Origin of the sequence: Methanobrevibacter sp. (genome assembly GCF_017427765.1) — an archaeon.
Classification (GTDB): Archaea; Methanobacteriota; Methanobacteria; order Methanobacteriales; family Methanobacteriaceae; genus Methanocatella.
Genome location: NZ_JAFRSC010000019.1, coordinates 1 through 57,671 on the forward strand (window position 1 = coordinate 1; position 57,671 = coordinate 57,671).

Annotated in this window: 61 protein-coding genes (1 of these 61 running past the window's edge); 6 read left to right on the top strand and 55 right to left on the bottom strand. The window is 33.5% G+C overall.

Annotation, left to right across the window (positions count from 1 at the left end; all coding sequences use genetic code 11):
* The 3 genes from IJL02_RS04770 to IJL02_RS04780 form a co-directional block, all read right to left on the bottom strand.
* On the bottom strand, positions 1–5,334 hold a 5,334-nt coding region (locus IJL02_RS04770), incomplete at its 3' end, for a DUF4011 domain-containing protein (protein WP_292811162.1).
* A 165-nt stretch (positions 5,335–5,499) separates the two neighbouring features.
* Positions 5,500–6,318, bottom strand: a complete 819-nt coding sequence (locus IJL02_RS04775) for a PfkB family carbohydrate kinase (protein WP_292811172.1) — start codon at positions 6,316–6,318, stop codon at positions 5,500–5,502.
* 20 nt (positions 6,319–6,338) lie between these two features.
* Entirely contained in the window at positions 6,339–7,187 is an 849-nt protein-coding gene (locus IJL02_RS04780; protein WP_292811187.1) for a cation diffusion facilitator family transporter, read from the bottom strand.
* A gap of 109 nt (positions 7,188–7,296) precedes the next feature.
* Between IJL02_RS04780 and IJL02_RS04785 the strand changes: the two genes are divergently transcribed.
* A complete protein-coding gene (locus tag IJL02_RS04785; protein WP_292811200.1) occupies positions 7,297–7,476 on the top strand; it encodes a hypothetical protein in 180 nt (59 codons plus the stop codon).
* A 240-nt stretch (positions 7,477–7,716) separates the two neighbouring features.
* Here the strand turns inward: IJL02_RS04785 and IJL02_RS04790 are convergent, their stop codons facing one another.
* The 19 genes from IJL02_RS04790 to cbiM form a co-directional block, all read right to left on the bottom strand.
* On the bottom strand, positions 7,717–8,298 hold the full coding sequence (locus IJL02_RS04790) for a hypothetical protein (protein ID WP_292811208.1): 582 nt from the start codon (positions 8,296–8,298) through the stop codon (positions 7,717–7,719).
* A gap of 148 nt (positions 8,299–8,446) precedes the next feature.
* Entirely contained in the window at positions 8,447–9,136 is a 690-nt protein-coding gene (locus IJL02_RS04795; RefSeq protein ID WP_292811214.1) for a HisA/HisF family protein, read from the bottom strand.
* A gap of 384 nt (positions 9,137–9,520) precedes the next feature.
* Positions 9,521–9,805: a DUF3194 domain-containing protein gene (locus IJL02_RS04800; protein ID WP_292811222.1), complete on the bottom strand. Its 285-nt coding sequence runs from the start codon at positions 9,803–9,805 to the stop codon at positions 9,521–9,523.
* Positions 9,806–9,838: 33 nt separating this feature from the next.
* Entirely contained in the window at positions 9,839–10,186 is a 348-nt protein-coding gene (locus IJL02_RS04805) for a prefoldin subunit beta (protein ID WP_292811234.1), read from the bottom strand.
* Positions 10,187–10,215: 29 nt separating this feature from the next.
* Entirely contained in the window at positions 10,216–10,485 is a 270-nt protein-coding gene (locus IJL02_RS04810) for a KEOPS complex subunit Pcc1 (protein WP_292811246.1), read from the bottom strand.
* Positions 10,478–10,963, bottom strand: a complete 486-nt coding sequence (locus IJL02_RS04815; protein WP_292811254.1) for a Brix domain-containing protein — start codon at positions 10,961–10,963, stop codon at positions 10,478–10,480. The genes IJL02_RS04810 and IJL02_RS04815 overlap by 8 nt, the downstream gene beginning before the upstream one ends.
* Before the next feature lie 41 nt (positions 10,964–11,004).
* Positions 11,005–11,136 (bottom strand): DNA-directed RNA polymerase subunit P, encoded by a 132-nt coding sequence (locus IJL02_RS04820; RefSeq protein WP_082706360.1) that lies wholly within the window; start codon positions 11,134–11,136, stop codon positions 11,005–11,007.
* A 3-nt stretch (positions 11,137–11,139) separates the two neighbouring features.
* Complete coding sequence (gene rpl37A / locus IJL02_RS04825; protein ID WP_292811270.1) at positions 11,140–11,409, bottom strand: 50S ribosomal protein L37Ae; 270 nt, start codon at positions 11,407–11,409, stop codon at positions 11,140–11,142.
* A 262-nt stretch (positions 11,410–11,671) separates the two neighbouring features.
* Positions 11,672–13,156, bottom strand: a complete 1,485-nt coding sequence (gene guaB, locus IJL02_RS04830; RefSeq protein ID WP_292811285.1) for an IMP dehydrogenase — start codon at positions 13,154–13,156, stop codon at positions 11,672–11,674.
* 13 nt (positions 13,157–13,169) lie between these two features.
* Entirely contained in the window at positions 13,170–13,883 is a 714-nt protein-coding gene (locus IJL02_RS04835; RefSeq protein ID WP_292811302.1) for a (5-formylfuran-3-yl)methyl phosphate synthase, read from the bottom strand.
* 89 nt (positions 13,884–13,972) lie between these two features.
* Positions 13,973–15,175 carry an LUD domain-containing protein gene (locus tag IJL02_RS04840; protein WP_292811314.1) on the bottom strand — a complete coding sequence of 401 codons (1,203 nt, stop codon included), beginning with the start codon at positions 15,173–15,175 and terminating at the stop codon, positions 13,973–13,975.
* Complete coding sequence (locus IJL02_RS04845) at positions 15,165–15,833, bottom strand: (Fe-S)-binding protein (RefSeq protein ID WP_292811329.1); 669 nt, start codon at positions 15,831–15,833, stop codon at positions 15,165–15,167. Before IJL02_RS04845 ends, IJL02_RS04840 begins: the two co-directional genes overlap by 11 nt.
* 3 nt (positions 15,834–15,836) lie before the next feature.
* On the bottom strand, positions 15,837–16,184 hold the full coding sequence (locus IJL02_RS04850; RefSeq protein ID WP_292811342.1) for a DUF2304 domain-containing protein: 348 nt from the start codon (positions 16,182–16,184) through the stop codon (positions 15,837–15,839).
* A 9-nt stretch (positions 16,185–16,193) separates the two neighbouring features.
* Positions 16,194–16,898: a glycosyltransferase family 2 protein gene (locus IJL02_RS04855; protein ID WP_292811352.1), complete on the bottom strand. Its 705-nt coding sequence runs from the start codon at positions 16,896–16,898 to the stop codon at positions 16,194–16,196.
* Between the two features lie 12 nt (positions 16,899–16,910).
* Positions 16,911–17,369, bottom strand: coding sequence for a riboflavin synthase (gene ribC, locus IJL02_RS04860; protein ID WP_292603096.1), 459 nt, complete (start codon positions 17,367–17,369; stop codon positions 16,911–16,913).
* A 137-nt stretch (positions 17,370–17,506) separates the two neighbouring features.
* Entirely contained in the window at positions 17,507–18,340 is an 834-nt protein-coding gene (locus tag IJL02_RS04865) for an ATP-binding cassette domain-containing protein (RefSeq protein WP_292811372.1), read from the bottom strand.
* A 2-nt stretch (positions 18,341–18,342) separates the two neighbouring features.
* Positions 18,343–19,035 carry a cobalt ECF transporter T component CbiQ gene (cbiQ, locus tag IJL02_RS04870; RefSeq protein WP_292811386.1) on the bottom strand — a complete coding sequence of 231 codons (693 nt, stop codon included), beginning with the start codon at positions 19,033–19,035 and terminating at the stop codon, positions 18,343–18,345.
* A 45-nt stretch (positions 19,036–19,080) separates the two neighbouring features.
* Entirely contained in the window at positions 19,081–19,365 is a 285-nt protein-coding gene (locus IJL02_RS04875) for an energy-coupling factor ABC transporter substrate-binding protein (RefSeq protein WP_292811396.1), read from the bottom strand.
* A gap of 1 nt (position 19,366) precedes the next feature.
* Complete coding sequence (cbiM, locus tag IJL02_RS04880; RefSeq protein WP_292811405.1) at positions 19,367–20,044, bottom strand: cobalt ECF transporter S component CbiM; 678 nt, start codon at positions 20,042–20,044, stop codon at positions 19,367–19,369.
* Between the two features lie 199 nt (positions 20,045–20,243).
* On the opposite strand from cbiM, the gene pyrF reads away from it, so the two are divergent.
* Both pyrF and IJL02_RS04890 read left to right on the top strand, forming a co-directional pair.
* Entirely contained in the window at positions 20,244–20,891 is a 648-nt protein-coding gene (gene pyrF, locus IJL02_RS04885; protein ID WP_292811419.1) for an orotidine-5'-phosphate decarboxylase, read from the top strand.
* Between the two features lie 85 nt (positions 20,892–20,976).
* Entirely contained in the window at positions 20,977–21,222 is a 246-nt protein-coding gene (locus IJL02_RS04890) for a DUF5654 family protein (RefSeq protein ID WP_292811425.1), read from the top strand.
* Positions 21,223–21,255: 33 nt separating this feature from the next.
* On the opposite strand, the gene IJL02_RS04895 is transcribed toward IJL02_RS04890, so the two are convergent.
* The 5 genes from IJL02_RS04895 to IJL02_RS04915 all read right to left on the bottom strand — a co-directional run bounded on the left by IJL02_RS04895 (position 21,256) and on the right by IJL02_RS04915 (position 26,872).
* Entirely contained in the window at positions 21,256–21,783 is a 528-nt protein-coding gene (locus IJL02_RS04895) for a hypothetical protein (protein ID WP_292811431.1), read from the bottom strand.
* Complete coding sequence (locus tag IJL02_RS04900) at positions 21,784–22,707, bottom strand: deoxyhypusine synthase (protein WP_292811442.1); 924 nt, start codon at positions 22,705–22,707, stop codon at positions 21,784–21,786.
* A 22-nt stretch (positions 22,708–22,729) separates the two neighbouring features.
* Positions 22,730–23,632: a CBS domain-containing protein gene (locus IJL02_RS04905; protein ID WP_292811468.1), complete on the bottom strand. Its 903-nt coding sequence runs from the start codon at positions 23,630–23,632 to the stop codon at positions 22,730–22,732.
* A gap of 139 nt (positions 23,633–23,771) precedes the next feature.
* Positions 23,772–24,761, bottom strand: a complete 990-nt coding sequence (locus tag IJL02_RS04910) for an ATP phosphoribosyltransferase (RefSeq protein WP_292811482.1) — start codon at positions 24,759–24,761, stop codon at positions 23,772–23,774.
* A gap of 65 nt (positions 24,762–24,826) precedes the next feature.
* A complete protein-coding gene (locus IJL02_RS04915; RefSeq protein ID WP_292811490.1) occupies positions 24,827–26,872 on the bottom strand; it encodes a cation-translocating P-type ATPase in 2,046 nt (681 codons plus the stop codon).
* A 185-nt stretch (positions 26,873–27,057) separates the two neighbouring features.
* Here IJL02_RS04915 and IJL02_RS04920 point away from each other — a divergent pair, with 185 nt between their 5' ends.
* Positions 27,058–27,732, top strand: a complete 675-nt coding sequence (locus IJL02_RS04920) for a class I SAM-dependent methyltransferase (RefSeq protein ID WP_292811502.1) — start codon at positions 27,058–27,060, stop codon at positions 27,730–27,732.
* Between the two features lie 26 nt (positions 27,733–27,758).
* Here IJL02_RS04920 and IJL02_RS04925 read toward each other — a convergent pair whose 3' ends face one another.
* The 6 genes from IJL02_RS04925 to IJL02_RS04950 form a co-directional block, all read right to left on the bottom strand.
* Positions 27,759–27,884: a hypothetical protein gene (locus tag IJL02_RS04925; protein WP_292811512.1), complete on the bottom strand. Its 126-nt coding sequence runs from the start codon at positions 27,882–27,884 to the stop codon at positions 27,759–27,761.
* A gap of 9 nt (positions 27,885–27,893) precedes the next feature.
* Positions 27,894–29,021: a TIGR04083 family peptide-modifying radical SAM enzyme gene (locus IJL02_RS04930; protein WP_342765174.1), complete on the bottom strand. Its 1,128-nt coding sequence runs from the start codon at positions 29,019–29,021 to the stop codon at positions 27,894–27,896.
* Position 29,022: 1 nt separating this feature from the next.
* Positions 29,023–29,232, bottom strand: a complete 210-nt coding sequence (locus IJL02_RS04935; RefSeq protein WP_292811531.1) for a TIGR04165 family Cys-rich peptide — start codon at positions 29,230–29,232, stop codon at positions 29,023–29,025.
* A gap of 35 nt (positions 29,233–29,267) precedes the next feature.
* Positions 29,268–33,437, bottom strand: coding sequence for a DUF4062 domain-containing protein (locus tag IJL02_RS04940; RefSeq protein ID WP_292811541.1), 4,170 nt, complete (start codon positions 33,435–33,437; stop codon positions 29,268–29,270).
* A gap of 185 nt (positions 33,438–33,622) precedes the next feature.
* Positions 33,623–34,909: an O-acetylhomoserine aminocarboxypropyltransferase/cysteine synthase family protein gene (locus IJL02_RS04945; RefSeq protein ID WP_292811552.1), complete on the bottom strand. Its 1,287-nt coding sequence runs from the start codon at positions 34,907–34,909 to the stop codon at positions 33,623–33,625.
* 33 nt (positions 34,910–34,942) lie between these two features.
* Positions 34,943–36,091 carry an aldo/keto reductase gene (locus IJL02_RS04950; protein WP_292811562.1) on the bottom strand — a complete coding sequence of 383 codons (1,149 nt, stop codon included), beginning with the start codon at positions 36,089–36,091 and terminating at the stop codon, positions 34,943–34,945.
* An 84-nt stretch (positions 36,092–36,175) separates the two neighbouring features.
* Between IJL02_RS04950 and IJL02_RS04955 the strand changes: the two genes are divergently transcribed.
* Positions 36,176–36,772, top strand: a complete 597-nt coding sequence (locus IJL02_RS04955; RefSeq protein ID WP_292811571.1) for an NAD(P)H-binding protein — start codon at positions 36,176–36,178, stop codon at positions 36,770–36,772.
* Positions 36,773–37,786 carry a 7-cyano-7-deazaguanine synthase gene (locus IJL02_RS04960; protein WP_292811583.1) on the top strand — a complete coding sequence of 338 codons (1,014 nt, stop codon included), beginning with the start codon at positions 36,773–36,775 and terminating at the stop codon, positions 37,784–37,786.
* Positions 37,787–38,026: 240 nt separating this feature from the next.
* Here the strand turns inward: IJL02_RS04960 and argH are convergent, their stop codons facing one another.
* From argH to thsA, 22 genes are all read right to left on the bottom strand, one after another.
* Positions 38,027–39,448: an argininosuccinate lyase gene (gene argH / locus IJL02_RS04965; RefSeq protein WP_292811594.1), complete on the bottom strand. Its 1,422-nt coding sequence runs from the start codon at positions 39,446–39,448 to the stop codon at positions 38,027–38,029.
* 68 nt (positions 39,449–39,516) lie between these two features.
* The gene (locus IJL02_RS04970) at positions 39,517–39,669 is read right to left on the bottom strand and encodes a 30S ribosomal protein S27ae (protein WP_292811601.1); all 153 of its coding nucleotides are present in this window, start codon (positions 39,667–39,669) and stop codon (positions 39,517–39,519) included.
* Between the two features lie 9 nt (positions 39,670–39,678).
* On the bottom strand, positions 39,679–39,999 hold the full coding sequence (locus tag IJL02_RS04975) for a 30S ribosomal protein S24e (protein ID WP_292811610.1): 321 nt from the start codon (positions 39,997–39,999) through the stop codon (positions 39,679–39,681).
* 19 nt (positions 40,000–40,018) lie between these two features.
* The gene (locus IJL02_RS04980; RefSeq protein ID WP_292811622.1) at positions 40,019–40,528 is read right to left on the bottom strand and encodes a GTP-dependent dephospho-CoA kinase family protein; all 510 of its coding nucleotides are present in this window, start codon (positions 40,526–40,528) and stop codon (positions 40,019–40,021) included.
* A gap of 10 nt (positions 40,529–40,538) precedes the next feature.
* Positions 40,539–40,715: a transcription elongation factor subunit Spt4 gene (gene spt4 / locus IJL02_RS04985; RefSeq protein WP_292811639.1), complete on the bottom strand. Its 177-nt coding sequence runs from the start codon at positions 40,713–40,715 to the stop codon at positions 40,539–40,541.
* Entirely contained in the window at positions 40,712–41,296 is a 585-nt protein-coding gene (locus IJL02_RS04990; protein ID WP_292811655.1) for a DNA-directed RNA polymerase, read from the bottom strand. Before IJL02_RS04990 ends, spt4 begins: the two co-directional genes overlap by 4 nt.
* A gap of 36 nt (positions 41,297–41,332) precedes the next feature.
* Positions 41,333–41,725, bottom strand: coding sequence for a PIN domain-containing protein (locus IJL02_RS04995; RefSeq protein WP_292812113.1), 393 nt, complete (start codon positions 41,723–41,725; stop codon positions 41,333–41,335).
* A 10-nt stretch (positions 41,726–41,735) separates the two neighbouring features.
* Positions 41,736–42,950, bottom strand: a complete 1,215-nt coding sequence (locus tag IJL02_RS05000; RefSeq protein WP_292811664.1) for a translation initiation factor IF-2 subunit gamma — start codon at positions 42,948–42,950, stop codon at positions 41,736–41,738.
* Positions 42,951–43,012: 62 nt separating this feature from the next.
* On the bottom strand, positions 43,013–43,396 hold the full coding sequence (locus IJL02_RS05005; RefSeq protein WP_292811674.1) for a 30S ribosomal protein S6e: 384 nt from the start codon (positions 43,394–43,396) through the stop codon (positions 43,013–43,015).
* 34 nt (positions 43,397–43,430) lie between these two features.
* Positions 43,431–45,221 (bottom strand): translation initiation factor IF-2, encoded by a 1,791-nt coding sequence (gene infB, locus IJL02_RS05010; RefSeq protein WP_292811683.1) that lies wholly within the window; start codon positions 45,219–45,221, stop codon positions 43,431–43,433.
* A 38-nt stretch (positions 45,222–45,259) separates the two neighbouring features.
* On the bottom strand, positions 45,260–45,712 hold the full coding sequence (gene ndk / locus IJL02_RS05015; protein WP_292747301.1) for a nucleoside-diphosphate kinase: 453 nt from the start codon (positions 45,710–45,712) through the stop codon (positions 45,260–45,262).
* Positions 45,709–45,870, bottom strand: coding sequence for a 50S ribosomal protein L24e (locus IJL02_RS05020; protein ID WP_292811693.1), 162 nt, complete (start codon positions 45,868–45,870; stop codon positions 45,709–45,711). Before IJL02_RS05020 ends, ndk begins: the two co-directional genes overlap by 4 nt.
* Before the next feature lie 14 nt (positions 45,871–45,884).
* Complete coding sequence (locus IJL02_RS05025; RefSeq protein WP_116669816.1) at positions 45,885–46,091, bottom strand: 30S ribosomal protein S28e; 207 nt, start codon at positions 46,089–46,091, stop codon at positions 45,885–45,887.
* 35 nt (positions 46,092–46,126) lie between these two features.
* On the bottom strand, positions 46,127–46,495 hold the full coding sequence (rpl7ae, locus tag IJL02_RS05030) for a 50S ribosomal protein L7Ae (protein ID WP_292747298.1): 369 nt from the start codon (positions 46,493–46,495) through the stop codon (positions 46,127–46,129).
* A 466-nt stretch (positions 46,496–46,961) separates the two neighbouring features.
* Complete coding sequence (locus tag IJL02_RS05035) at positions 46,962–47,162, bottom strand: histone family protein (protein WP_292811708.1); 201 nt, start codon at positions 47,160–47,162, stop codon at positions 46,962–46,964.
* Between the two features lie 256 nt (positions 47,163–47,418).
* Positions 47,419–48,615 carry a threonine synthase gene (gene thrC / locus IJL02_RS05040; RefSeq protein WP_292811720.1) on the bottom strand — a complete coding sequence of 399 codons (1,197 nt, stop codon included), beginning with the start codon at positions 48,613–48,615 and terminating at the stop codon, positions 47,419–47,421.
* 41 nt (positions 48,616–48,656) lie between these two features.
* Positions 48,657–49,274 carry a stage II sporulation protein M gene (locus IJL02_RS05045; protein WP_292811728.1) on the bottom strand — a complete coding sequence of 206 codons (618 nt, stop codon included), beginning with the start codon at positions 49,272–49,274 and terminating at the stop codon, positions 48,657–48,659.
* A complete protein-coding gene (locus tag IJL02_RS05050) occupies positions 49,274–50,371 on the bottom strand; it encodes a tryptophan--tRNA ligase (RefSeq protein ID WP_292811735.1) in 1,098 nt (365 codons plus the stop codon). The genes IJL02_RS05045 and IJL02_RS05050 overlap by 1 nt, the downstream gene beginning before the upstream one ends.
* A 98-nt stretch (positions 50,372–50,469) precedes the next feature.
* Positions 50,470–50,985 carry a tRNA-intron lyase gene (gene endA / locus IJL02_RS05055; RefSeq protein WP_292811744.1) on the bottom strand — a complete coding sequence of 172 codons (516 nt, stop codon included), beginning with the start codon at positions 50,983–50,985 and terminating at the stop codon, positions 50,470–50,472.
* 136 nt (positions 50,986–51,121) lie between these two features.
* On the bottom strand, positions 51,122–51,832 hold the full coding sequence (locus IJL02_RS05060; protein WP_292811753.1) for a metal-dependent transcriptional regulator: 711 nt from the start codon (positions 51,830–51,832) through the stop codon (positions 51,122–51,124).
* Between the two features lie 179 nt (positions 51,833–52,011).
* Positions 52,012–56,034: a pseudomurein-binding repeat-containing protein gene (locus IJL02_RS05065; RefSeq protein ID WP_292811761.1), complete on the bottom strand. Its 4,023-nt coding sequence runs from the start codon at positions 56,032–56,034 to the stop codon at positions 52,012–52,014.
* Between the two features lie 420 nt (positions 56,035–56,454).
* Positions 56,455–57,671: the 3' portion of a thermosome subunit alpha gene (gene thsA, locus IJL02_RS05070; RefSeq protein WP_292811774.1), read on the bottom strand. Its footprint extends 433 nt past the window's final position; only the last 1,217 of its 1,650 coding nucleotides appear in the window; its start codon lies beyond the right edge, outside the window — the gene reads right to left on this strand; its stop codon occupies positions 56,455–56,457.

Here is a 57,671-nt window from a genome sequence, read left to right on the forward strand (position 1 = left end):
AACATCACGAGAATCAAAATCATCATCTACATTAACATTAACATCACGAGAATCAAAATCATCATCTACATTAACATTAACATCACGAGAATCAAAATCATCATCTACATTAACATTAACATCACGAGAATCAAAATCATCTTCAACTTTCTTATCATAATCAATGTCAACTTCTGATTTAAAGCTGACTTTATCTTTGAAAATTGGTTTTTTAGTTTCTTTATTTTCAACTACTTCTTCAGGAACATCATCAAAATCGTCATTTATTTCATTATCATGAGTTATTTCCTCATGAGAGACATAATCTTCAACATCAAAGTCGTCTTCTTCGATATCAGCAGTAGTTTCATCATTATTGTGGTCTACATAAATATAATCGTCATCTGAACCTAAATCAACAACAGTTTCTTCAGCTTTTACATCAGTCTCTTTTTTAGAATCCTCTTCTTTGATATCTTTAATAATATCTTCATTTAAATCCTCATTTTGACCTAAATCCTTACCGAATTTAAGTGCTGATGATAATGAACTTTTAATTGAAACATCATCGTCATGCTGGAAATGAGATTTAATTCTTTGTGTGAATGACATTGAGTCTGAATCGTCATCATCATCTGAATAATCCTTGTCGTTTTCCCAAACTTCAGCATTATCTTCAGGAGAGACGTCATCATCTGATTCCCATACTTCAGCATCGTCATCCTGATTGGAATTTTCTTCCTGTGATTCCCATACCTCCATGTCATCTGAAGTATCCTCAGATTTAACATCAACATCTTCACTTACATCATCAACTGTATCTTCAGAGATTACTTCCTCGGTTATTGGTACTTCAGCGCTAGTTTCACTGTCGACTTTATCAGAATTAATTATATCATCTTCAGCTTCATCAAGAGAATCTTCACCGACAAATTCTGAAGGGTCTTCTTTAAATTCTGGCTTTTCATCGTTTTCCTCTACGCTGACAAATTCTGAAGGAGCTTGTTTTTGAGTACTTTCCTCATTTGCAACTGTTTTGTCATCATCTTCAAAGAATTCTGACGGGTCGATTTCACTTACATCAATCGGTTTTTCTAAAACATCCCCATCATCAACTTTTTCGACTTCAACAAAATCACTTGGACCAATGTCTTCCGGATTTATCTCATCTTCTGCTTCTTCTTGGGCTTTTCTTTCAGCTTCCTCTTTTTCACGGGCCAAACGCAATTCTTCAGCTTTCTTTTCAGCTTCAATTCTTCTTTTCTCAGCTAATTTTTTCTCTTCTTCGGACCTGCGTTTTTCTTCTTCACGGGTTTGGAGAATGGATTTTTCAACATATTCCAATAGCTTTTTACGGCCTAAATCCCTGTTTCTGTACCAGTCAGTAGACCATAAATGATAAAGTTTCCAGCCAAGACCTGTAAGGACCTGTTCACGAAGCCTGTCTCTGTCACGTGCCACTTTGCTTGAAGAATACATTTTTCCATCAGTTGTGATTCCTAAAATATATTTTCCAGGGTTTTCATCATCAACAATAGCCAAATCCACCCTGAATCCGGCACAACCGATTTGTCTGTCTACCTGATAGCCGTTTTCTTCCAAAAAGCTGGCTATCGCATCTTCAAATGGTTCTTTAGTATGAGCCTCTGCATGCTGAGTGCCCAATGTAAGGTTTTCTGCATATTCTAAAAACTCTTTTAAAGATTTTACCCCATAAGGAGGATTTGCGGTCAGATTCATGTCATAAGCTTTAAAGTTTGAAAATACAACACATTTCTCTCTTGCACGAGTAATCAGTACGTTTAACCTTCTTTCACCACCGTCCTGGTTAAGAGGACCGAAGTTTAAAGACATTTTACCGTCCTGGTCATAACCATAACCTACACTGATAAGAATAACATCCCTTTCATCACCCTGAATTGTTTCAAGGTTTTTAACAAAGAAACGTTCTTCCTTACTGTCTGAGAATAACGGTTCAAATTCAGGTCTTTCCTTACGTTTTACCTCGAGGGCTTCCAGAATTGCGTTTTTCTGTGCAACGGAAAATGTTCCCACACCCAAACTTTTTGTATCTCCGTATTTTTCAAAGTGATTGAATATTTCTTCTGCAACGTCTTCAGCTTCAAGAGGGTTTGCAGAAGATGATCCTCTGTGATATGCAGTGTTAGGATTATATCTGAATTTCAATCCCAATTCAGGATCTGAGTGTGAAGGTGAAGGATAAACCAACAAATCATCGTCATAAAATTCCCTGTTTGAAACTGTAATCAATGATTCATGGCGTGAACGGTAATGCCATTTTAGCATTTTAACCGGGAATGACAGTTTACACAGATGCAGAATACTTTCCATGTCAAGTGATGTCGCTTCTTCCTCATCACTGTCTGCATCAGACATCTGGTCAAAGAATGATGTTGGAGGCAATTGCTGAGTATCTCCCATTACAACAGCTGTTTTTCCTCTCATGAACGCTCCAAGAGCATCTTCAGGTTTTACCTGACTTGCTTCGTCAAAAATAACTACATCAAACTGCAATTCCTCATTTGTAGGATCCAAATATTGTGCAATGGATAGTGGACTCATCATAAAACAAGGTTTAATCTGTTTTATCATACCTCCCGCTTTTTCCAAAAGCTTTCTAACAGGCATGTGTCCGCTTTTTCTTGTAAATTCCCCTGCAAGTATTTTTGCCTGAGGGTTTTCGGTTCCTCCGAATATCTTTGGAATATTGCTGTTCAATTTGTGGAAGATTCTTTTTCTGTTTAAAGTTAAAATCTTTTTGTCCAAATCCTTGAATTCACGGATTCTGTTTTCATGCAGTTCTCCGACAAATGTTGCCAGTTCCTGATTTTCTACAAATAATATATTTAAAAGTGAATCTGCAAAGTTTCCTTCAATCAATGCTTCAATGTCATATTTATTAATATTTCTCTTTTCAATGGAATCCACAAACATTTTTGCATTGGATGATTTAAGTGCATTTTTGGTATTAAGGTATTGTGACCATAGATGAAGGCTTGAAAGCTGACCTCTCCAGGTGTATAACTGCTCCTGCCATGCTTCAAAACTGACATCACCTGTTTCCCTTTTAAAGATTAGTTTGCTTCTTGGGTTCAGTTTATCTTTTAGTCTTGAGAGAACACGTACAAATTCCTCTCCTGCATCGATATACTCCGCAAGGTCTCTTTCAGGTTTAAAGTCGAATAAATCCTTACTCATCAAGTCGATTGTATTTTGTGAAAATGTTCCTTCACGAACAAGGGCGCTGAACTCGTGCATCCATCTAGCAATAGCTTTAAGGTCATTGATATCTGCATTAAGATGCCAGTATCCTCCATAGTATTTCTGGCCTAAAGCATTGTTTGCTTCCAAGGTTTTTCTCATTTTAATTACGGCTTTAGCTTCCTGCAAATCTCTTACGATTTCATCAATGCTTCCAGGTACAGGCACTGCATAATACCTTTCGACAAGTTCGATGTGCTGTTTGTTGTTAAAGAATCTGAACTTTTTGTTGGAAATGTTTCTTAACTCATATATCAGCCTGTCAATATCTGCCTGGAAAATACGTTGGTTAAATTTATTTAAAAGAGGAGCATATTTCTGATACCTTTCAAGCTCCTGAATTAATTTAAATGCATCGTCATTGTTATTATTCCATGCCCCTGACTTTATGATGTTTGCATCTATAAGTTCGGCATTCTGGGACTTGATAATTTCAAATGCTGAAAGTGAATTTTGAAACTCATTTAAAGTGTCAGGCTTTTTGATTCCGTAAATGTCATAAACTCTTCCACGTTCCACCAAAAAGTTGTCCAAACTGTGAAGGGAATCATTAATCAGCATTTCAATTTCCCTTAAATCCGCCGGAAGCAAACTTTTCGGAGCGCATTTACTCCACGGATTTTCCTTTGAAATTGTCTGGTATAATTCAGCCAGGTTTTCCAAAGCTATTTTCATATCATCCAAATCTTTTAAAGTGACGCTTTCGGGATTTTCAAACCTCACCAATGGCATTATTTCATTTTTTCTTGCAAAATGATCATCGGCAGATTCCTTCATACCGTATAACTGGAATGGGGATAAGTTAACCGCAAAAGCAGGTTTGTGAATAATCTGAGAATAGTCGTCCAGCTGACGGCGCAATGTTTCCAGCTTACGGATTGTCTGGTCAATGTTTAATGGCTCCTGAGCACGAACATTGGTTGCTTTCTGCAGGTCTTTCAGGAACTTTTTACGTCTGGTTTTATGAGAATGAAGCTCCAAAACAAATTTTCCTAAACCTACACCTGTCAGTCTGTCCTTTACAACATCCAGTGCCGCCATTTTTTCTGATACAAATAAAACTGATTTGCCTTCGGCTAAAAGCTCAGCTATCAAATTCACAATTGTCTGTGATTTACCGGTTCCAGGCGGTCCTTCCACAACAAGATTACGTCCTGCCTTAACGTCCTGAATAGCTGCAATCTGGGATGAATCCGCATCTAAAACCTGATACATGCTTCTGTATTCAAGTTCAGTGTCGATATCCTCTTCCCTGAAAGCTTCCTGGTCATTTTTTGCAGGATTAAAAATAGCCTGAATGAGTTCATTTTTGGTCAAATCGACATTATCAGCCCATGCTTCAGGGTTTAAATCATTATACATTACAAATTTTGTAAAACTGAAAAAACCTAAGGCCACATTGCTGTTAACTGTCCAGCCATCCATTCTGCTGACTGCACGGCGAACGCTTGCAATATAATGATCGATTACTTCACCATATCTTTTAAACTGGAAATCTGGCAGTTCTATTCCTGCTTCCAGTAATTTGGCCTTAAGTGAAATGTTAGTCTGAATATCCTCTCCGGTCCATTCAAGATTGAATGATTCTCCAACCTTTTTCCTCTCCATTGAAACCGGAATCAACACTAAAGGAGCCTTGTTTTTCTGTCTCGGTTTGGATTTGTCCTTCCATTCCAGAAATCCAACAGCCAGATACAAAATGTTGTAACCCTGCTCCTGAAGCATTGTCTTTGCCTGGTTGTTGATATAATATAATCTTTTCTGGAGCTCTTTTGGAGTCAAATCAGTAGCTAATTTCTTGTCCCCTTCTGAAAACTTTGAAAAGTCAAATGGAATGTGATCCCAAACTGATGACTTGTCTTCCTTTTTATCCTTTTTATTGGCTACAAAATACATTTTGTTTTCTTGGAGAACCAATGTTTGAAAAAGATTTATAGGGGACTGATTTACTATAGTGATAGTTTTAGCTCTTGATTTAAAGTTTAGAAGTTGATTTCTTAAAGTTAAATCCAATAGCTCCTTACGTAGATTTTTAAATTCCTTTTCGATTATATTTGATGATTTGTTTAACATGATGACCCTTTGTAGTGTTTAAAAAATTTAAGATACATATATAATTATAATATATTATATTAATAAAGTTTTCTAAAAGTTATTAAAAATCAGTATTTTCATAAAAAATTGAGTAAAATAAGTTTATATGAACTTAAATTGAAAATATATGAAATCCTGGAAAAATCAAAATGATTTATTTGTCTTATAGGGTCCTTTGTAGTGTGTTTTTTCACTGGCTATTTGAGAAGCGAAATTAGCCGCCTGCACGGACGTATAGCCTTCCAACTTAAGAATTATATATGTCGCCATGAAAGTATCACCACATCCTGTAGTATCGACAACATTATTTGACGGAATTGCATCAATTTTTATTTCACTTTCGCCAATAATTCTTGAACCCTTGCTTCCGTTTGTAATTATAATCTCACCTACATCCAGCTCATCTAAAGGCACAAACTGCGCTTCGGTTTCATCCAGAAATACTGCCTGCACACCACTTACTATTTCTTTTATATGCTTATTTGGCCGCAAACCGGAAGACTTTTTGTTTTTATATCTTAAAAATCCCTGAAGAGACATGTAAATAGGTACATCAAATGATTTTAAATATTCAATTGTTTCTAAAGGAAAATCATAGGGATTTAGCGGATTTACAATGAATGCATCAACATTCAGACCTGATATGAAACCCTGAATTTGAGGTACTGTTATTGGAATTTTAGGAAAATTCGAGGATTGGATTCTTATGTCGGGATTATCCCTGTCAGGATATTCGTTGGTAAATATGTGGTGAGCTTCAGTTATTACTGAGCATACCCTCATTCCCGCAGGAAATACATTGAAAAAATGCGCCGGCATATGACATACTACCATAAAATCATCATAACTCAGCTCCCGGAACACATGAGCCTGATAATAGCTTGGTCCGCCTACTTCAAGTGACTTTTCACCAGCAATAATTATCTCATCACGACAGGGATGGCCAAGAATAACTACAACCATAATAAAACCTCACATTTAGTTTAATCCAGTTCAATCGTAATATCTACAACATGATATTTGCCTGAAATATCGTAAATCTCCTTTTTAATCTCTTCAACATTTTTTTCAAAGTCAACATCGACTTTAAGTGTCATTACAGAATCAATGCCGTCAAGCGACCATATATGAAAATCCTCAATTGCATTTACACCGTCAATGGATAAAATCAGATTTTTAAACTCACCGACATCAAAATAATCAGGAGTTTTCTGAAGCAATACTTCAACTGACTTGTAGAGGTTTCTTCCAAGGTTAAATATTAGCCATAAAGCTATTCCTATTGAAACGAAAGGATCCAGATACGGTGCACCGTCCCAAAACATCAGAACAAGACTCAATATTAATATTGCAATCCATTCAAAAACATCACCAAGTTGGTGGAAAAGAATCGCCTTCTCATTGAAAGTTTCACCATCGTGAAGCCTGTAAACTGAAATTGATTTAAATATAATTCCTACAACAGCCACAATAAGCATTCCTTTAGCATCAACGCTTTCAGGAGCAAACAGTCTTGGAATGGCTTCATTAAGTATTACAAAAGCCATGATGATTACAAAAACCGATATAATCACAGCTCCAAGAATGGAAAATCTCTGATATCCATATGAATATTTTTCTGTCGAGTCCTTCTGGGCAACCTTTTCAAGCGCCCATGCGAGAGCTATTGAAATCGTATCGGACAAATCATGAATACAGTCAGCCAAAATTGCCATACTGTTAGTTGCAAGACCCCCAACGATTACCAATATATTAAACGCCAAATTCATAAAAAACACAAAAGCCAGGTTTTCACCGGCTTTTTTGTGATGATGATGAGTGTCAATTCTCATACCATTTATTATGTTTTTTGAATATTAAAAAGATTATTTTTTCTAAAAACATCACTTTTTAAGTTATGTTTAAATAATTTAAGAATTAAAATTATAGTAGTGATTTGAAATGGCAATAGTTGGAACAACAATTTTTTCACATATTCTTCCAGTAATCTTTGGATTTTTCGGATTATTACTGATTATTTCCGGATCTTTAGATGAAGATAAACCAAAATTAGGTTTAGGAATTGTATTATTTGTTATAGCTTGCATATTCCCATATGTGGTTTTAAGCGTTTTAGTTTAGAACACTTATTAAACTGTACTTTTTTGATATTTGAGTGAATATTTCTATTAATTTTCAGTAACTTTTTTCCAAATAAATATAATATCAATAATATTTCTTGATATCTAATTAATTTTCTGCTTTAAATATTACATCGAGCCATATTCACTCATTAGGTTTTGAAATCATCAAATAATCCTATTTAAAACCCATAATTAATTTTTTAAATTTCACCAATTACATTTCATGTGAAAAAATTCTTTAATATATTGCAGATATATCTCCTTTTGCATGTAATTTCCACACATGGCAACTTTCAAAGGATTTTGGATTTGCACTGCATGAATATTCCATTCCTCCAGCCACACATACTCCATCTTTGTAATATCTGCAAGTAGTTTCTGTATTTTCAGTTTTCTGATTGTTAACAGGAGGTTTATCCAATAATGATTTATCTTTAACTTTACTTTTAGCTATTCTAGCAAACTCTGATTCTATATTTGGATTAAGCGCTATATCTGCTAACAGCTTTTCATCTTCCATCAGCTCAAGATATAATAAACGAAAATCATAATCATACCAGGAGTCAGTTACAACATTATATGCATTTTTTTCATCAAAGTCCTTGAATTTGTTCAGCAGTCTTTTATTTACAATTTTACTTTCGGCAACCTCTATGATACCATGTTCAAGTTTTCCATTATTTGCTATATCAATCAGTAATTTTTGATCTTTTATTTTTCTGACAGTTTCAAGACGTGTTTCATAATTATATCCATCTCTATCAATTACCTTTTCATATAATTTCTTATCATTCCCAAATAGATTATCTAAAAATCCCATAAAATCACCTTAACAATTATAATTAAAATTCTGTCAATGAATAAATAAATATATTACCATGATTTTAGATTAATATCGTCCCAGTTGTTTATAAGTTAATTTAAAACTGCAGCCAAATGTCTTATAAAACACTTAACGTATTAAACATTCAATCCAAAAGCTTAACTTCCCCGGAATGCAGGCTTGTGCCTATTAAGACTTTTTTTATTCCCTGTGATTCCAACTCGGCAAGTGAATCCTTGTTTAGACCGCCAGCCATTATTATCTTATCTTTCATGTCCTCAAATTCATTGAGTAACTCTTCATTGTATCCTTTTTCAGTACCGACACCAGTAATGTCAAGAAGAATTATTTCATTTGGGTCTAAAACCTTCAGGATTTCCTTAAACTCCTTAAGTGTCAAATCGAAATTCTTAGATAACAGTTCATTGTTTTTAACGTCAACGCTTACGACAATTCTCTCTTTTGGAAACTTTTCAAATATCATTTCCATCTCTTCAATGCTTTTGAGGGTTTCAGTGGGAACGATGACCTTGAATGCATATTCAATGAAAAATTCAAAGGATTCCACATCCTTTACTCCGCCGTCAAACATCACAGGCAAAATTGTGTTGACCATCTTTACATCATTAATATTATGGCCATTTGATTCAATTAAATCCAAATCGGCTATATACATTTCATCTGCACCGTTTAATTTCAACCCCTGAGCTATTTCAACAGGATTTGCTGAAGGTGCAAAGACAGTGTTTAATGGTGTGTAAGTATCTCTCATACCGGATTTGCCGCTTACGGCCTGGTGTTGTTTTAAATCTATGACTGGTATTTTTTTAATCATGATAATAATTAGAATAACAAAGTATAAAAAAATTTATGGAGGAAAATTAAGCTAAAATGTTTTTTAGCCTAATTTCGAATAATAAAAATAATGATCAATTTAGAGCAAATAACTTCAGTTATTTAACCTCACTTATTATGTTTAGTCACATAGTATATAAATGTTACTCTATTTTAGAAAAATTAAAGTAGACTTGAAAAAATAATTTTTAAAAAATACCTCAAAATTATTAACATAATTTAAAAATCTAAAAAAAATATAATATTTTGTTTAAAAAAATTCAAAAATTATAAAACTGAAATTTTTAGGACTCCACAAATAAATAAAAATTAATAAAATCTGATTGATAAAGTCAGACTGACAAAAGTCAGTTAAAATGAACCGCTATTCTCTGAAATTGTCATCAATGTATGAGTCAAATTTCTCATATGCTCCGTCAATGGCTTTCATAATCTGTTCCTGATTAATTTCTGAAAGTTCATCGAAAGTGACACCGACGTCAACATCTACATCCAGCTGTTCGTCTTCATAGCTGATGATGATATCCAAATCCAAATCTTCAACTTCCTTGGTGGAAATGTTTTTGGATACTTCACGTTCCAATATTTCACCGAAATCATCTGAAATAACGGATAAGTCATCCTGAGACAGTTTTTTAAGTTTTGACATGTAAATCTAAAAAAAGAAAAGAAAGTATTAAGCCTATTGGCCCATACCTTGCATTGCATTTTGAATGGTAGATTGCATTTCTTCGAGTTTTTTCATGACTCTTTCTTCTTGACGGGCCATGGTCTGTTTTCTTAACTCGAGAGTTTCTAATTTGTCTTCCATTTCTGCTAATGCATCAGCATATTCAACTTTAATGAGTAAAGTTCCAGCCTGTTTAAATACTTCAGTATTTTCATCGGTTTTTTTAAGTTCTTCTAAAGCTTTTTCAGTTTCTTGAATTTGAATTTCAACATTCTGAACCTGCATGCTTACAGCTTGAGCTTGTTGTTGTAATTGTTGAAACTGATTTAATTGTTGTTGAATGTTTTCAGGAATATCCATAATATCACCTTTTAATTATTTTATAAATATTATTCATTTGTTAAATTATTTATTTCCAATGCCAGTTTAATCCATTTGATAGCAGAATTGACAGAAGCCCTGAAAGATGTGGAATCCTCAGCATCTATATCAATTATTATATTGGATTCATCCAGCTTTATTGTCATGGATGATCTAAAATCCGGAGCGGTTTCAAACTCCAGAAGAATTGCGTCATAAATTATCTTTGCCTGAGAGCCGCTTTCAAATTCTACACATATATTGCTTTTGACAGATTCAAGAGGAGTTTCATCAATCATGTGTTGCCTCTAAAATCTTTTTGACGTTTATTTGGAAATTGAGTTTATCTCCGAATTTATTGATAAAATTAATTTTAGCTACCAAATCATCGCTGTCAGAGATAAGTATATAGTTATCTTCCGCATTGTCCACCAAATCCAAATCCAAAATGTCACTTAAAACATTGAGTCTTTCAATTTTTGATACTACTTTCAATTGGGACGGTGCCATATTAAGCTTTTCATTTTCCAATACGACACTGATAAGAATGACAAGCAAAACTTCACCCTTATTTGAATAGAATGTTATTTTACTTGGGTTTCCTTTAATCTCATTTACAATTGCCAGATTAAATTCGTCAACTTCCAGAGCCTTTAGGAGAAGTTCACGCATGTTCATTTTGCCTCTGTTTACAGAGGTTGAATCGGTTAGACGTGCTAAATTTTTACAGAATTTTCTAGTTTTTTGAGAAGGTTTTCTAGAAGTTGAAATTAACATTTAAATCAAAAATAGTAAAAAAATATAGTAAAAGCAGATAATTATCTTGCTTTTATGATTCTAGTGGTTTCTGGAACATTTTTAAATAAAATCCTATATCTGCATTTAGGACATTTATTTTCCATGTAGCTTTTATGGTCTACTTCTGCTCCACAACGTGGACATCTATACAAAGTCTATTCCTCCACTTTAATGTCTCTGATACTGCGTGCTGCAGATTTTGCCATAGGAGTTTGTGGAATGTAAGCTCCACCAGTGAAAACTGCACCACATTTTCTGCATTTCCAAATTCCAGCAGCTTGTCTTTTTACATATGGTCTATCACATTTAGGACAAACATGATTTTTTTTCATGTTTTCTTCAATGATTTTAACAGATCTTTTTGCTTTTCTTCCGTATCTTGCACCGAACCTACCTGTGATACCTACTTTTTTAGTTCTTGCCATTTATATTCTCTCCGTAAATAATAAAATTTAATTAAATGTAAATTAGCTTAATTTACATAGATTATCTAAAATAATCATAAAATTATCTAATATGATAATATAGTATTATCTAATATTTAAAGGTTTGCTTAAAATCAGTTAATTCAAGAAAAACATAATTTTTTCTATAAAATATAAATAATTTTGATGAGAACACACTTCCCCCTATAAATCAACTATTTTATTGGATTCCCATCAAAATATAATAATGAATAATACCCAACTATTCAAGAGTTGGATAATTTGGACTTTCATTAGTAATTAACAAGTCGTGAGGGTGGGATTCTTTAATACCACTGCTTGTAATTCTAACAAAGTTTGCTTTTTCTTTCATTGCAGCAATGTCCTTTGCACCACAATATCCCATGGAGGATTTCAATCCGCCGACCAACTGGAAGAGGATTTCTGCAATTGTTCCTCTGTATGGTACTGCACCTTCGATTCCTTCAGGAACATATTTTGTGTGGTTCATTTTACTTTTGTTGCCTTGGAAGTATCTGTCGGATCCGCCATCAAACTCACTGGTCATTGCACCCATGGATCCCATTCCACGGTATTTTTTATACTGTTTACCGTTCATTACAACAATATCTCCTGGAGCTTCAAGGGAAGCTGCAAGTAAGTTTCCAAGCATTACCGCATCTGCACCTGCACCGATAGCTTTTGCAACATCACCTGAGTATCTGATACCACCATCTGCAATTACAGGAACACCTGTGTCGGCTGCAGCATCAGCAACATCGGAAATAGCAGTAAGTTGAGGTACTCCTACACCTGCAACAATACGGGTGGTACACATTGAACCCGGACCGATACCTACTTTAAGTGCATCGACACCCATGGAAATGAGGTCTTCTGCAGCCTGGGCTGTTGCAATATTACCTACACATAATTCAGCATCAATATTATCTTTAATGGTTTCAGTGAATTTGACCACATTCATGTTATGCGCATGAGCACAGTCAATTGAAATGATATCCGCACCGGCCTGGTCAAGTGCCATTGCCCTGTCCAAATCAAACGGACCGCAAGCAGCAGCAACCAAAAAGTCACCGTTTTTATCACGTGCTGCATTCGGAAATTGATCCTGGTTTAAAATATCCTTGATAGTAATGATTCCAACCAATTTGCCGTCAGAAACAACAGGAAGTCTTTCAACCTTATTTTCATAAGCAACATTTAATGCCTCTTCAGCACTGACTCCTTCTTCAACGGTAACTACATCGGAAGTCATTATATCCTTGATTGCTGTGGACGGTTCGGATTTTAATACTGGTCTTATATCCCTTTTTGAGATAATTCCCATAATCTTATCACCATCAACAACAGGCAATCCACTAATGAGTTCGTTGCGCATTAATGCTTGAGCTTCAGCAACAGTGGAATCCGGAGAAATAGTTATAACATCACGGATTGTTAAATCTTCAGCATTCTTAACTTTTTTAACTTCTTCAACTTGTCTTTCCAGTGACATGTTTCTGTGAAGAACTCCTACACCACCTTGTTGTGCCATTGCAATTGCAAGGTCAGCTTCAGTTACAGTATCCATAGCTGCACTTAAAACTGGAATGTTTAATTTAATTCCTTTACCCAATTCAATTTTAGTATCAATGTCTTTAGGTTCCACATAACTTGCATTAGGAGTTAAAAGAAAATCATCAAAAGTGAAAGACATTCTTGCTTCTTGAACTTTTTTTGAATATGACATAAATTACACCCGATTAAAATGAATCACATAATTCTTTAAGCTCGGCTACTGCAGTGTGATGTATTTTACCGGTGTTTCTATCACCGCCAACACATGCTGCACCTCTAATACCTACAACATCACAACCGATGTCATGTAATGGTTTTAGCTGGTCTTTTTTAACGGATCCTGCAAGTGCAGTCATCAAACCGTAGCTGTGAGCTTCTTCAACAAATTCTTTTAATTGATCAATATCTAAATAATCAAATAATGTATGACCGTCTTTAACTGCAGTATCAAGCATTGCCAAATCGCAACCGGCATCTTTTGCCACTTTTGGAATTTCCATAGGTCCGACTGCACCAACGCGATGAGCATCAGCATATCCTGCAGCTACAATAATTGTATCTTCACTAATATCTTTTACTGTTTTTACAACGTTTTCCATGACTTCAACAGCTTCGTCATGGTCTTTTGTTCCGTATAATCCTACTTTAATGTAATCTGCTCCGGAAACATGAGCGCCCATTGCTGCAAGAGAAACAGTACCTGGTTTGTAAGGCACATCACCTAAAGTTGCGCTTACAAGCTTATCTTCAGGAGTCAGTTCCCTGATTTCCTTAATAACCCACGGGAAATTAGCACCTAAAGAGCCTTCCTTAGGATTCTTTACATCAACAATGTCTGCTCCGCCTTTAATAGATTCAAGAGCTTCTTCACGATTTATAGGACTTATTAATAGAAGCATGTATTTCCTCCAATAAAATATAATTTTATAATATAATAATATTACTTCTTTATTATTTATAATAGTATTGGTTTTTTTAAAAAAATTAGCTAATATGGTGAATCATTTTGAGAAACATTGTCTTTAATTATTCCATGAGCCTTCGGATAAAATCCTACATCGGCTGATAATTTTCTCATGTTTTCAATGATTTCATTTGTTGGAATGGCTACAGGACAGTTTAAGGTGCACAAACCACATAATGTGCACATGTAAAGGCCTGAATTATAGCAGGTCTCATCATCTTCAATGAATTTGGACATTGCAACACCACGACCACCCAGATAGTTATTGAATCCGAATTCATTGCCGACAGCATTGTATACAGGACAGTGGACCACACAGTTTCCACAGCCTATGCAATAAAGACATTCCGGTGTTGCATCGCTTCTGCCATTATCCAGGAGAATCACAACAACCTTTTCAGCCCCGTACATATTTTTCAGGAGTTTTTTCTCAATATCTGCTGTTTTTGAGGGACCGGATATTACATTCATATATGAAGTGACATAGTTTCCTGTGGCGAAAATGGTTTCAAGCTTTACAAGAGAGATTGCGTCTTCCAGAGAAGGTACAATTTTATCAATTCCAGCTACAATTATATGCAAGTCTTTGAGTGAAACTATTGAAATATTGCCCTCATTGTGAACCATTACAAGGGACCCTTCTTCGGCAGCTATAGCATTGGCTCCACTTATACCTACATTGGCATTTTTTAGTCGGTTTAGTACATCTTGCCTTACGGTTTGCATGATTTCCTGGGCTTCCGGATTGACATTAACATCCAAAGATTCATTGACAATGTCTGTGATTTTTGAAATATTCAAATGAGAAGCAGGACCTGTCGGATGAACCGGCCTGTTGTCAGTCTTTTTAAGCTGCAATATTCTATCACCCAAATCCGTTTCAACAACATCAATGTTTTTGGCTGCCAAATGCTTTTTTAAGTTTATTTCACCAAGCGTGTTTGATTTTGCTTTGGCTATTGTAGTGGCATCATATTCAAAAAGCAGTTCATCAATGATATCCAATGCATCTGAAGATGTCTTGGCAATTTTAACGTCAATGTCATTGCGTTTGAATGACTCCAAAGCCTGATTCAATAACTCCTGATTATTTTCAATAGAATATTCTTTAATCTCACGAACCCTTGTTACAAGCCTTTTGGTTGATGGTGATTCCTTAATGGTGTTTGATCTTTTCTTGACAGTATTGAATGATTTTCTCATTGTTTCAAGTTCGCTAGATTTCATCAATATCACCATATTCCACTAAAAATTCAGTCAAGTCAAGAACTTCCAAATCATCGTTTTCCAGGTTAAGCTTACAAAAAGGACATGGAGTTACTAATATTTCACAACCGGTTTCTTTTGCCTGAGCAATTCTTGCTTTGGCCATTTCGCCAGCAATTTCTGGATAGGCAGACTTTACGCCACCACCGGCACCGCAGCATAAGCTGTTTTCACGAATGTTTTCCATTTCAACCAGATTTGCAACAGATTCAATAACATCACGGGGCTCATCAAAAACATTGCAGTGACGACCCAAATGACATGAATCATGATAAGTTACATCCAAATCATTTCGAGAAAAATTAAGTTTTCCTGTTTTAATCAAATCATCCAATAGCTGGGAGATGTGAATAACATCCAAACCTTCATAGTCATCCTTTAGAGTTTTATAGCAACCTGCACAGGAAGTTAATATCTTTTGACCTTTAAAAATATCAGTATTCTTTTTAATCTGTTCGGACGCTTCATCTATAAAACCTGTTCTAAGTAAGACTGATCCACAGCATTTTTCATCTTTCAAAATATGATAATCCACACCAGCCTTATTTAAAAGCATTTCAGTTGCTTTAGAAATATCGGTTTGCTTTTCCCGGGCAGTGCATCCCCTAAAATACAACATAGATTATTCCTCTTCATCATCAAGAGTAATTTCATTTTTCAATGCAACTTCCTTTACAATTTTATTTAAGTCATTCTGCATTTTATCAACAATGAAATATAACTTTAATACAGTATAAAACAGTATAACAAACACTAAAATAATTACAAAGTCCAGACCCCTTGTTATACCAAACATACTAGCAAATCTGGTACTGACCTCAGGGAAGATGGCAAATATACTGACAAAAATCCAAAATATTGTCCATAAAACAACAGTGGTAAGGGAATTTTTTCCTTTGAGATATCTTGCAACAAACCATACAATGGCTATGATGGATATGATTGGAAATATAAAAGCATATAAAAACATATTATCACCTTAAAATTGATGTTTAATCATCTGAAGTAAAATCTTAAATGCAACAACAACATTTGTTCCTTTTGCCTGAGTTTCTGGAGTGTAAATTGTTTCGATTGGAACTTCAGCAAAAGGGATGTCATTATCATTTATTTCACGTATGAATTCTGAAGAAATCAGATATCCTGTAGCATTGATGCTAATCTTGTTTAAAGCATCAAGAGTCAATGCCCTGAAACCTGTTTGCGAATCGCTTACATCTACCCTATAAAATATTCGGGTTAAAAGATTCATGATTGCATTTGCAAAATTACGGGTAAACGGCATATCCTTAAGAGGCCTTACACCAATGACCGCCTGAGCCTCACCTGTAACCAGCGGTTTGATTACATTATCCAAATCATCTGCGGAATGCTGTCCGTCAGAGTCCATACTCACAATATATTTGGGATTGAATTTTAAAACAGCGTCAAAACCTGTTTGTGTTGCAACACCAACACCACGATTAATCAGTAAAGAAAAAACATGAATCCTGTCTGGATATTTCTTTTTGGACTGCATAATAACATCCAAAGTATTATCTGAAGAACCGTCATTGACAATAACCATATTATATCCTTTCTCAGCAATAGCTTCAATTACCGGCTGGATTCTTGTTGCCTCATTATATGCCGGAAGAACGACATATGTGGCATCCTTATCTTCTGCTGTTATTTCGTATCCCATGTTCCACCTTAATTATAAAGGACCTGCGTCTTCTTTTCCTTCACGCATTCCCATTCCAGCTTCTTTTCTCATTGCTTTTCTGTGATACATCATCTTTATCAAATTCTGTGCATGTTCACGTGCCCTGTTTTCTGCAAGTTTTGCAAGTTCAACCGGATCTTCCTCTTCATCTTCATGCACAAATACTTCCAGAATATGAGTATTTGTCATAAGCTGTGCATTGATAAGGCCTGTTGATGCTTCATGAGCACACATCTTATCTTTCTCCATAGGTCCAGGCATTCCAAGTGCCATTACAATATCACAATTTTCTTCTTCAATGAGAATTTTTGCAGTTACAGGCAAGTCTTTAACGCCAGGAACTGTCTCGCGAATTATCTTTAAATCATAAGCATTCTTTTTAAGCTCGTCAATAGCTGCTGAAGCCATATCAAAGCGGGCAAATGTAGTGTCACAAATTCCAATTCTCATGTAAATTCACCTTATAAAAAATTATGTTTATTGTAATATAAATGTTTAATCAAAATAAGAAAGTATTATCAATTCTGACTGAGAGTAATACTTTGTCAAACAAATTTATGAAAAATTTGTGATTTAAAAAAAAATATTTATTTTGAATGCAATTCATTTGCTAATTTTCTGGCTTCAGAAATTGTTAACGGATAATCCCCATTCAATTCAAAACCATCTTTTTTATCCAAGATTTCAAATAAATGAGCAACCCTCGGAAGTCTCAAATTAGCATTCCTAATTAATTCAATATCTCCAAACACTTCTTTTGGAGTTCCTGATTTAATTATTTCCCCTGAACTAATCACATAAACTTTACTTGAATAAATAGGCACTAAATCAACATCATGTGTTGAAATAATGATGGTCATACCTTCATCATTTAATTCATATAAAAGTTTTAAAATATCTGATGCTCCTTTTGGATCAAGACCAGATGTAGGTTCATCTAATACCATAATCTGAGGTTGCATAGCCAATATTCCTGCAATTGCAACTCTTTTCTTTTGACCTCCACTTAAATGATGAGGAGCTTTTCTTTCAAAACCTTCCATATCAACTCTTCTTAAAGCATCAGTGACCCTTTTTTGTGTTTCTTCCTGAGATAATCCTAGATTTAAAGGTCCGAAAGCAACATCCTCTTCTACAGTAGGGGCAAAAAGTTGATCATCTGGATTTTGAAAAACAATTCCAATCTTTTGTCTAAAATGTATTAAACTTTTCTTATCGTGTTTTAATTCTTCGCCATCAATGAAAATTTTACCACTGTCAGCTTTATAAATTCCATTAAAATGTAAAAATAATGTGGATTTTCCAGCACCATTTTTTCCAAGAAGAGAAACCATCTCTCCTTTTTCAACATTTAAATTAACATTTTTTAAAGCTTGTGTTCCATCATCATATGAATAAGATATATTTTCTGCATTTAACATATTTATTTCCTCCGGTTAGGCTTATAAACTGGTAAATAACCTTGATAACATCTTGAATCTAAAGAACATTGCAATGTTTCAGATTTGTCAAGAGACCTAAAAAATAAATTACTAAATAACATCCCCAAAGACTTATAGGTACTTTTTGAACCCATATAACCTAATCTTGTTTCCTGGGCATTTCTCATAGTGTTTAACTGGTCTAAAAATATAAATATTGTATTATACATCAACAAAGCAATATCAATGAAAATTACAGGAACTTTAATCATATGTAAGCATTGAAGAATATCTGCAATTGGTGTTGTTAATGTTAAAAATCCCAAACATGAGAAACATGCGAAACAACGGCAAAATGTTTTAACTGCCAAATCAAGAGAAGATTGAGTTATTCCTATACCCCATAGTCCAGTGTCATAAATTAGCTCACCATGTCCGAAGAAAAATAATAAAAATAAACATGTAATAACGGCAAAAACAATCGGAATTGTTAGAAACTTAATATATGATTTTAAAGAGATTCTAGCTACACCCAAAACTAGTATAGCCATTAAAACAAATACTGCTATATCAAGTGTTAAATTATCCAATATTAATGTAGCAACCATTAAACCAATGGCAACGATTACTTTAACATACAGGTTAAAATCAGATAATCTGTTATTATGTGCAATGTAATCAATATCAAATTTCAATTAAATAACCTTCTTTTAAAAAAAAAGAAAAAAAGAATAATAAAATTATTCTTCTTTACCTTGTCCTCTCCAGTAACCAAAGAAGTAACCAATAATGATTGCTCCGATAGCTGCCTGAACAGCGAATAATAAACTTTCTATTTCACCACTTGGTGGTTCCCAAAATGAATTAAACCAAGGTTCATATCCAGTTTCTGAAACACCATCAGATCCTTGATCGTCAGATCCTCCGAAGTATCCTTGGTCTTCACCGAGACCGGAATACATTGCTAAAGGAATGACTAAAATTGCAATAACAATGATTGCTAAAATAATGTTTTCGTATTTCATTCTATTCACCTTTAGATAATTCATTGTCTGAAATTGCACCTAATTTGTTTAATAATTTAGGTTTGTAACTCATTAATCCGTTCCAAATAATTACAGTTAATAAACCTTCAGCAATAGCTAATGGTAATTGAGTTGGAGCGAAGATTAAGAAGAATTTTGTAATTGCTGCCATAGTAGTAGGTTCAGGGAATGCTAAACCTAATTGGATTGCAGTTACAATGTAAGTTACGATATCTGCAATGAAAGCAATTAAGAAAATATTAATTTTAGATGGAACTCCAGCTTTAGTTAATAGTTTGTATACAATCCAACCGACAAATGGTCCTACAATACCCATAGATACACAGTTAGCTCCTAAAGTGGTTAATCCTCCGTGAGCGAGTAAAACAGCTTGGAAAATTAATACAATAGTTGCTAAAACACCAGTAACAGCAGGTCCAAATAAAGCTGCACCTAATCCGTTACCAGTTGGGTGAGAACAACTTCCGGTTACAGAAGGTAACTTTAAAGATGAAATAACGAACATAAATGCTCCACTTACAGCAAGTAAAGCTTTAGATTCAGGGGTTTCATCTACTACCTTTTTAATTTCATAGAGTCCGTATGCCACAACAATGATTGCTATTACATACCAAACAGCACACCAAAATGGTGGTAAGAACCCTTCCATAATATGCATAAATAAATTCCTCCAAATAACCTATCAATATAAATTGACATATTACTCAATAAAAATTTAAATTATAATTAAATATTATTAAAGTTTTATTGATAATGATATTATATACCTTATTATATATAAATATTATTAGTAATACACTAAACAAAATTTAGTCAAACCTAAATTATTTAATTAAAAAATAAAAAAAGATGATACCATGGATATTAAAAATAACCTAATTTTGGCACTTGATGTGATGAGTGAATCGGAAGCTATTGAAATTTGTGATTCTGTAAAAGATTATATTGACACAATAAAAATAGGCTACCCTTTAGCACTGGCCGAAGGCCTTGAGATAATTAACAAATTAAAAGATCAGTTCGGATTTAAAGTAATCTGTGACTTTAAGGTAGCCGATATTGACGCTACCAATGAAAAAATCTGTGATGAAACATTCAAAGCAGGAGCCGACGCGATAATATGCCACGGTTTTGTAGGCCAGGACAGTGTTCAGGCCTGTCTTGATATGGCAAACAAACACGAAAAGGAACTGTTTTTGCTTACTGAAATGTCTCATCCCGGAGCTAAAATGTTTTTACAGGAAAATGCTGATGCAATTGCTCAGATGGGAGTCGATATGAACATTACTAACTTCGTTGCACCGGCAACAAGACTTGACAGATTATCAGATATTCGCCAAATAGTTGGCGAAGATGCGTTCATTATATCACCTGGTGTTGGAAAGCAGGGTGGTGACGGTAAAAAAACTCTCCAATATTCCAATGCAATTATCGTTGGACGTAGTATTTATGAATCTGAAAATCCTCAAAAATCATGTGAAGAATTGATAAAATCACTAAAATAAAGCTAAACTATTTTAATTAAAAAAAATAAAAATATAATTGTTCTTATTATCCTTGAACATACTGGGTTAAATGGAGGTGAAAAGTATGGCATCTGAAGTAACAAAATTAATCATGGAAACCATTTTAGGATTAATTACAACTGCATTCGCATTCGTTGCAGGTTTAGCATGGAATGACGCAATCCAAAAATTAATTGAACAATTCATCGGAACCGGAGACGCTCTTCCAAGTTTATTCATATACGCTATTGTTGTAACTATTGTAGCAGTAATCGTTACCGTATTACTTGCAAGAGTAGCAGGTAAAATGGGTGTTGAACTCGGAGAATAGGAATTTTATATTCCTTTTCTTAATTTCTTTTTTTTAATTCAAACTTTCGAATACAATTCCACCACATACATAAGATATTTCAAATATTATAAAACAGACAAATAGCCAAATGTTGAAAACACCACATACAGCCAGCAGAAATATCACAATTTTCATTACAAAGCGATATTCAAAAAACAGATTTAAAAATTTGTTTTGTGTAATATTTCCTATCAGTTCATGACCTACTTCATCTGAAATTGCGGCTAAAATACATATCAGGAGAATTACAAGACTCAACTCAGGAATTCCACTAATCAGCAATATGGCTATAAATATTATCAATGTAATTAAATGGTGAATTCCATCAACCTTCATTACAATGAAATTACCTATCGGAATAGCTATAAAAATATATGCTGCTTCAACACTGTAAACTGCAGCCAATCCTGATGCAACACCACATATTACTCCAAAAACACTTGCAGAAGATATATCATGCTTTTCATCGAATAAGTCATCAGAATATTTCATGAAAAATCCTGACAGTAAAAATAATATTGCTAAAATAATGTAACTCATTTAATTATCTCCAAGTTTATCCAAGGCAGCTGCATAGATTAATGGGAAAATAACAGTAACATCACCAACGACACTTGCAAGACTGGATCCGCATCTTGCCTTTGACCAGGATTTTGCCTCTTCCAGTGGAGCACCGCCCAAACTACCTGCTTCAGGCCGGTCCATCGTAATCTGAATAGCTGCATCAAGACCTCCCTTAATGACATTGGACGCTAGAGTATAATGTTTTGTAAGGCCTCCACCCAGAAGTACAGCACCAACCTTTTCGGATTCAAAAACAATATCTGAGAGATATGGCATGTCTCCGGCTGCACTTAGTGTAAAATCATGATCTTGAGTAAAAATCCACAACTGAAGACCTAACATTGAATCTATTATGCCCGGTGCGAAAATTGGAACATTGTTTCTTGCAGCGGTTGCAACAAATGAATTTTCATCATCCACTAAAAGGCCGATTTCATATAATAGTTCCTGAATTGAGATGATTTTTTTATCTTGAGAAATTTTTTCAAAAATTTTAATTATTTCGGTTTCAAAAATAGTAAAATCATCAGATCCAACATTGATATCGGCAATACGTCCGATTCCATCAGCATTCAAATCCTCATCATCTCTTCCTTCATGGCGATAATGGGATCCTCCAAACGCTTCAACCAAATCATGAGTAATATTTGCTCCGCTTGCAACAATCAAATCCACATGTCCATCTTTAATCATTTTGGTTACAATATTTCTCATACCACCTGGGATTAATGGACCTCCAAGACTTAAAAATACGCTCATTTCATCGTCCTGAATCATATCTGCCAAAATATTGCAAGCTCTTGCAACTCTACCTGCACCTAAAACACCGGATTCATCAAACTGATTTATCAAATCCAATATACTCATATCTTTATCAACGTCAATCTGTGTAACTTTCATTAAATCACTTAAAAAATAAAAATTAATTAGTAATAATAGGGAATTGCTTTAAATTGGTAATGCTGTCTATTAAATCTGTTCTTGTAACAATTCCAAGTAAAACATTGTCATTATCAGCGATAATCAATCTGGAAATTGATTTTTTAAGCATTACTTCAATAGCATTGGCTATTTTTAAATCCTCATTTACAATAACAACATTTGTAGACATTAACTCGCCAACAGTTTTATCTTCATTTCCTTCCGCCACTGCCTGAACAAGATCTGTTACTGTAAATACTCCTACAACTTTTCCATCTTTCATTACAGGAGCACCGTCAATTTCATTATCAGTCAATTTTCTGGCCGCTTCTTTAACAGAACAGTCCATCTTAAAAGAAATTACATCACGACTTGCAATATCACCGACTGTTTTTTTAGGAATGCTTCTGATTGTAGTCGTGTCTACAAGCAGAATATTGTCCATATCATCACGGCCTACAATTTCACCCATAACTCCAAGGTTGTTTACAGGTGTAGGTCCAATTCTTACAGTATCCCCAAGATTTAAATCTTTAATACTGCCCAAAACTTTAATTGCAGCTTCACATTCACTAGGTTGTGGAACACTTGTGAATTCAATTTTTGCAACAGAAATATCTTCCAATCTTTTTCCATTTTTATAAATAGGAACTTTTGAGTCATTATCGGAAACCTTAATGTTTAAAGAGTGATATGCCTCTATAGTTGGTTTGTATCCACCTCTAGGACCCGGGACTCCCTTAACCAAACCAAGACTTCTTAAAGACTGCATCTGGTTACGTATTGTACCGGGGTTTCTGTTCATAACCTCAGCAATGTCTTCACCCTTAATGGACTTTCTATTGGAAGATTGGTATAAGTTAATTAATGTTTGTAAAATTTCTTTTTGAACAGATGTTAACATGTAAATCGCCATCTAATTATCTAATGTATTAAAGTATGTTTGAAATACCTTATAAATGTTAATGATTTATAATGATATTTTAAATCCAAAAAATAAGAAAATTAAACAATGTTTAAAAAAAATAAAGAAAATGAAATGATTATTTAACCAATTGTTTTAAATCATTTCTAATTATGGAAGTTGCATCGAATCCTTTAATAGCATCAATCATTTCAGGGAATTTTGCTTTAGGAATCAGCACATTGATTTGTGAAAAATCAGAACCAGGAGTAAGTGTAGGTTCATCAGCGCATAGCTTATTGTCAATCAGATAATTAGACACTTCTTCAATTTTACTGTTGGCAATATTGAACTTGACATCAAAGTATTTTTTAGCAGTAATTGCTCCAAATAACTGCTTGTAAATCATTTGAGCTTTTTCCATTTTCTCGCCGGTACAGCTTACACCAGCGTAAAGACCAGCTGATGAATGCAATATTGTTTCAAGTTCCTTTAGACCTGCTTTTTTCAAACTGCTTCCAGTCTGAGTATTATCAACAATCAAATCGGCGCCTTTTGCAATATAGACCTCAGTTGCACCGTCAGAGTTAATGACCTGCACCATTTCATTGTCCCCATCGGTCAAACCTCTAACTTGAACAAACGGTACCGCATCACCATAAATTTCTTGATAAACTTCATTTTCCATAATATGTTTTCTGGTTAAGTTAGGATATTCAGTAAAACACAATATTGGAGTTTTTCTATCTTTATTTGCTCTGAAGAAATCTGAGAGATTTTCATAAGGAGAATCATTTGGAACTGCTACAATCAAACGGGTTTGACCATAATCCAAATCCCCAATTTTAACAGTTTTAGTATCTCTTAAAACGGATTCCTCTTTAATCCAGTCTTCACCAACAATAGCTATATCAACCATTCCCCTGTTTAACTCTACAGGTGTTGATTGCGGACGGGTTAAAAAAGCTATAATATCATCATCATTTAAAATATTAATTTCATAAGATTCATTTCCGGGTTCGTAACCTCTAACTTCATAACCTGCATCAACAAACAATTGATGAGTATTTCCTCTGTTAACATTATTTAAACTTCCCTTTGGAAGTCCTAAAATTATTTTTTCATTCATAATAATACCTAAAATAAGATTATTCAATTTAATATATAATATTTATGCTAAAAAAAGAAAAAAAATTAGTTGTGATATGCTTCACAACTTTGTCTTGATAATGCATGTTTGTGGGCATGCATATGTTTTATACCACTTTCAGTTTCGATTTCATCAATGATTTCAACACCATCATGTGAATGAGTGTGTTCTCCGTCATTGTGGAAATGATAATGTGAGTGCTCCACATTTTCAGAATCGATTTTTTTGATAGAATCATCGAATTTTCTGTCATACAATAAAGCAGCATTTAAAACTACCAAACATGATCCTGCATTGTGAACAATAGCTCCGGTAACCGGATTTAACCATCCTAAAACGGAACATACTATAGCCAATGCGTTAATTGTCATTGAAATTATGATGTTAGCTTTGATTGTAAACAATGTAGAGTTTGAAAGTTTTTTAAGATATGGTATTTTTCCGATGTCGTCACCAAGAAGTGCTATGTCTGCAGCTTCAATTGCCACATCACTTCCAACAGAACCCATTGCAACACTTACATCAGCTGTTTTAAGTGCAGGTGCGTCATTTACACCATCTCCAATCATACAAACTTTCTTGCCTTCACTTTTGAGTTTTTCAATCCATGAAAGTTTTTCTTCTGGAAGCAGATTTCCATGAACTTTACCAATTCCAACCTGTGATGCAAAGTAATTTGCAGTTTCAGTATTATCTCCTGTAAGCAGTATAGTTTCAGTATCCAAATCATGCAAACTTTTTATCATGCTTGCAGAATCTTCACGAATCACATCAGATAAACCGACAAAACCGGCAACAGCATCATTTATTGCAACGATTATTGCAGCTTTTCCTTCACTTCTGAGTTTGTCCAGATAACTTTCATCAACGTCAATATTATTTTCAGCTAAAAATTTGGCATTTCCAGCATAAACAGTACCATATGAAATATTACAGTTTACACCTTTTCCAGGATACATTTTAAAGTCCTGAGGTTCTTCAAGATCCATTTCCAATTCTTTAGCTTTACTTACAATAGCTTTAGCTAATGGGTGTTCACTTAATGTTTCACAGGATGCAACGGCCCTAAGTAAATCAGTTTCTGATAAATCTGAATTAACAGGAATTACATCAGATACCTGTAAATTACCGTATGTTAATGTTCCAGTCTTATCGAATACCAAAGTATTCAATGCACCTAATGTTTCAAGTGCCTCACCGGATTTAATCAATACACCATATTTGGTTGCCTGACCGATAGCTGCCATAATGGCAGTTGGTGTTGCAAGTATCAATGCACATGGACAGAATACAACTAAAACTGTTACTCCTCTTTCAATATCGCCTGTTGCAAGCCAAGCCACAATAGCTATTATTAATGCTACAGGAACAAGCCAGGTTGCCCATTTATCGGCAATTCTTTGAGTAGGAGCCTGTTTTTCATCAGCCGCTTTTACAAGATCAATCAATTTTTGAAGTGATGAATTTTCACCCAAACTGGTTGCTTTAATATCAATTGCACCATACATATTCATGGTACCGCAAAATACTTCATCACCGACTTCCTTATCGATTGGAAGAGACTCACCAGTCATGATTGATTGGTCAAGTGAACTGGTTCCTGATATAATCTCACCGTCAACAGGAACGCTTTCACCTGGAAGAATTCTTAAAGTATCTCCAATTTTTATCTCATCGACAGATACCTCTTCTTCAACACCATCAACAATTCTTCTACCGGTTTGCGGAGTTAAATTGATAAGATTTCTCAAACCTTTTTTAGCTCTTTCAACTGTCCAATCTTCAAGAAGTGCACCTAATGCCATAATCCATGCAACTTCACCTGCTGCAAAGATTTCACCAATTAAAAGTGATGCAACCATAGCTATAGCAATTAAAAGTGCAGATGAAATCCATCTTTCACGAATCAGTCTTGTCATTGCCAGAAGCAACATTGGAATACCACTGATTATTACTGCACCCCATGCAGGGTTTAAGTAAATTGGAGTGTCAATTCCAAATATCATGAAAATTACTGCGATTACAAGAAATATAGCAGAGATGATAGTCATTTTCAAGCCAAATAAAAAATCTATAATCTCATCAATCACATTTTTCACCTTCTTAAATTTTATAAAGTATTACTTTTTTTGGATTCATTTATATATGCAGTATTACTATATCATAATTTGGACCTCATATTATATAAAAGTATTACTTTTTTTAAATTCATTTATATAGTGAGTATTACTCAATGTCAAAAATAATTTAAATATATGAGAAAAAATTATTATCAATGACAAAAAATTCCAAAAAAACAAAAATAATAGAAGACCCAGAATTACTGATTAATGCCGGAAATCCTCAAGGTAAATTAGGTGAAAAACTGATTAACAATATGAATATAAACCATGAAAACCTCGCCCAATGGGGAGTAAATCATTTAAATATATCTAAAGATTCCATTATTTTGGATATTGGCTGTGGAGGCGGCGTTAATGTCAAAAGATTCTTGAAAATTACTGAAAATAAAGTTTATGGAATTGATTATTCGCAATTGTCTGTTAAAAAATCAACTGAATTGAACCAAAAAGAAATTGATAAAAAACGATGCGAGATAAAGCAGGATTCTGTATCTGAAATGTCATTTGAAGATAACTCATTTGACATTGTTACAGCATTTGAAACCATCTATTTTTGGCCGGACATTGGAAATGACTTTAAGCAAGTCAATAGAGTCTTAAAAGAAGACGGAATTTTTCTAATATGCAATGAGGCCCTTCCAAAAGAAAACGACGAAAGACAAAAGGAATTCATAGAACTTTTAGACTGCAACATCTATTCTGAAGAAGAATTAATCAGATATTTAAAAAATAGTGGTTTTTCAGAAGTTAAAACTGAAATCAAGGAATCTACAGATTCATTTACAGGTGAAGACGCAAGCTGGATTTGCGCAATAGCCAAAAAATAGAAATAACTTAGAGAAAAATCTCCAAATTATTCATCTTCAATTTTTTCAAAATTCATGCACTGTTTAACATCCAATAGCTGATGTTCATTAAGTCTGCAGACAATTTTGTACTTGTCTCTAACTACAAGGTATTTGCATTCATCACAAATCATATTATCAACCTAAGGTTTCATTGCAAGGTCCATAATGCTATAAGGATCGCCTTCTTTTCTCTCAGCAGGAGCTCCTAATCCAAAAGCAGATTTTGCAAATTCTTTATTCATTCTTTTTGAAACTTCACCAAAAATTATTTTATATGCATCACATTGAGGGTCAACTGCCTGAGGAGTTTTATGTGCAACAATTGCATTGTAAGGGCATCCTCCTTCGCAGTATTTTACAAATTTGCACTTTTTGCAGTTTTCATCCACATAGTCTCTGAATTCCTGAAGTTTCGCCCAGGCATCTGAAGTTTTCAAATCATCGAAACTTGGATTATCGGCGACATTGCCCAAAACATATTCCGGCATGCCGACAAATCTGTAACACGGATAGATTGAACCGTCAGAACCTACAGCAAGTGTTGTTCCGATACAGTCCGCAAAGGTGCATAAAGTTCCTCTTCTTCTCAAAGCGCTTTTACAGATATGATCCAAATCCATAATTGAGAATTTATCCAAATCATAGAGATATTTATCCAACCAGTCAACTAGAAGTTTTCCATGTTCTTCCTGATTAAGCGCCCAAGGATCTGCATTATCTCCCCTTAAGGAAGGAAGTGCAGCATGTATTTTTAGACTCATCTGTTCATTTTTAAAGAAGTCATACAGCTCATCTGAGAAATCTTTAGAATAGTCAGTTACTGTTAAAACAAAGTTAATTACAAGTCCTTTGGATTTGGCAAGTTCATATTTGGACATTGTTTTGTCAAAGTAACCTTCACCTCTTTGATAATCGTTGATTTCCTTTGGACCGTCAATACTTGTACTTACAACAACATTATATTTTACAAATAAATCTATAAGCTCATCAGTTAAAAGCCATATATTGCTTTGAAGGGAAAACCCATCCAAATTTTCAATTTTAGATAATTTTTCCAAAGCAGTTTCATAAAAATCATAACCTGCTAAAAGCGGTTCTCCTCCATGGAAAGTGAAATGAACTTTATCATCTCTAAAATCCTCTAACCAAGTTACAATTTGGTCTATAATACCAATATCCATCATTTCTTTTGTATTTTCTGAACCCCAACAGTATTTGCAGTTTGATGGACAGTTTAGGGTTGGTATAATCATTACATGAAATGTCATTTTAACCGTGGATTTTATTTAATTCATTCAATAATTGTTTCTTCTCATCAGGGTCCATATCTTCATTTACAAAGAATACATACCCGCATTCTTCACATTTAACCGCATTCATCTCTGCATGAGCTCTATGATTATCCAATAATCTTCTAAGAGCTACTTTATCTTTTGAACCACATTCAGGACATGGTGCTAAAAGTTCTTCGAGTTTCATATTTTCACCTATTTATTATTTATCAACATTAACTATTAAAAATTTTCAAAACTAAAGAATCTGACATTACCTAAAGTATCTCCAACCACTAATTTATCATCCCGAACATTGACGGAAGTTGCATAAATATCCAGGAAATATGTGTAGGTAGACTCGCCACTTCCAATATTCCAGAATTTTAAAGTACCGTCTTCACAAACACTTATAAATTCTTCACCATTAAGTGAAGCGAAGTTAGTTATAGCTTTTTCATTTTCTTTTAAATTAGTAATATGAGTTCCATCCAAGCCAAATACTCCAATTGTTCCATCATTATAACCTGCAATTAGCTTATCGGATATTACATCCATTTTAGTAATCGGAGATTGTGAGGATTTTGCAAAATCACTAAGACCATTAGAGTATTTTTGTATTTTTCCATCTTCAAAACCTATGAATACATCAGATGAATTGATTTGACTGCATAATGAAGTTGCATTTCCATCCAAATCTTCTTCGCTATTTTCTGTGACTAATTTATTTTTCTCAATGAAAACAGTTCCCAAACTGTTTTGAGTTATATCTACGATAGGATCAGGATTTGTTTTATAATCTTTAGCTTCACCGTCACCAATTTGCCAAGTGGATATTTTATTTATTTTCCTACCATCTTTTTCATGCCTTACACCTGCTGAGAATAATTTTTTATCAGATTCGTCAAATGCAACGCATTCATTACGGAAGTCATTTGAAAACTGGTTATTTTCATCACAGGATTCGTTAGCAAAACTCCAGTTATAAAATTCTCCATCCTCTGAAGCAGTAATCATGTTATCGTCTGAAAGAATAATTGATAATACTGATCCCCCATGTTTCATATGGTCGCTGTCTTCAACTTTTTTATTCAAATCAATGACGTTAATGTCATTGTTTTTATTTCCAATTACTACCCATCTGTCACTGCCATTAGTGAAATATTCAATTGACTGTGAAGATTTGATACCTGTCTGAATTTCAGTTGCTTTTGTAAAATTAGGTTTTTTAGGATTTGGAATATCCCATTCATTCAATACGCCCATTTCAGACATTGTGATTATTTTATCTTCTTTTTCAATAGTAATTGCATTGGCAAATTTATCATTTAAACTTGAAGTGAAAACTTCATCTATACTCTGTCCGCTTTCGGAGTTTTTAAGAGTATTCCAGAATTTCATCTGACCGTTTTCAGAAATCAAAGTTAAAAATCTTTTATTCAATCCCATGAATTTGATATCTCCGCTGGAATCCATCTGGGTTGCAAAGCTTTTATCATCACTTTCATCACCACCGATTTCATGCTGGTGATGCTGGTTGTATGCTTTTCTCTTTTCATATACATCCCAGCCGTCAACCTCTTTTTCATCACAAACCAGAATGGCTTCGTTACGTCTTGGAACCAGAATTTGATTATAATCTTTTGCATCAATAGGTTCTGTTTTGATTTGTTCTGATTTTATATCAATGGAAAATACTCCATTATGGGAAGATGCATAAATTTTTCCATATGTTTTGGAAATGTAAATATCAGTGATTTCTGATTTAATGTCATATGTATTGATAACCTTTTTATCGGCGATATTCCACCGTTTTACAATACCCTCTTTTGATGCTACAACCATTTCCTTATCATCATTGTCCAGAATGATTTTAATTATTTCGGAGTTTTCTTTACCAATAACATCGAGATAATTATCATTTAACCTGTAAAGGTTGAGTTTACCGTCATCAGTTCCAATGATCAATTTATTATCTGAAGTCAAAACGATTGCAGTTGCACTTCTACCATCAGCTTTAATTCTTTTGATAATGGAACTTTTTGGTGAATAAAGTGCATTGGTTGTTGATTTTAACCATTTATCCTGAGTTTTATTTTCCAACTCATCAAGCAGTCCCTGAACAACTTCGTCATCAATTTCACACATCCTTGCCTGCAATTGAGGTGGAAGCTGGTTTTTATTATCTTTAAGTACAGGTGAAGACAGCTCCAATGCTCTGCCAATCAACTCAATTGAGGAATCCTCCTCTTCAGAGGTGTTATACTGATAATCAGAAACCAAATTATAAACGTCTGATAAATCAAGCTTATTTTTTATAAATGAATAAGATGAAAGTGTTTTATCCAATGTGTCTGACTGTCCGCACTCAAACAAGTGATATGGAAGTTCATTATAAGGTCTAAGCTCATTTCCTTTAAATGAATAATTTTCATCAGGGTCTGCCTGTTTTTTAAAGTAATCAGCCAATAATTTATTGATTTCAATGTTTGAAATGCCATATCTGTTTTTTGTAGCCAAATCAAAACTTTCATAGAAAAAGTCATGTCTTGCCTCTTTAATAGCCATGAATGGACGGACTTGCCTTATAAATATCCTGATTGAATCCTGAATCTCCTTTTCATTAAGTGTGGTTTCATTTTTAATTATGCTTACAAGCTCCTCTTCGGATAATCCATATCTTGAATAAGCCATTAATGCAAATAGTAACGGAACAATATTGTCTCCCTTAATCAGTTTTTCATCATTTTCAAGTCTTTCTAAAACCTGGTCAAATGCGGACAATGGTGAATCACCAAAACTTCCGATTTTCTCTTTTAACTGGTCAAATGAACCGAATACTCTCAGTTCGGCAAGCAAAATCTTTAGGAATAATGGGTTTTTTGATCCTTCGAATTTGCAGATTTCATTAATTTGAGTTTCATCAAGTTCTTTTAGGTAGTTTTTGAGATATGCTCTGATTAATTCTTTTTTACCGTTATCATCAAGCTTTTCAATCTCAAAACTATATTTATCAGAGATATAACTTCTGTTTTTAATCTTATCCAATTCAAAAGTGTAATTCTCATCATTCTTATCTTCTTTAATACTTGCAATGATTTTTAAATTGTCTGGAAGTTCATCGAACCATTTCAGCATATCCATTCCATTTTCCATCTGATTTACAGCGTCGATAATGATGAGTGATTCATCTTTAGCTATTTCCTTTAGAATTTCAGACATGTTTCTTTTTAAATCATCAATATTGGATAATTCCAAATCTTCAGGCAGTTCAATTTTGGATTCTTCGATGATTGATTTCCATAAAGAATAAGGGTTTGAACTTAAATTTGAAGCTCCACAGAATCTTTTATACAATTTTACATCACTATTTTTTTCTTCAAAATCAGTGACAAATTTTGCAAGAAGCATTGTTTTACCGTAACCTGCCTCTGCACTAACCAAACAAATTTTATTTTCGCCAGAATCATTTATATAATCAGTTAATTTATTTGAGTAAGTAGGACGTGCGATATAACCTTCACTGTTCAAGTAACAGAAAATTTCCTGCTGATTTAAATCTTTTTCAAATTCTGTTTCATCCTGAATTTCAATGTTGTCAGGAAAAGCCTCAGTCAATTGTTTTTTAAGCTGATTGATTAAAACATCTTTTAAAGATTCCTCACCACATTTAAAATTGGTTAATCTTCCCATACCTTCGCCGTTTTCAAAATGAGAAAGTTCAGGAAGTTCCAATGTTTCATCCCACTCTCCTTTATAATAGGTTAAATCAACATGAATCCTGTCTTCAGCACTTCTGGATTCATTTAGTTTAGCTTCCTCTTCTGCTCTTTTAATAATTTTTTCTTTAATTTCTTCTAGCTTTTCATCAGCATGAGCAGGATCATCGGCAGAATTATTAGTGTAAATTTCTTTTTGAGCAGGAGTTAATTTTGACAGATAGTCATCATCTCTAAAGAAAAATAAAGTATGCTGAGTTGGAGGACATGTATTTTCGCTTCCTTCAACAATTCTATACATTGGAGATAAAAGAGAATGTTCTATTTCCATTTCGGTTACTGATCTGTCAGTATCCTCCTTTTTAATCAAATCATCGATTGCAGGATAAATTTCCTTTGTTTCATCATTAATATCTTCATTGAAATCAGGAACCCATCCTCTACGCTGACCTAAGAAACATAAGAAAAATGGACGACTTTTATCGATGTGTCTAAGACATGTTCCGACAGTCGCTTTGTTTTCTGTGTCTTCTTCTTTTACACCCCATCTTAAATCGACATCAGATAAGCGAATTTTTCGTCGTTCACACCACTCATTTAATTCAGGAAATACCTCTTTAATAAGGTAATCCCTTTCAGCATGCATATCATTAAAAGTACTACTGATAAATATTGTTGCCTTTTGCCATTCCATGAAAATCCCAACTAATAATTCAAATTTAATAAAATATATGCCTTCAAAAATATTTAAGCAATATAAATTATTTTATTTGAAAATATTTATTTAAATAATTCTTTAAATAGTTTTATTATACTCATTAAACATAGAAAAAAATAATTTAATTAAATAAAAAAAGGGAAGTAAAAAATAACTTCAAATTAAACTTTATCCAATGCCTGATCAACGTCGGCCAGAATATCTTCAATATCCTCAATACCTACTGAAAATCTTATCAAATCAGGAGTAACACCTGTAGATAATTGCTGTTCTTCAGATAACTGAGAATGAGTAGTTGAAGCAGGATGGGTTACTAATGATTTTGCATCACCAATATTGGCTAAAAATGAGATTAATTCGACATTTTCAATGAATTTTAAAGCTCCATCATAACCTGCTTTAAGACCGAATGAAACAATTCCGCCGTAACCTTTTTCAGCATATTTTTTAGCCACTTCATGGTTTGGGGAAGATTCAAGACCAGAATAGGTAACCCAGGCAACTTTAGGATGAGCTTCCAAATGACGGGCAACAGCCATCGCATTTGAAGCATGCCTTTCAATTCTTAAGCCTAATGTTTCAAGACCCTGCATGAGTAAAAATGATCCGAATGGAGATGGAACAGCACCAGTATCTCTTCCGACAACTGCTCTGATTCTTGTTGTAAATGCAGATTCGCCGAAAGTTTCTGCAAATATAAGTCCATTGTAAGTTTCATCAGGTTCTGACAATGTTGGAAATTTGCCGTTCATCCAGTCAAAATCGCCTTTTTCAATAATTATCCCGCCTAAAGTAGTACCATGACCGCCAATATATTTTGTTGCTGATGAAGCAATGATATCTGCCCCATGGTCAAATGGTCTTACAGAACCGATACCTACAGTATTATCAGCAATTAATGGAATTCCATGTGAATGTGCAATTTCAGATATTTTATCAAAATCAGGAATATCCAATTTAGGATTTCCGATTGATTCAACATAAACAGCTTTTGTTTTATCATCAATAGCCTGTTCAAACTCTTCAGGAGATTGTGAATCAACAAATGTTACGCTACGGCCTAATTCTTCAAGAGTATTTTCAAACAGCTCATAAGTTCCGCCATACAGGTTATCGGCAGATACAATATTATCCCCAACTTTAGTCAAATTAATGATTGCATAAAAAATAGCTGCCATACCAGAAGCAGTAGCATACGCTGCAGTTCCACCTTCAATAGCTGCCATTCTCTTCTCAAATGCCTGAGTAGTTGGATTTGTCAATCTTGTATAAATGTTTCCCCCTTCGGCAAGGGCAAACCTATTAGCTGCCTGTTCAGGTGTGTCAAATACATAAGAAGTTGTCTGATAAATAGGAGTTACTCTTGAACCGGTTTCATCCACCTCTTCCTGACCGGCATGCACACCAATTGTTGAAATATTTTTTTTGTTTTTAAATTCATATGCCATAATAATCACCAATATTTTTATAAATTATAATATTTAAAATCCAAATAAATCCTGCGCGTCAAGCATTACATCCACAATATGAACCTCAAACGGACATCTAAGCTCACAGTCACCACAAGCAATGCAGTCAGTTGCATTATATTTCAGGTTATTGTAATGCTCCTGTACACTTGCAGGAACCTCATCATGATTTTTTGCAAGGTCAAATAATTTATTTACCATTGCTATATCAATTCCAGAACTGCATGGCTGACAATGACCGCAATATGTGCATTGGCCTTTAAATGAATGTTTAGGAGCATTTTTTAATGTTTTGGAATAATCCTTTTCAGATTCGCCGGCATCACAGTATTTTAGGGATTCCAATAATTCATCAACGGTTTTTACACCAACAAAAATGCTTGATACTCCTTTCTGTTCCAGTGCATAATGGATACATTGAATCGGAGTCAAAGCAACACCAAACGGTGAAGTCTCATCAGATAATAAATTACCTCCTGCAAATCCTTTCATGACTGTTAATGCAGTGCCGTTTTCAGCACATAAACTATACAGTTCTGCCCTTTTAGGATTTAAACTTGAAAATTCCTTATCATATGCATCTTCACGCCTATATTCTTCAATATCATCCATTGCGCCGAACATGTCAAATGCAGGATTGATTGAAAACATCAAAAGTTCAATTTCAGGATTTTTTGCAGCCAGAAGACCAATGTCAGGATTGTGAGTACTTAATCCGATATGTGAAATTGTTCCCTCATCTTTGAGTTTTCTGACATATTCGATGAACGGTCCGTTCATGATTTCATTATAATCATCCAGCTGGTCAACGTAGTGAATCATACCAAAATCAAGAGTGTCAATTTGAAATCTTTCCATAAAGTCTTCAAAAGCAGGAATGACCTTATCCATTTCACGGGTTCTCACATACTGTTCATTTTGCCATGTTGACCCAATATGTCCCTGAATAACCCAATTTTCACGATTATCCTTGATTGCACGTCCCAAATGTGAACGAACATCCGGTTCACTCATCCAGCAGTCCACGAAGTTAATTCCATTTTCTTCGCATGCTTTTATTAATTCATGAGTGTCCTCATATGGTCTTTCCACTAAAAATTCAGCACCGAAAGCTATTTCAGATACTTCAATTCCCGTGTTACCTAATTTTCTGTATTTCATAAGCTACCTCAATTATAATATTTGATTAAACAATTACTAATATTTATACTAAAAAATTTAAAAATAATACTTAAAGGTGAAATAATGAATATTGCAATTATAGGAGCAACGGGAAATTTCGGAAGATTATTTACAGCCAAATTACTTACAAACCCAAATTATCAGCTTACAGTAATCTCAAAATCAGCTCAAAACATTTACGAAAACAGTCATAGAGTCCAGGCAAAAAGCCTTGATGCAACCAACAAAAAAGACCTCGAAAAAGCTCTGGAAGGACATGATTTAATTTATTGTGCAGTTTCAGGTCCCGATCAGGCAGTTATTGCACGTAATCTCGCAGAATTAAATGTTAAAAGATTAGTTTATATGACTGTTGTCGGGATTTACAATGAACTTGCCGAAGACAATGGCGGAGAATATAACGTGGATAACGAAAAGGAGCAGATTCCAAACAGAAATGCCGTTGATATTATTGAAGAAAGTGATTTGGACTACACAATACTTAGATGCGGCTATCTGATTCCTGGAGATGAAAACGAATATGTAATCACACAAAAAGGTGAAACACCTAAAGGATACATTACCACATCCGCATCTGTTGAAAAAGTAGCCTTAGAGATTATCGAAGATAATGCAAAATATTCACGTGAAAGTATTTCAATTACAAAAGATATGAGTTAGATGTTTACTAAAGAATTCATTCTGGATGAGGTTAATGCCATAAGAGATGAAATTGGCCATGAAAAAGTAAATATTTCTATTGAAAATATTTATTTTGAAAAAAATGAGTTATGGATCATTACAGAAGACCGGCCGGATAAATCCGCAATTATCGGAAAAGGAGGTTGGGTAGTCGGCAAACTCAAAGAAAAATTAAATCTTGACAGCATCCATGTCGAATCATATGGTGACTTTTTAAACAAGGAATATAAATTAAGACTGTCTAAAAAAACCGTTTCCAATCTAAATTTGGATTTTGTCGGTATAAAAAACTTAGAAAAAATAATTGAAAACAAATTAGATAATATTTACAGTTTTAACTTTGACAACTACTTTAGTGAAAATGAATTTGAAGAATCCGAAAATACAGAAGCAGTTGTTGCCCTTTCAGGAGGAGTTGACAGTAGCTTTTCTTTAATTTTGGCAAAAAAATTAGGGTTTAATCCAATTGCCGTAACCATTGATCCAGGAACAATAATCCTTCCAAATCAGTTTAAGAAAAATATCAGACTCATAACCGAATCATTAGATGTAAATCATGAATACATCAAAACCGACTATTCAGATATTGTAAGCGAATCATTTACAGGAAATGTTCATCCATGCGGAAGATGTTCCAAAAATACTTCCCAACTGGTAAAGCAATATGCAAAAGACAACGAAATACCCATAATTGTCTTTGGTGATATGCTTGCAACCGGCAGTCAATGCATAAATTTACAGGACGATTCATTATATCGACTGAACCTTCCGGCAAGTTTAAGTGTCGGCAAACAAGAGATAAAATCATTGATTGCAAACTATGATTTGCAGACATTCAAAGGATTTGGTTGTCCGCTACTTTATGAAGTTCACAGAAAATTCCCTCATATGAAGAAATTTTCAATACAAAGAATATTGCGAGAAACCCGTTCAGGTGCACTTGAACCTGGTGAAGCACTTGATTTGATTTGGAGTTTCTACAAGACAAAATAGTTTATATTAACTTTTTTACTAAAAGAAGTTAAGGATTGGACTTGAGATATACAATAGGAGCTGAGCATTACTTATTGAATTCATTGAGGAACAATTATTTAATAAGTTTCCTATAATATCTCATGCCAATCATGCTTCAATAATCAAAAGATTATTTCCGCAATATAATATTTGTTTTAAAAGTATATAAAGTTTAGGTATACCTAAATAAAATTTTGAAGAAAAAAATATAAGGAATATTTAAATTCCTTTCTTTTCGAATTCTTCATTCAAGAACTCTTTAATATTATCACGAGCAATTTCAACCATTTCAGGTGCAGGACCGCCCGGAACAGCCCTAATTCTAACATTTTCAGCAGGACTTAAAGCTTTTTGAATCAAATCATCAGATAAATTTAATTCATCAAAACCCAGTTCCACTGCTATATCATCAATGAATTTGGAGGTAATGTCCTCTTCTGCCATGCTGTTTGCAGTTGCCTCATTGACAATCCTTCCGACGATTTTATGAGCTGTTCTAAATGGAATCTGTTTTTCACGAACCATAATGTCTGCCAAATCGGTTGCTGTTGCAAAGTTTTTACCCGCAAGCTCTGCACATCTGTCAACTTTAAATTCAACTGACAGCATCATTTTTGTAACAATTGATAATGTTTCCCTAGTTACTTTAACAGCATTCCATAAATGAGGAGTTATTTCCTGTAAATCCCTATTGTATGTGTATGGAATAGCTTTCAGGATTGTTAAAATAGTAATCAGTTCACCTGTAGCGATACTTGTTTTACCTCTTGCAAGCTCGGCCACATCAGGGTTTTTCTTTTGAGGCATAATAGAAGAAGTTGATGAATATTCATCGGCCATTTCAATAACGCCAAACTCATAAGTACTCCACAAGACCAGTTCTTCACAGATTTTAGCCAGTGTTGAAGATAATGCCACTAAATCAAAAACTGTTTCAGAAATAAAATCTCTTGCTGAAACACCATCCATTGAATTTTCCAGATATGCGTCAAAACCTAACAAATCAGTAGTTAATTGCCTGTTGATTGGAAAACTTGTGGTTGCCATTGCGGCTGAACCCAATGGATTTAAATTTACACGTTTATATGTATCGGCCAAACGTTCGTAGTCCCTTTTAAGAGCCTGTACATGAGCCATCAGATGATGAGCAATAGTAATTGGTTGGGCGTGCTGCAAATGTGTAAATCCTATGAAGACATCTTCCAGATGTTCTCCAGCCATTTCAACTAAACCTTCCATAAACTCCAAAATACCAATCTGAATCTCTTCAATCATTTCCCTTAAAACTAATCTAACATCACATGCAACCTGGTCATTACGTGATTTTGCAGTATGCATAAAACCTGCTTCAGGACCAATTTTTGAAGTTACATAATTTTCGATTGCCATGTGAACGTCTTCAATAGTTGCATCAAAAACTAAAGCTTCATAACCTTCTTCTTTAAGACTGTCAAGAGCACATAAAATTTTATCAGCAATTTCTTCATCAATGATTCCTTCATGTTTCAGCATGGAGGTATGTGCAAAATTAGTTTTAATATCTGCTTCGAAAAGAAGCATGTCAGCTTCAAGTGATGAAGTATATTCAGCTGCTTCATCAGTCATTCCGGTCTTAAAACGACCATTTCTAATATTATCCAAAGAAATCCCTTCTTAAAAATAATTCACGTTAAAAATAATAAAAAAAGAAATTAAGATTTAAAAAAATCTTATTTTTTCATTTCAGTGTATCCGCATTTACCACAGGCAAATCTGTCACCATGGTCAGCCATGAATACACCTTCACCACAACGAGGACAAATTGGGTTTGTTCTTTCAATTTTGTCTCCATCTACTTTGTATAAATCAGATTTTCTTACCATACAAATCACCTATTCTTCTGCATCTGCTTCTTCTTCAGCAGGTTCTTCTTCAGGTTCTGCATTTTTAGCTAAAACATGTTCAGCTTCAATGTATTTTAAGTCATCTACAGTATCATATACTTTAGCATAACCTAATGCTTTAGGTTCGCCGTAGTGTGGATGTACGTTGTCGACTACGATTAAATCTTTTTTAGTGTTTAATAAAGCAACTAATTTAGATTTGATGTCTAAAACTTTAGGAGTTGCTTCACCATCATAATCAACATAAAATTTAATTTCTTTTCTGTTAAACAATTTATTTTCTTTTTCTTCAATAAATTCGATTTCCATGATTAAACCTCAGTTCAATTTATTCTTTAATAAATCCGTCAATAAGCTTTTGAGCTTTATCTTTCAAATCACCTGCTTTTAAAAGCACTAAACCTTCGTTTGGTTGTCCGTATAAGATTGTAGTTTCGGGATTTGTCATGATGATGCAAGGAAGAACTGCAAGATCTTCTTCCCCCGCTACTTCAATTACATAACATTCGCCACTGTTAGATAATTCAAGAGCATGGCCTATGGTTTCCCATAGATCATCTGTAATATACCCTGCGGGATTTTCTGCTTTTAAAATATGATTTGCACGTATAATATCATGAGTATGATTTTTTCTTTGAATTAAATTATCAATTATACCTATATTGGGATATAATTCATATTGGGTAAGATTGGCGAAAGTTTCATCACCTACAGAAATTAAAAACTCAGAAGATTTTATATCATCAATAGCATCTTCGAAGTTAGGATATAACTTGCCTAAAGGTTTTTTAAGCTCAATGATTATATCCTTGTTTAATTCTGCATCTAATTTTAACACTATAAAACCTCTATCTTACTCTTAAACAGTATTCGCCGGGAATTTGAATATTTAATTCACGGGCTAATTCAGATTCTTCCGGATCTGTAATAATTAAAAGACCACTCCAATTATCAGAAGTAGGGCTTCCGCAACTTGGACAATGATCTTTACTTGAAATCATTTTACAAACTGTACATGCTTTCATGCTTGACCCTTCTTACTTTTTTCTTTGGCTTCTTCAATCCATTCAAATCTACCTAAATTGGTTTGTCTCATTGTAAGTGGAATTTTAGAATTCCTGTTATTTTCAATGTTATTGGTAGATTCATCTTTAATGGATACGCTAACTGCTCTAGCTCTAACTAGGTCACCTTCATCCAATGTCTTGTTAGATTCTTTTGCGAGTAATGCTCCTCTTTTAGCATCATAGCTAATGTAATCATCAGTTACTTGAGAAACATGTATTAAACCATCCATAGGTCCAATTCTTACAAAAGCACCGTAATCAACAATATCGATTACTTCACCATCGAAAATTTCATGTTGTTCCGGTTTGAAGAAAATTGCTTCAAAAACAACATTGTGGTATGCGGCTCCATCACCCATTATGAGTCTACCTTCACCGATTTCATCAATATCATTAACGCAGATAAGCAAACCTAATTTTTTATCTAAACGACCCTCGTAAGTTTCGTTTAAAGTTTCAATAGCAACTTCTTTAAGAGGTTTTTCAAACTTGTAAGGTGGAATTCTTACAGTATCCTCAATTTTTGTTTTATAATACAAAATAATCCCTCATTTAATTAATAAGTTTAATTAATATTATATTTTACCTTCAACAGCAATATATTTTTTTTGCCTCAAATATGCAACAGTTATTCCTCTGTCTTTTGCACGATTTTTCAATTCAATATCATTTGTAGCTAAAACTTCTGAAACTCTAAGTAACGCATCATCCACAGTTTCATTTTCTAATAATGAAATATCCTTTATTTCAATTTTTGAAGAATTAGCTAATTTTAAAGCTAAATTTGCATTTAACCTTGTTTTTCCTTTAGTATTTCTTTTCAAACCCTTCAATTCATTGATAACAAAGCTTGGAGTAGTTAATTTATAAGAAGGTAATAATTTTTCAAGTTCAGTGATAATATCCACATTGAACTGAAAAGGAACCATAAAAAAATTGGTATCTATTACAACTTCTTTAGAGTCCATTATTCGCCCTCTATTTAATAATACCGTAACCAATCAATCTCCAACGAGCACCAACCCTACGGCTTAATGCAACTCTATCACCCGGGCTTGCACAAACAGGCAATTTAAGAGTAACATCAACATCATTTTTCTTAGCTGATGTGACAACACCAATAGTTGTTGTTGTACCACAATTAATCATTAATGGTTCTTTAATCTTAATTGGAGCGACATCACGTTCTTCTTTAGTACCTACAACACGGTCTAAAAGATTAGCTTCCATACTAAATGAATCCAATACTTCAGGCAATGTACCTTCTTCACCGGCCACAGTACCGGATAAAGAATCAGATTTGGTCAAAGATGGATCTAATTTGGTTGCAATACCTACAAGTCCGCCGGGACCTATTTCTTCAACTTGTTCTCCATTTGCTTCAAGGCCGATAATTTCAGATTTTAAAGTAAGTCTTTCTCCATTATTAGTAGGACCAGGTCTTATTTCAATAGTATCACCTAATTTGAAAGTACCTTGAACTAAGGTTCCACCAATAACTCCTCCTTTAATTTTATCAGCACCTGAACCCGGTTTGTTAATATCAAATGATCTTGCTACATGCATTAATGTAGTGTCATCAATATTTCTTTCCGGAGGTTGAATTTGTTTAAGCATTGCTTCAATTAATATGTCTACATTAGCACCCTGTTGAGCAGATACTGGTATTATTAAAGCATCTTCAGCACAAGTACCTTTTACAAATTCCTTAATTTCATTATAACTTTCAATAGCTCTTTCTTTTGAAACAATATCAATTTTATTTTGAACTACAATAACATCCTTAACACCGATTACATCAAGTGCCATGAGATGTTCTTTGGTTTGTGGTTGTGGACAAGACTCATTTGCAGCAATTACTAACACTGCACCATCCATAATTGCAGCACCAGATAACATAGTTGCCATAAGAGTTTCGTGACCTGGAGCATCAACAAAAGATACTTTCCTAATTAATTCAGTTTCACTCCCACAGATTTCACAAGTTTCAGAAGTAGTGTAACATTCAGGTTCTCCGCATTCAGGACATTTTCTAAATTCAATGTCTGCATAACCTAAACGAATTGAAATACCTCTTTTTGTTTCTTCACTGTGAGTATCAGTCCATATTCCTGATAATGCTTTGGTAAGAGTAGTCTTACCGTGGTCTACATGACCAACTAAACCTATGTTAACATCTGACTGTACGTTCACAGATAACCACCTTTTTCATAATTTTAATTCAACTTTAAAAGTAAATAAGAAAAATAGTTAAACTATTCTTCCTCTTCTTCACCAGCACCAAGAATATCAGCTATTGATTTACTTCCAGCTTTAGTAACTACAGTGTTGATTTGTACAATATCTTCAGCAATAGTGTTTCCTCTTACGGTTTTTCTTCTTTTAACACCATCTGCTTTAGGATGATAACCGATACCACCAGTTAATAAACTTTTGATTCTTCTGGTACCAGAAACATCTTTTTTCATAGTAAAACCGTTTTTATCACTACCACCAGTAATTTTTAAAGTGTAACCGTCTAAACCAACAAGCCCACCATCAAATTCATCACCGATAACTAATCCGTTAAAAGCTTTAGTTTCATCGACTTCAACTTGATAAGAATCAGCTTTTTCAGACACAACTACTTTGAATGCCATGGTATTCCTCCTTAATTTTTATAACCCTTATTTATTATTCAAAAAGACCAAATTTACCCCAATCTGGATCTTGTTTACGTTTAATCTCTAAAAATTCATATAAAGTTTCAAATTCATCTTCAGTCAATTTATCCTTAAATTCTCTTTCAATGAACTTATAATGCTTTTCAGGCACATCAATATACAATTCATCCCCTTCATCGAAATGTTTACCAACTACAGCATCTTTGATTGCCATAGCGACCCTTTGACCTCTTGAAATATCAGGTAAAGTTTCGCCTTTATCTTCCATACTGGCTATTACCCCAACATATTCGCCATTTTTATTAATTAAAGTCTGACCTTGTTTGATTGTACCACTGATTGATTCAATTCCAACAATTGCCGGTTTACTTTGGCGGAAAACAAGTTTTGGTAAAGCCATGAATTTTGCAGGTTTAATAATTGCATCATAAAATGCTTTCTTTTTAGCCTGTTCAATTTCTTCAATCCAAGCTTCATAATCTTCAATAATCTGATAAATTACATCGCCTTTAAAGAGCTTAACATCAGAATTATTAAGATCTTCCATAGAGTTAGGATGAACATCTACATTAAATGCAATGATTGCACCATGAGTATCATTTTCATTTAAAGCAATAGATGAATTTATAATATCTCTACGATTAACATCACCGATGTTTGCTTCACGAATAGGTATCTCTAATTCTCTTAATAGCTTGACAATAGCCTCAAGAGAACCTAATGTATCAGCTTTAACTAAAATACCTTCATCTTCAGTAGATATTGTAATATCTTCGATTTCTTTTAATATTTCCTCTTCAACATTTTCATTTTCACTTAAAACTCTAAGTGGTGAACCTGAAACAACATCATCTAAATTAGGAGCTGCAATCTTAATACCTGCAGCAGCAACAACTTCATCGAATTTCTGGAATTTCTTTTTGGAATCCCTCATTTCTTCCAATGGAAGCGGTCTTAAAATAGATCTAATCTTAGTTGTTAACACCTCATTTGAAGAAGTCATTAAAGCAATCTCATCATTAGTTCGTAAAACACCATCATAAATAATACTATCAATTGTAAGACCCAATCCTGTTTCTTCTTTAATCTCTAAAACAGTACCTTTAGCCGGAGCATCTTCATTAATCTCAAGCTGTTCGGTTAAATATTCTTGAGCCAAACCTAAAAGCATTGCTAAAACTTCAATAATCCCTTCACCTGATTTTGCACTAATAGGAATAATAGTAATCTGTGAAGCGAAATTACTTACACGGTCAAATCTTTCAGATTGGAAACCTTCCTTGTGAAGTGTACCAACAATCTCATAAATCTTTAAATCAACTTCCTGTTGAACACTTGGAGCTTGTTGTGCAAAAGATTCTTTAAATGAAACACCTTCATGAGTTTCCCAACCAAAAATCATGTCGATTTTATTAGCTACTACTATAAAAGGAGTTTTATACATTTTAAGAATGTTTAAAGCTTCATAGGTTTGGGGTTTGAAACCCTCATTAATATCAAGAATCAGTACTGCCAAATCTGCCAAAGCTCCACCACGTTTTCTTAAACTGGTAAAAGCAGCGTGACCAGGAGTATCAATAAAGAATAAACCAGGTATCAAATCTTTAATGGTTAATCTTGATATAAAATTTCCACAGATTTCTTCAATAGTATCGTTAGGTATTTCTGTAGCACCAATATGTTGAGTAATACCTCCAGCTTCTCTATCCGCTATAGTACTGCCTCTAATGTAATCTAACAATGTTGTTTTACCATGGTCTACATGACCTAAAACGGATACAATCGGGGATCTGATTTTCATAGTATCTTTTTTGTTATAATAAATTTCAAAATTTAAATCTATTCGTAAATTAAATCATTGTCAACGATTTTATAATCGCAAATTTCATCTTCGTTAAAGAAAAGAGCAATTTCTCTTTCTGCAGATTCAGGAGCATCTGAAGCATGAATAATGTTTCTACCGGTATCCATACCAAAGTCTCCTCTAATGGTTCCAAGATCTGCTTCTAAAGGATTAGTTGCACCAACTAATTTCCTAATAGTAGTAATAGCTTCTTCACCTTCAATAACCATAGCTAATGATGGGGATGAAGTGATGTATTCTACTAAACTTGGGAAAAATGGTTTTTCAGCATGTTCTCCATAATGAGTTTTTGCTAAATCTTCATCAATTTGAATTAATTTACAAGCAACGATTTGAAGACCTTTTTCTTCAAAACGGGATAATATTTTACCCATAAGACGTCTTTGAACAGCGTCTGGTTTCATCATTACAAAACTTTTTTGAATCATTGTTTAACCCATTTAACTTTTCTTGGAACTCTTCCGAGTTTAATCATATTTTTTTCACATTTACTGCTACAAAAGAAATATATTGATCCATCTTTTTTAACGTACATTTTTCCTGTACCTTCTTCAATTTCTTTATTACAGAATGAACAAGTTCTCATGTTGTTACACCTTCTTATGGAGTCTTAATTTCCTTAGCTTCTCTAATAGTATCAAGTAACATTAAAATGTCGCCTTCTCTTACAGGTCCCATAATGTTTCTTGTTAAAATTCTTCCTTTGTCTCTACCATCGAGGATTCTGCATTTAATTTGCATTACCTCACCAGTCATACCAGTTCTTTTTAAAACTTCAATGACTTCAGCAGGAGTTCCTTCTTCCATTTTATCACCGTAAAAATCCTATTAAAAGAATTTATCTATTCTTTTAATTCTGCAACTTTTTCTACGATTTCAGCAACAGCAGCTTCAGCGTCACCAGCATCTACAATACATGCAGAAGCAGTACCAACAGTTAATCCAGCAGCTCCACCAACTTGTTCTTTGGTAGGTAAGTATACGTAAGGAATTTCTTTTTCATCAGCTAAAACAGGAATGTGTGCAACAATTTCAGCAGGATCAACATCTTCTGCAATAACAACTAATGCTGCGTCTCCTCTTTCGATGAATTTAGTTACTTCGTTAGTACCTTTTGCTACTTTACCAGTAGCTTGTGCGGTTTCTAATGCTTCTTCAGCTTGTTTAGCTAATTCTTCAGGTGTGTCAAATTTTACATAAATGTTTGCCATAAAATATACCTCCTTTTTCATCTGGCTATGCCATCCATCGGCAGATATTATAATTCTTTTGAATCATAATATAATGTAATTATATATAGTTATATTATTTTTTAACTATAGAAATTACTCAAATTATTCAAATAAGGAATAATTTAATATAGTTTTAATAATACTAATTCTTGAATAATTCATATATCACTAAATATAATCCCATAATAAAAAAACAAGAGGGATTAGACTTTCAATACAAATACTTCTGAATTTCATATAATTTTTAGCAAAACTAAAAATAAAAATTTAGTAATTAATGAAATAATTCTAGAGAACTAGACAATAATAAATTAGTTAGCATAGTATATAAATGTTTTTAAAAATAGAGTCAAAATAAGTAATATATCAGTTAAAATAAGAAAAAGATTTTTAAAAAGTGTAAAAGAGATAGTAATAAATTACTATCTATGAAAAATCAACAAATCTATTTGATTGCTAATTTTACATCTTCTGCTTTTACAGTTTTTCTACCAGCGTGACGTGCAAATCCTACAGCTTTACCAGCGATTTCGTTACCGTAATCTTCGATAGCTTCGGTTAATGCAATTTTTGCGTCATCACTTACTCTTTGTGCACCAGCATTTTTTAAGATTCTGCCTACAGGTGCGATTGGTAATTCACTCATTATTTCACCTCATTATTTTGTTAATAAATAATTTTAATTTGCTTATATATAAATATATTGGTTTAATAGTGTTAAATTTAAAAGATTTCAACACTATAAAGCAAATTGTTATAACCTAAAAGGTGCAAGTATTATCTTTGAAAATGTTTTTCATACAATACTTTAAATAAAAAAAGTGTTAATTTAGTTTGAAATCATTCGAAATAAAAAGCAAAATTGAAATAAAAAAAATAAAAATAAGAAAAAAAATGGAACATTATTTGTTCATGAGCATTTCTCTTAAAGTATCAATGTCTGCATCTACCTGAGTTGGTTGGGTACAAGCATCAATAGCAGTATTAGGATCTTTAAGCAAGTGTCCGGTAACCACACAGGTTATTGTTTCACCTTTATCGACAACCCCTTCATCAACAAGTTTTTTAAGACCTGCAATTGAGGCCGCTGAAGCCGGTTCGACACCAATACCTTCAGTTCTTGCGAGTAACTTCTGAGCGTCAAGAATTTCCTCATCAGTTACAGTTTCTGAATATCCGTTTGAATCATAAATAGCATTTAATGCTTTTATATCACTTACAGGAGCACCAATACGGATAGCAGTAGCAATGGTTTCCGGATTTTCAACAGGAACTACTCTTTTATCCCCTTTCTTAAATGCATTAGTAACAGGACATGCTCCTTCAGCCTGAATACCAGTCATCATCGGTAAATCCTTAATAAAACCAGCATCATAGAACTCTTTAACACCTTTCCAAATAGCAGATATATTTCCTGCATTTCCGACAGGCAAGATAATTCTGTCAGGTGCCTGCCAGCCCAAATCACGAACAATCTCATAACCTATGGTTTTTTGACCTTCCAATCTGTAAGGATTAATTGAATTTAATAAATAAAGATGTTTTTCTAAAGCAAGAGCAGTCATTGCCTCTAAAGCTTCATCAAAGTTTCCGTTGATTGACATGACTTCAGCACCATGAAACATTGCCTGAGCCAATTTTCCTAAAGCCACTTTTCCGGAAGGTAAAAATACAATACAACGTAATCCTGCACGTGCCGCATAAGCAGATAATGACGCAGAAGTATTACCAGTAGAAGCACAACCTACTGTGTGAACTCCCAATTCCATCGCTTTAGTCATTCCAACAGTCATTCCCCTATCCTTAAAACTGCCAGTCGGATTGGAACCTTCCACTTTAACATATAAATTAACTCCAAGCTCTTCGCCTAATTTATCGCATTTGCAAAATGGAGTTCCACCTTCATCAAGGGAAACAATTTTACTTTCATCAACTGGAATGCATTCTTTGAATTTCCATAAATTATCTTTTCTACCATCAAATATATCTTTAGAAACATCAATTTCGTTAACGAGTTCAAGTACAGAACCACACTTTTCACAAGTGTAAATCACTTCATCGTCATCGTATTCTTGTCCACATGAAACACATCTTATCATAAAATCACACTAATATTTTTCAAATTGTTAATATATAAAGATTAACTTAAAATCGAAAGTACAAATTTGGCTATTGGAATTGTCAGATAGACCTCAACAAATCCAGCGATAACCATCAATATTGAAGCTATTATAAATAGAATAATTGCCTGTTTTAATTTATCGAAACTCTCCTCAAATGAACCGGACAAACATTTTAAAATAGATTCTTCATCCTGATTCCATAATGCCCTTAAAAATTTATAAACAAAGTTAAATAAAACAAATCCTCCGGCACAAGCTAAAATGCATGATGGAAACTCAAAAATTGCATGAGGAATGATTAAAAGCAAAGTATACAGGAGGTTATTCGAACATGCCACATAATAGCCTGCAAAAAATCCGTTGAATGCCAATAGAAAAGCTGAAAAGCAAAATGTAATGCCATATATAAACATCTGAAATATAATTTTAATATTATTAAAAAATATATCTCCAAATTTAAGTTGAATAACACCTGATTGAACCTTATTGGTTAAATCTTCCACATGAGGATTAAAAAAACCATATAACTGAGGTTGTAAAATGTAGCCTAAAATTAATGAAATGAAAAATATAGCTATTGAACAAATAATAGCTATCTTATTTTCACTGAAAGCCGATTTAATTTCTTCAAACATTATATCAATGTTTCTGCAATTTCACGAGCTTCAATCTGTTTGTCTTTTAAATCTTCAAAGAACTCCTGCATTAACTCAGCGGTTCTAACCTTACAGTCTCCACAGCGTAAAGTTCCGTTTAAACAGTCAGTTCTGATTTGTTTGAGTTCTTCATCATCATCAATTAAGTGATAAAGCAGCATTTCATAAATTACGCATTTATCTACTTCTCCACCTAATTCCTTTTGCTCTTTTAGAGTTTCTCTTCCACCTGTTTTTGCAGTTTTAACTTTTTTGGCTGCTTCTTTTGGATCATCATTGAGATAAATTGCAGTTGAAGGTTTTGAACTGCTCATTTTATCACCAGTCAATCCTGTTAAAAATCTGTGATATGTTGAAGCAGGAGTTAAAAACCCTAAATCTTCATGAAGCTTTTGAGCAATATCTCTAGTTAATCTGATATGTGGGTCCTGATCAATACCTACCGGTACAACAACCTTTTTAGGACCTCCAAATTCCTCAATCTGTGGAAGCAAAATATCTGCAACCTGAACTAATGGAGCCTGAATATGAGCTATATTAGTTGAAGGTGTAAAACCATAAATTGCCTTTAACTGATTGAAATTGGTTTTGCTGGATGCCTTAAATGCCAAATCCTGCAATAATTTATTTTGGGATTGAAGATACACATTGACATTGTCTTTTTCAAGGTCAAGTCCCAGTGCAATCCAGTTTGTTAGATATTCCTCAACAGCAATTTGACGGCCTTTTTCAAAGCTCATTCCACGTGCGGCATAGGATTCCAAATCAGCAATCGGCAGAGATAGCATTGCACCCTTCTGTTGATACCATATTAGCTGGTCAACGACCATCTTATGACCAATATGCATCTGGCCACTTGGCATCATCCCAGTCACGACTGCAAAATCTTTATTTTGGTTGATTAAATTATTAATCTCTTTAAATTCCCTGTGACCGAAAATTACTCCTCTCTGCATTAGTCTTTGAGGATTTTTTATCTCATCAATTATATCTGAAACTTTACCAATTCCAAACTGATTAACCAATTTATCATAATCCAGGCTAAATGATGCCCATGGATCGATTAACTTTTCCACATTTTCACCTTCAAATACATTATATTCAATCAATAATTAATAATTATAACATTAAATAAAAAATCATGTTAAAATATAATAGACTTCTTTAATTAAAATCAAGGCCTTGTCCATTCGATATTATAGTAGGTTATGTCAAAATCATCATCAACAATAGCCAAAAGGAGCTTTTTGTTGACTCCATGTGAAACTCTGACATAACTTGCAAAATCAAGTGCATTAATCTCATAATTTTCAAAAATGATTTTAACTAAATAATCTGAATGCCCTTGACCAGGAGATCGGCCTCTATCATATAATCTAAATTCAGAGCCATATTTAAATCCTGTTTTTATAACATATCCACGGTCTTTTAAATCGCGGTAAACAATATATTTTGCATAGTTATTCTGTTCTTTTAAAATATCAATCAGATATCCAATGCTGCATTCGATATCATCTTCATAAATGTCCAAACGTCCTTTCTCCAATAGATAACACGCCTCAATTAAAGAAAGATTCAGACAATCAGCTTCAATTTTACCGAACTTACTTTTCTCATGTAGAGCGATTGGTCTTTTACTGCCTTCTTCAATTTTGATAGACACTATTTCATTAGATAAGTTACCACGCATTAAAACACCGTAAAAAGAAATACATTATATTTAATGCTATTAATTTTGAAATAAATATTATATAAATATATTTATAAAAAAAGAAAAAATTGGAGTGTTGAAACACACTCAATTCTAATAAGAATATTTCAAAGCATTAAATCCTAATAAATATATTATTAGCCATTTCTGCTGAAATATTTAGATCTTCATTTTCAATATTGACCAGATAATGAGTTCCTACTCGATTTTCATTGAATTCATAGCTTAAGTGTTGGCCAACTTTAATATTTCTTTCTGCAATTTCATCCAAAAGTTCCGAACTTCCCCTTATAAATGAGATAGTTCCTTCAGCATTGGAAGTTAATTCAGATATTGACAATAAGTTGAATTTTCTGTTTACCACATGGTCAAAATCTTTTAGAGAATAACATTCATTGCAGCTTTCAAAATCGAAATTACATGCAGGAATTATATTTTCATCAGGACATAAATCAGGATTGTGCAGCATATTACATAATGCCCTTTCAGCTTCATCAGATAAAGTATGTTCCATCTCACATGCCTGATCATGAATATTTTCCTCTTTGATTTTTAAAACATCATTTAAGAATTTTTCTAAAATCCTATGCTTTCTGGTAATTTTTTGAGCTATCTGCATTCCTTCATCTGTTAAAGTAGCTCCCTTATATGGAGTATAATCAATATATCCTAAATTTTCTAATTTTTTAAGCATTTGAGTTACACTTCCAGGAGCGATGCCTAACTCTTTTGAAAGCATTGTTGTGGAAACCTGTTCTCCATTACTTCCATTACGATAGAGAACTTCTAAATATTCCTCAATATTTTCACTTATCTTCTCAGCCATGAAAACTCACCTTATTAATAAATTATCAAGTAAATATTTATAGTTAAGAGTATAAAAAAGTTTTGGTATGCCTAAAAATTTAAGTGAAAATTTTATTAAAAAAATAAGTTTGTTATTATTTAATTTGTATTTAATGAATATTTAAATGTTTTCTAAAAAAAAGAAAAAAGAAAAGTTAATTAGAATGAAATACCTGAATAAATTCCGTGAAGTGTGAAGGAATTTGTATTCCAATTAACTATATTTCCAAATGAATTTCTAGTACTTGTAGCATCTACAACATACCATTGTCCATCAACTAACACCTGAGCCCAAACGTGACCGTAAGTACTTCCGCTTGAGAATCTGCAAGTTCCGTGAACATATCTAGCTGCAATACCTGCAGTTCTGTACATGGAAACTAACAGATGAGCTTGGTCTACACAGTTACCTGTTTTTGATGATAAAGTTCCAGCAGCACCATATTTGGTATTATAATAGAAACTGTATGAAACAGCATCTCTAACATAATTATAAATTGCTCTTGCTTTTTCTAAAGTAGTAGATAAACCAGAAGTTATTGAATTTACTGTAGACTTAATGTTACTGTTGTCAATAGGACAATTAGTAGAAGCTTTTAAGTAAGCAGATGTATCGGATTCTGTATTTTTCTGATTTAAACCGGAACCTGAACCTGTTGTAATAGCAGTACTTCCACTACTACTTGATCCATAAGTAACTACAACATAATTAGGTAAATCTCCATTGGTATTATAGTACGCTAAAATACGTGAGAAAGAATCCACCAATTCGGAATAAATTATTTTTCCTACTGCAGATGAAGCATAGTTAGGAGCCAATTTATTGGTACTGATGAATTTTGCCACATTATTTGCAACAGTTATGTAATTTTCTTTAGTTAACTGTTGGGAACTAATTGTATCACCACTAGGTGATTCTGGAGCGCTGACACCACTGATATAAGCAATATCATTACTGTTTGAGTTACCGATTTGATAAATAGCCTGACTCATCAAATACAAGAATTCAGGCAATTTGAATGTGATGCCTGCTGCTGTAACAGTATTTGGGAGTTGATTATTATTTGAATAATATGTTTTCAAATTAGTAGCTCCAGTTAAAATATCCTTAATGGAAATTGTTTTAACTGTAGATGTGTCAGGAGTTATTGTAGTTTCAGATTTGGTAATTTTACTTATAGATACAGTATTAGGTAATGCGTTATTAGACTTATAGTAAGCTAAAATTCTAGAAAATGCATCAACCAAGTTTTCATATTTAATATTTCCTAAAGTTGAAGTCGCATAATTAGGAGCCTGTTTATTAGATGAAATAAATGAAGCAACCCTAGTCGCTACATCAACATAATCAGCCTTATTTAAATTACCTTCAGATTCTCCAGAAGAACTTGAAGCCGCACTTGCAGATAATACTGAAACTGCAGAAGTCTTACCAGAAGCAAGATTCTCAATAGATTTTGCCATCATATATAAGAATTGGGAAGTGGAATAAGTTACGCCACCAATACTTACACTGGACGGTACAGCACCGCTTGATGAAATAGTATTTTTCAAAGTGGTTGCTGCAGTCAAAATATTTGCAAGAGTTACTGATGATCCAGTAGTTGAACTGGAACTGGAAGAACTGGAACTGGATGAACTAGAAGACGGATTGACTTTACCAGTTAATGAGTTAAAATTAACTAAGTTAGTTAAACCCCATCTGAATATAATTACTCCAGTTGCTTTAGAATTGACAGCAGTTTGAGCGTCATTAGTTATTTCACTTGAAGACAATTTTACTACATTATCATCTGAAGCATATCCTTGTAAACCAGCCCAGATTTGAGCTCCTTTAGAATTATCAACAAACCATTTTGTTACAGTACCAATCCAGGATGTAGTCTTTTTATAATTTCCCTTATATATCATAGGGACAACAACGTCCATATACTGACTGATTGCTGATAAGTCCTGACCGTAATAATAAATATTACTTGTAGTTTCAGGCATGACTGCACATGAAACAATGAGCTTGGAATTTAAAGCGTGAAGAGATTCACTGGCTAATTTTGCAAATTGAGAGATTGCTTGAGTACCTCCTGAAGTTTTATAAGCTGTACCCGGATATCTCATATAATCAAAGTGAATACCTGCAACACCTTTAAGTGCAGCGTATGTTTTTGCTTCGGATATTACTTCATTGAAGTATGCTGTATTTGCAGCTCCGTTTTTAACAGGATTAATCCAGTTACCATCATAGAAAGTCTGCATCCAAATATGAACTCTCATTCCGTAAGTATTAGCAGAAGCAATCCATGATTCAACAGCAGATTTACCCCATTTAGTAATTGCATAATAGTTTAAAAATATATCTGAAGTTCCTTGAGCAGCTAAACCAGTTAAAGAAACACTTTTCATGTCTCCACCGAAAAGCCAATATCCATATCCTCCTAATGTAGTTTTCTTGGAAATGGTTATGGATTTAGTTAAACTGCTAGGCTCATAATTATCGCCTGTAGCTTCATATTTAAATACTGCAGAGTAATCTCCAGCACCTAAATTTAGATTAAATGTTGCATAACCATTTGCAGAAGTGGTTGCAGAATATGTTTTTGAATTAATTGTTAACTTAACGGTCTTACCGGATAATCCTTTATTATTTGAATCTTTCAATAGAACTTTCAAAGTTTGTGACCCTTCATTAAGTGTACCGCTACTCCAGACTATAGAAGTTTTTGTTTTATCTTTAACTGTTATAGTTGAAGATCCGGTTTTTGCATTGACTTTAGAGTCACCGTTGAATTTATAAGCAATAGTATATTGACCAGCGGCTAAACCAATCGGCAAAGAAGCAATACCCTTACTGTCAGTAGTTCCAGTATAAGACTTGCTACCTACAGTAAAAATAACAGTTTTCTTTTCTAAAGGAACACTGCCTGATGTTAAAGCGACTTTAAACACAGAGTCTGCACCATCACCAAAGATAGTGGAACTTTTTACTGTGAATGTAGGAGTCTTAGAAGGAATTATATAAACTTTATTTGATGCACTTGATGCCTTATAGAAACTGTTTCCATCAAATGCGTATTTTACAGTGTATACCCCATTATTTAAAGTAGGTAACTTAAGTGAAGCAACACCGTTACTATCAGTTTTTGATGTATAAGTTTTACCATTGATTGTAAATTTGATAGTTTTTCCAGAACCTGGTGCATAGCCTAATCCATTAAGTAAAGTAACTTTAATAGTTTTACTTTCACTATTAAGGAAAGTGTATGAAGTAGTAGTTAATTTAGAAGTAGTAGATCTGACCACTTTAACAGTGTTGGTTAAAGTCAAACCGTCTGTGTTATAAGAAATCATCTTATAGCTACCAACACCAAGACTTGTCATTGAAAGACTGGCTACACCATTACTATTAGTTTTTGCAGTATAAGTTTTACCATTAATCCTAAACTTAATATTTTTGTTAGCTAAAGCTTTACCGTCACTTTTTAAGAATTTTGCGGTAAATTTCTTTCCATCAGTATATACCTTAGTAACATCATTTGCCTGAATAGTTGTCAATACCTTACATGAAGTAGTTAATCTATAGTTTGTAACTGTATTTAAAGCAGTGATCTGATAAGTTCCAGGTTTAAGATTAATTGCTAAAGAAGCCACTCCGTTTGCATTAGTTTTGATTGTATAAGTTTTGCCGACTACAGTTACTTTTACATTTGTATTTTTCAATAGATTTCCTTTTAAATCGGTAAATGTAGCGCTATATTGAGTGCTTCCTTTATAATATTTAGTAATATCTTTTGCTTTGATGGTATCTGAAAGTTTTACAGTAGAAGAAACATCACTGGCTGCACCATAGACTTCAACATCTGAACCTGCAGCTAAACCAGTAACCCCATTTGCACCATCAATCGAATTCATCGTGTTAGTTGATAAAGTATTTGAATTTTCAGATTCTAAAACTTCTTCACTTGATAGAGAAACTTTAGATGAATCATTATCAACACTTGAATAACTATATACAGAACTTTCTGATGAATCAGCAGTTTTCTCTAATGGGACTGAAACATCTGATGTATCATCTACTAAGCTAGTAGTATATGAATCTGTAACATTTACTTCACTTGCTGAAATAGCACTAACTGAAAAAATTACGATAAGCGCTAAAAAAACAGTGAGTAATAATTGTTTGTTCAAAATATTTTACCTCCATAACAATTTTTTCAAACATCCGCGAGTTAACATTCTCGCTTCAACAATATTTATTACAAATATGTTATATAAACCTTTTTATTTCAAAAAAAGCATTATACTCATTTAATTTTTAAAAATAAAGCTAAAACTTAATGAAAATAAAGAATTAAGTAACATTATACTTGAATATAGTTCTAAAAGGATTAAATTATATGAATTTATTTTTAAAGTAACTTGACTATACTAAAATGTAAACAATAATGTTAGTACTTATCATATAAAATAACATATAATTTAAAACTATTTAAACAAAAAACATAGATTAAAGATTAGTTAGAATAAAAAACAACAAGTTTAATCGAGTATAAAGAAAAATAAGCAATTATAATAAAAAAAGAAAAAGATGTAAAAAATTTTAAAAATTTACATCATTGGAGGCATTCCACCCATTCCGCCTGCACCAGGCATTGGTGGCATACCGCTTGCATCATTACCTGACTCATCAGGTCCGGTTGAATTCAATGCATTTCTTGCAGCTATCATATCATCAATACGTAAAATCATTTCACAAGCTTCACCAGCTGATTGAAGTGCTTGGATTTTAACTCTTACAGGTTCAATAACTCCAGCTTCTTTCATATCAACTACTTCACCAGTAAAGACGTTTATACCGATGAATTTTGATTCTTCATGAGCTGCTTTTAAATCAGCAATTAAGTTAATGGTATCTAAACCTGCATTTTCAATTAATGTTCTTGGAATAACTTCTAAAGCTTCAGCATATTTTAAAATAGCTAACTGTTCTCTTCCACTTACAGATTCACCATATTCTCTTAATTGTTTTACTAAATCAATTTCACAAGCTCCTCCACCGATTAAAACTTTTCCTTCTTTAATAGTGGATGCAACTACACCTAAAGCATCATCAATAGCTCTGGAAATTTGTTCGGTTACATAACGGGTACTTCCCCTTAAAACAATGGAAGATGCTTTTGGATTTTCACATTCTTCAATGAAAGTCAATTCATGATCAAATAATTTGTCAAGATATACACGGCCGGCAGTACCTAATTTATCTTCGGATAAATCTTCAATGTCAGTTACAAGTTTTGCACCTGTAGCTTTGGAAATTCTTTCCATATCAGATTTTTTAACCCTTTTGTAAGCCATGATTCCTGCTTTTTTTAAGTAGTGTTCTGCCATGTCATCAATACCTTTTTGACAGAAGATTACATTAGCACCGCAATCAAGCACTTTCTCAACTAAATCCTTAATCATTTGTTCTTCTTGCATTAAGAAAGCTTCAAATTGGTCAGGACTTGTAATATCTATTTTAGCATCAGTGTTGATACTTTTCAATTCAATAGGATATTTAACAATAGCAATTTTTGCATTTTCTACTTCTTTAGGCATGCTTTTAGATAAAGGAGCCTTATCGATAACAATACCTTCAGCTAAAAATGAATCTTCTACAGAACCGCCTGAAACTCTTTGAATATTAATGTTGTCGATTTCAGATTCACCATCTTCTTCAATTCTTAAAGCAGCTTCAACAACCAAATCAGCTAAATGTTCTTTTGCATAATCTGAACCTTTACCACTCATAGCAGTAATTGCAACTTTTTTAAGGGTGTCTTCAT

Bases quoted from the DNA above. Each gene is read 5' to 3' on its own strand.
- IJL02_RS04775 (WP_292811172.1), bottom strand. From the start codon at position 6,318: ATGGTTGTAGTTATTCTTGGCCATCCCTGTCGTGATGAGATAATTATT.
- IJL02_RS04780 (WP_292811187.1), bottom strand. From the start codon at position 7,187: ATGAGAATTGACACTCATCATCATCACAAAAAAGCCGGTGAAAACCTG.
- IJL02_RS04785 (WP_292811200.1), top strand. From the start codon at position 7,297: ATGGCAATAGTTGGAACAACAATTTTTTCACATATTCTTCCAGTAATC.
- IJL02_RS04790 (WP_292811208.1), bottom strand. From the start codon at position 8,298: ATGGGATTTTTAGATAATCTATTTGGGAATGATAAGAAATTATATGAA.
- IJL02_RS04795 (WP_292811214.1), bottom strand. From the start codon at position 9,136: ATGATTAAAAAAATACCAGTCATAGATTTAAAACAACACCAGGCCGTA.
- IJL02_RS04800 (WP_292811222.1), bottom strand. From the start codon at position 9,805: ATGTCAAAACTTAAAAAACTGTCTCAGGATGACTTATCCGTTATTTCA.
- IJL02_RS04805 (WP_292811234.1), bottom strand. From the start codon at position 10,186: ATGGATATTCCTGAAAACATTCAACAACAATTAAATCAGTTTCAACAA.
- IJL02_RS04810 (WP_292811246.1), bottom strand. From the start codon at position 10,485: ATGATTGATGAAACTCCTCTTGAATCTGTCAAAAGCAATATATGTGTA.
- IJL02_RS04815 (WP_292811254.1), bottom strand. From the start codon at position 10,963: ATGTTAATTTCAACTTCTAGAAAACCTTCTCAAAAAACTAGAAAATTC.
- rpl37A (WP_292811270.1), bottom strand. From the start codon at position 11,409: ATGGCAAGAACTAAAAAAGTAGGTATCACAGGTAGGTTCGGTGCAAGA.
- guaB (WP_292811285.1), bottom strand. From the start codon at position 13,156: ATGTCATATTCAAAAAAAGTTCAAGAAGCAAGAATGTCTTTCACTTTT.
- IJL02_RS04835 (WP_292811302.1), bottom strand. From the start codon at position 13,883: ATGCTTCTATTAATAAGTCCTATAAATCGTGAAGAAGCTCTTGAATCT.
- IJL02_RS04840 (WP_292811314.1), bottom strand. From the start codon at position 15,175: ATGAAATCTAGCGAACTTGAAACAATGAGAAAATCATTCAATACTGTC.
- IJL02_RS04845 (WP_292811329.1), bottom strand. From the start codon at position 15,833: ATGTTGTATTTTAGGGGATGCACTGCCCGGGAAAAGCAAACCGATATT.
- IJL02_RS04850 (WP_292811342.1), bottom strand. From the start codon at position 16,184: ATGTTTTTATATGCTTTTATATTTCCAATCATATCCATCATAGCCATT.
- IJL02_RS04855 (WP_292811352.1), bottom strand. From the start codon at position 16,898: ATGGGATACGAAATAACAGCAGAAGATAAGGATGCCACATATGTCGTT.
- ribC (WP_292603096.1), bottom strand. From the start codon at position 17,369: ATGAGAATTGGAATTTGTGACACTACATTTGCCCGCTTTGATATGGCT.
- IJL02_RS04865 (WP_292811372.1), bottom strand. From the start codon at position 18,340: ATGTTAAATGCAGAAAATATATCTTATTCATATGATGATGGAACACAA.
- IJL02_RS04875 (WP_292811396.1), bottom strand. From the start codon at position 19,365: ATGAAATACGAAAACATTATTTTAGCAATCATTGTTATTGCAATTTTA.
- cbiM (WP_292811405.1), bottom strand. From the start codon at position 20,044: ATGCATATTATGGAAGGGTTCTTACCACCATTTTGGTGTGCTGTTTGG.
- pyrF (WP_292811419.1), top strand. From the start codon at position 20,244: ATGGATATTAAAAATAACCTAATTTTGGCACTTGATGTGATGAGTGAA.
- IJL02_RS04890 (WP_292811425.1), top strand. From the start codon at position 20,977: ATGGCATCTGAAGTAACAAAATTAATCATGGAAACCATTTTAGGATTA.
- IJL02_RS04895 (WP_292811431.1), bottom strand. From the start codon at position 21,783: ATGAGTTACATTATTTTAGCAATATTATTTTTACTGTCAGGATTTTTC.
- IJL02_RS04900 (WP_292811442.1), bottom strand. From the start codon at position 22,707: ATGAAAGTTACACAGATTGACGTTGATAAAGATATGAGTATATTGGAT.
- IJL02_RS04905 (WP_292811468.1), bottom strand. From the start codon at position 23,632: ATGTTAACATCTGTTCAAAAAGAAATTTTACAAACATTAATTAACTTA.
- IJL02_RS04910 (WP_292811482.1), bottom strand. From the start codon at position 24,761: ATGAATGAAAAAATAATTTTAGGACTTCCAAAGGGAAGTTTAAATAAT.
- IJL02_RS04920 (WP_292811502.1), top strand. From the start codon at position 27,058: ATGACAAAAAATTCCAAAAAAACAAAAATAATAGAAGACCCAGAATTA.
- IJL02_RS04925 (WP_292811512.1), bottom strand. From the start codon at position 27,884: ATGATTTGTGATGAATGCAAATACCTTGTAGTTAGAGACAAGTACAAA.
- IJL02_RS04930 (WP_342765174.1), bottom strand. From the start codon at position 29,021: ATGACATTTCATGTAATGATTATACCAACCCTAAACTGTCCATCAAAC.
- IJL02_RS04935 (WP_292811531.1), bottom strand. From the start codon at position 29,232: ATGAAACTCGAAGAACTTTTAGCACCATGTCCTGAATGTGGTTCAAAA.
- IJL02_RS04940 (WP_292811541.1), bottom strand. From the start codon at position 33,437: ATGGAATGGCAAAAGGCAACAATATTTATCAGTAGTACTTTTAATGAT.
- IJL02_RS04945 (WP_292811552.1), bottom strand. From the start codon at position 34,909: ATGGCATATGAATTTAAAAACAAAAAAAATATTTCAACAATTGGTGTG.
- IJL02_RS04950 (WP_292811562.1), bottom strand. From the start codon at position 36,091: ATGAAATACAGAAAATTAGGTAACACGGGAATTGAAGTATCTGAAATA.
- IJL02_RS04955 (WP_292811571.1), top strand. From the start codon at position 36,176: ATGAATATTGCAATTATAGGAGCAACGGGAAATTTCGGAAGATTATTT.
- IJL02_RS04960 (WP_292811583.1), top strand. From the start codon at position 36,773: ATGTTTACTAAAGAATTCATTCTGGATGAGGTTAATGCCATAAGAGAT.
- IJL02_RS04970 (WP_292811601.1), bottom strand. From the start codon at position 39,669: ATGGTAAGAAAATCTGATTTATACAAAGTAGATGGAGACAAAATTGAA.
- IJL02_RS04975 (WP_292811610.1), bottom strand. From the start codon at position 39,999: ATGGAAATCGAATTTATTGAAGAAAAAGAAAATAAATTGTTTAACAGA.
- spt4 (WP_292811639.1), bottom strand. From the start codon at position 40,715: ATGAAAGCATGTACAGTTTGTAAAATGATTTCAAGTAAAGATCATTGT.
- IJL02_RS04995 (WP_292812113.1), bottom strand. From the start codon at position 41,725: ATGGACTCTAAAGAAGTTGTAATAGATACCAATTTTTTTATGGTTCCT.
- IJL02_RS05005 (WP_292811674.1), bottom strand. From the start codon at position 43,396: ATGGCATTCAAAGTAGTTGTGTCTGAAAAAGCTGATTCTTATCAAGTT.
- infB (WP_292811683.1), bottom strand. From the start codon at position 45,221: ATGAAAATCAGATCCCCGATTGTATCCGTTTTAGGTCATGTAGACCAT.
- ndk (WP_292747301.1), bottom strand. From the start codon at position 45,712: ATGATTCAAAAAAGTTTTGTAATGATGAAACCAGACGCTGTTCAAAGA.
- IJL02_RS05020 (WP_292811693.1), bottom strand. From the start codon at position 45,870: ATGAGAACTTGTTCATTCTGTAATAAAGAAATTGAAGAAGGTACAGGA.
- IJL02_RS05025 (WP_116669816.1), bottom strand. From the start codon at position 46,091: ATGGAAGAAGGAACTCCTGCTGAAGTCATTGAAGTTTTAAAAAGAACT.
- rpl7ae (WP_292747298.1), bottom strand. From the start codon at position 46,495: ATGGCAAACATTTATGTAAAATTTGACACACCTGAAGAATTAGCTAAA.
- IJL02_RS05035 (WP_292811708.1), bottom strand. From the start codon at position 47,162: ATGAGTGAATTACCAATCGCACCTGTAGGCAGAATCTTAAAAAATGCT.
- thrC (WP_292811720.1), bottom strand. From the start codon at position 48,615: ATGATAAGATGTGTTTCATGTGGACAAGAATACGATGACGATGAAGTG.
- IJL02_RS05045 (WP_292811728.1), bottom strand. From the start codon at position 49,274: ATGTTTGAAGAAATTAAATCGGCTTTCAGTGAAAATAAGATAGCTATT.
- endA (WP_292811744.1), bottom strand. From the start codon at position 50,985: ATGCGTGGTAACTTATCTAATGAAATAGTGTCTATCAAAATTGAAGAA.
- IJL02_RS05060 (WP_292811753.1), bottom strand. From the start codon at position 51,832: ATGGCTGAGAAGATAAGTGAAAATATTGAGGAATATTTAGAAGTTCTC.